The 57,671-nt window shown below is 51.3% G+C and carries 42 protein-coding genes (2 of these 42 cut by a window edge); 25 read left to right on the top strand and 17 right to left on the bottom strand.

The window, feature by feature from the left end; genetic code table 11:
- A protein-coding gene (locus FH974_RS25130; RefSeq protein WP_047884951.1) for a TRAP transporter large permease crosses the window boundary here: on the top strand, positions 1–282 show its final stretch. Its footprint begins 1,023 nt before the window's first position; 282 of the gene's 1,305 nt are visible here — the last part of the coding sequence; its start codon lies off the left edge, out of view; its stop codon occupies positions 280–282.
- Between the two features lie 237 nt (positions 283–519).
- Positions 520–3,057: a penicillin acylase family protein gene (locus FH974_RS25125; RefSeq protein WP_053061798.1), complete on the top strand. Its 2,538-nt coding sequence runs from the start codon at positions 520–522 to the stop codon at positions 3,055–3,057.
- A gap of 390 nt (positions 3,058–3,447) precedes the next feature.
- On the opposite strand, the gene FH974_RS25120 is transcribed toward FH974_RS25125, so the two are convergent.
- Both FH974_RS25120 and FH974_RS25115 read right to left on the bottom strand, forming a co-directional pair.
- The gene (locus FH974_RS25120) at positions 3,448–3,921 is read right to left on the bottom strand and encodes a NanQ anomerase/TabA/YiaL family protein (protein WP_047884952.1); all 474 of its coding nucleotides are present in this window, start codon (positions 3,919–3,921) and stop codon (positions 3,448–3,450) included.
- 130 nt (positions 3,922–4,051) lie between these two features.
- Positions 4,052–5,392, bottom strand: a complete 1,341-nt coding sequence (locus FH974_RS25115) for a DUF2252 family protein (RefSeq protein WP_047884953.1) — start codon at positions 5,390–5,392, stop codon at positions 4,052–4,054.
- 52 nt (positions 5,393–5,444) lie between these two features.
- Between FH974_RS25115 and FH974_RS26390 the strand changes: the two genes are divergently transcribed.
- A complete protein-coding gene (locus FH974_RS26390) occupies positions 5,445–5,570 on the top strand; it encodes a hypothetical protein (RefSeq protein ID WP_277991790.1) in 126 nt (41 codons plus the stop codon).
- Positions 5,571–5,615: 45 nt separating this feature from the next.
- Here FH974_RS26390 and FH974_RS25110 read toward each other — a convergent pair whose 3' ends face one another.
- Positions 5,616–6,962 (bottom strand): DUF4397 domain-containing protein, encoded by a 1,347-nt coding sequence (locus FH974_RS25110; RefSeq protein ID WP_047884954.1) that lies wholly within the window; start codon positions 6,960–6,962, stop codon positions 5,616–5,618.
- Between the two features lie 239 nt (positions 6,963–7,201).
- Here FH974_RS25110 and FH974_RS25105 point away from each other — a divergent pair, with 239 nt between their 5' ends.
- The 5 genes from FH974_RS25105 to FH974_RS25085 all read left to right on the top strand — a co-directional run bounded on the left by FH974_RS25105 (position 7,202) and on the right by FH974_RS25085 (position 13,344).
- A complete protein-coding gene (locus FH974_RS25105) occupies positions 7,202–7,843 on the top strand; it encodes a hypothetical protein (protein WP_146149670.1) in 642 nt (213 codons plus the stop codon).
- Between the two features lie 108 nt (positions 7,844–7,951).
- On the top strand, positions 7,952–8,521 hold the full coding sequence (locus FH974_RS25100; protein ID WP_047884956.1) for a sigma-70 family RNA polymerase sigma factor: 570 nt from the start codon (positions 7,952–7,954) through the stop codon (positions 8,519–8,521).
- Positions 8,514–9,251: a ChrR family anti-sigma-E factor gene (locus FH974_RS25095; RefSeq protein WP_047884957.1), complete on the top strand. Its 738-nt coding sequence runs from the start codon at positions 8,514–8,516 to the stop codon at positions 9,249–9,251. Before FH974_RS25100 ends, FH974_RS25095 begins: the two co-directional genes overlap by 8 nt.
- A gap of 761 nt (positions 9,252–10,012) precedes the next feature.
- On the top strand, positions 10,013–12,043 hold the full coding sequence (locus FH974_RS25090; protein WP_047884959.1) for a DUF885 domain-containing protein: 2,031 nt from the start codon (positions 10,013–10,015) through the stop codon (positions 12,041–12,043).
- A gap of 137 nt (positions 12,044–12,180) precedes the next feature.
- Positions 12,181–13,344 (top strand): glutathionylspermidine synthase family protein, encoded by a 1,164-nt coding sequence (locus FH974_RS25085; RefSeq protein ID WP_047884960.1) that lies wholly within the window; start codon positions 12,181–12,183, stop codon positions 13,342–13,344.
- 58 nt (positions 13,345–13,402) lie between these two features.
- Here FH974_RS25085 and FH974_RS25080 read toward each other — a convergent pair whose 3' ends face one another.
- A complete protein-coding gene (locus tag FH974_RS25080; protein ID WP_047884961.1) occupies positions 13,403–14,287 on the bottom strand; it encodes a radical SAM protein in 885 nt (294 codons plus the stop codon).
- 510 nt (positions 14,288–14,797) lie between these two features.
- On the opposite strand from FH974_RS25080, the gene FH974_RS25075 reads away from it, so the two are divergent.
- Positions 14,798–15,790, top strand: coding sequence for a DUF3187 family protein (locus tag FH974_RS25075; RefSeq protein WP_207103928.1), 993 nt, complete (start codon positions 14,798–14,800; stop codon positions 15,788–15,790).
- A 42-nt stretch (positions 15,791–15,832) separates the two neighbouring features.
- Here the strand turns inward: FH974_RS25075 and FH974_RS25070 are convergent, their stop codons facing one another.
- On the bottom strand, positions 15,833–16,774 hold the full coding sequence (locus FH974_RS25070; protein WP_047884963.1) for a LysR family transcriptional regulator: 942 nt from the start codon (positions 16,772–16,774) through the stop codon (positions 15,833–15,835).
- Between the two features lie 134 nt (positions 16,775–16,908).
- On the opposite strand from FH974_RS25070, the gene FH974_RS25065 reads away from it, so the two are divergent.
- From FH974_RS25065 to FH974_RS25050, 4 genes are all read left to right on the top strand, one after another.
- Positions 16,909–17,991: an HlyD family secretion protein gene (locus FH974_RS25065; protein WP_047884964.1), complete on the top strand. Its 1,083-nt coding sequence runs from the start codon at positions 16,909–16,911 to the stop codon at positions 17,989–17,991.
- Positions 17,992–17,993: 2 nt separating this feature from the next.
- Positions 17,994–19,553: a DHA2 family efflux MFS transporter permease subunit gene (locus FH974_RS25060; protein ID WP_047884965.1), complete on the top strand. Its 1,560-nt coding sequence runs from the start codon at positions 17,994–17,996 to the stop codon at positions 19,551–19,553.
- Positions 19,554–19,788: 235 nt separating this feature from the next.
- The gene (gene def / locus FH974_RS25055) at positions 19,789–20,340 is read left to right on the top strand and encodes a peptide deformylase (RefSeq protein WP_047884966.1); all 552 of its coding nucleotides are present in this window, start codon (positions 19,789–19,791) and stop codon (positions 20,338–20,340) included.
- A 238-nt stretch (positions 20,341–20,578) separates the two neighbouring features.
- A complete protein-coding gene (locus FH974_RS25050; RefSeq protein ID WP_146149669.1) occupies positions 20,579–21,109 on the top strand; it encodes a hypothetical protein in 531 nt (176 codons plus the stop codon).
- 199 nt (positions 21,110–21,308) lie between these two features.
- On the opposite strand, the gene FH974_RS25045 is transcribed toward FH974_RS25050, so the two are convergent.
- On the bottom strand, positions 21,309–22,673 hold the full coding sequence (locus FH974_RS25045) for a tetratricopeptide repeat protein (protein ID WP_053061800.1): 1,365 nt from the start codon (positions 22,671–22,673) through the stop codon (positions 21,309–21,311).
- A 246-nt stretch (positions 22,674–22,919) separates the two neighbouring features.
- On the opposite strand from FH974_RS25045, the gene FH974_RS25040 reads away from it, so the two are divergent.
- The 3 genes from FH974_RS25040 (at position 22,920) to FH974_RS25030 (ending at position 26,116) form a co-directional block, all read left to right on the top strand.
- A complete protein-coding gene (locus tag FH974_RS25040) occupies positions 22,920–23,333 on the top strand; it encodes a DUF3302 domain-containing protein (RefSeq protein WP_047884967.1) in 414 nt (137 codons plus the stop codon).
- On the top strand, positions 23,333–24,463 hold the full coding sequence (locus FH974_RS25035) for an HlyD family secretion protein (RefSeq protein ID WP_207103927.1): 1,131 nt from the start codon (positions 23,333–23,335) through the stop codon (positions 24,461–24,463). The genes FH974_RS25040 and FH974_RS25035 overlap by 1 nt, the downstream gene beginning before the upstream one ends.
- A 282-nt stretch (positions 24,464–24,745) precedes the next feature.
- Complete coding sequence (locus tag FH974_RS25030; RefSeq protein ID WP_207103926.1) at positions 24,746–26,116, top strand: L-serine ammonia-lyase; 1,371 nt, start codon at positions 24,746–24,748, stop codon at positions 26,114–26,116.
- Between the two features lie 92 nt (positions 26,117–26,208).
- On the opposite strand, the gene putP is transcribed toward FH974_RS25030, so the two are convergent.
- From putP to FH974_RS25010, 4 genes are all read right to left on the bottom strand, one after another.
- The gene (gene putP, locus FH974_RS25025; RefSeq protein ID WP_047884969.1) at positions 26,209–27,705 is read right to left on the bottom strand and encodes a sodium/proline symporter PutP; all 1,497 of its coding nucleotides are present in this window, start codon (positions 27,703–27,705) and stop codon (positions 26,209–26,211) included.
- A 133-nt stretch (positions 27,706–27,838) separates the two neighbouring features.
- Positions 27,839–28,531 (bottom strand): aldehyde dehydrogenase family protein, encoded by a 693-nt coding sequence (locus FH974_RS25020; RefSeq protein WP_047884970.1) that lies wholly within the window; start codon positions 28,529–28,531, stop codon positions 27,839–27,841.
- A gap of 28 nt (positions 28,532–28,559) precedes the next feature.
- Entirely contained in the window at positions 28,560–31,685 is a 3,126-nt protein-coding gene (gene putA, locus FH974_RS25015; protein ID WP_207104275.1) for a bifunctional proline dehydrogenase/L-glutamate gamma-semialdehyde dehydrogenase PutA, read from the bottom strand.
- A gap of 595 nt (positions 31,686–32,280) precedes the next feature.
- On the bottom strand, positions 32,281–33,072 hold the full coding sequence (locus FH974_RS25010; RefSeq protein WP_047884972.1) for a helix-turn-helix domain-containing protein: 792 nt from the start codon (positions 33,070–33,072) through the stop codon (positions 32,281–32,283).
- 592 nt (positions 33,073–33,664) lie between these two features.
- On the opposite strand from FH974_RS25010, the gene FH974_RS25005 reads away from it, so the two are divergent.
- From FH974_RS25005 to FH974_RS24995, 3 genes are all read left to right on the top strand, one after another.
- Positions 33,665–34,624, top strand: a complete 960-nt coding sequence (locus FH974_RS25005; protein WP_047884974.1) for an AEC family transporter — start codon at positions 33,665–33,667, stop codon at positions 34,622–34,624.
- Positions 34,625–35,367: 743 nt separating this feature from the next.
- The gene (locus FH974_RS25000) at positions 35,368–36,078 is read left to right on the top strand and encodes a helix-turn-helix transcriptional regulator (protein ID WP_047884976.1); all 711 of its coding nucleotides are present in this window, start codon (positions 35,368–35,370) and stop codon (positions 36,076–36,078) included.
- A 147-nt stretch (positions 36,079–36,225) separates the two neighbouring features.
- Entirely contained in the window at positions 36,226–36,396 is a 171-nt protein-coding gene (locus FH974_RS24995) for a hypothetical protein (protein WP_047884977.1), read from the top strand.
- A 63-nt stretch (positions 36,397–36,459) separates the two neighbouring features.
- Here the strand turns inward: FH974_RS24995 and pdxH are convergent, their stop codons facing one another.
- Positions 36,460–37,104, bottom strand: coding sequence for a pyridoxamine 5'-phosphate oxidase (gene pdxH, locus FH974_RS24990; RefSeq protein WP_047884978.1), 645 nt, complete (start codon positions 37,102–37,104; stop codon positions 36,460–36,462).
- Between the two features lie 168 nt (positions 37,105–37,272).
- Here pdxH and FH974_RS24985 point away from each other — a divergent pair, with 168 nt between their 5' ends.
- The 3 genes from FH974_RS24985 (at position 37,273) to FH974_RS24975 (ending at position 42,602) form a co-directional block, all read left to right on the top strand.
- A complete protein-coding gene (locus FH974_RS24985) occupies positions 37,273–39,099 on the top strand; it encodes a sensor histidine kinase (RefSeq protein WP_047884979.1) in 1,827 nt (608 codons plus the stop codon).
- Complete coding sequence (locus FH974_RS24980) at positions 39,096–40,430, top strand: sigma-54-dependent transcriptional regulator (RefSeq protein WP_047884980.1); 1,335 nt, start codon at positions 39,096–39,098, stop codon at positions 40,428–40,430. Before FH974_RS24985 ends, FH974_RS24980 begins: the two co-directional genes overlap by 4 nt.
- A 189-nt stretch (positions 40,431–40,619) precedes the next feature.
- Positions 40,620–42,602 carry an EAL domain-containing protein gene (locus FH974_RS24975; RefSeq protein WP_207103925.1) on the top strand — a complete coding sequence of 661 codons (1,983 nt, stop codon included), beginning with the start codon at positions 40,620–40,622 and terminating at the stop codon, positions 42,600–42,602.
- Positions 42,603–42,644: 42 nt separating this feature from the next.
- Here the strand turns inward: FH974_RS24975 and FH974_RS24970 are convergent, their stop codons facing one another.
- The 6 genes from FH974_RS24970 to FH974_RS24945 form a co-directional block, all read right to left on the bottom strand.
- Entirely contained in the window at positions 42,645–44,330 is a 1,686-nt protein-coding gene (locus tag FH974_RS24970) for a FapA family protein (RefSeq protein ID WP_207103924.1), read from the bottom strand.
- A 195-nt stretch (positions 44,331–44,525) separates the two neighbouring features.
- Positions 44,526–44,936, bottom strand: coding sequence for a hypothetical protein (locus FH974_RS24965; RefSeq protein WP_047884982.1), 411 nt, complete (start codon positions 44,934–44,936; stop codon positions 44,526–44,528).
- Positions 44,937–45,337: 401 nt separating this feature from the next.
- Positions 45,338–46,084, bottom strand: a complete 747-nt coding sequence (locus FH974_RS24960; protein ID WP_047884983.1) for a phosphatase — start codon at positions 46,082–46,084, stop codon at positions 45,338–45,340.
- The gene (locus FH974_RS24955; RefSeq protein ID WP_047884984.1) at positions 46,081–48,285 is read right to left on the bottom strand and encodes a tRNA(Met) cytidine acetyltransferase TmcA; all 2,205 of its coding nucleotides are present in this window, start codon (positions 48,283–48,285) and stop codon (positions 46,081–46,083) included. Before FH974_RS24955 ends, FH974_RS24960 begins: the two co-directional genes overlap by 4 nt.
- A 102-nt stretch (positions 48,286–48,387) precedes the next feature.
- Positions 48,388–49,362, bottom strand: coding sequence for a ParB/RepB/Spo0J family partition protein (locus FH974_RS24950; RefSeq protein WP_047884985.1), 975 nt, complete (start codon positions 49,360–49,362; stop codon positions 48,388–48,390).
- An 8-nt stretch (positions 49,363–49,370) separates the two neighbouring features.
- Positions 49,371–50,585 (bottom strand): ParA family protein, encoded by a 1,215-nt coding sequence (locus tag FH974_RS24945; protein WP_047884986.1) that lies wholly within the window; start codon positions 50,583–50,585, stop codon positions 49,371–49,373.
- Positions 50,586–52,130: 1,545 nt separating this feature from the next.
- Here FH974_RS24945 and FH974_RS24940 point away from each other — a divergent pair.
- The 3 genes from FH974_RS24940 to FH974_RS24930 all read left to right on the top strand — a co-directional run.
- Positions 52,131–54,131 (top strand): replication initiator protein RctB domain-containing protein, encoded by a 2,001-nt coding sequence (locus tag FH974_RS24940; RefSeq protein WP_047884987.1) that lies wholly within the window; start codon positions 52,131–52,133, stop codon positions 54,129–54,131.
- A 131-nt stretch (positions 54,132–54,262) separates the two neighbouring features.
- Positions 54,263–56,554 (top strand): patatin-like phospholipase family protein, encoded by a 2,292-nt coding sequence (locus tag FH974_RS24935; protein WP_053061802.1) that lies wholly within the window; start codon positions 54,263–54,265, stop codon positions 56,552–56,554.
- Positions 56,555–57,060: 506 nt separating this feature from the next.
- Positions 57,061–57,671: the 5' portion of an efflux RND transporter periplasmic adaptor subunit gene (locus FH974_RS24930; protein ID WP_242551934.1), read on the top strand. The gene runs 466 nt beyond the window's last position; only the first 611 of its 1,077 coding nucleotides appear in the window; its start codon is at positions 57,061–57,063; the stop codon falls past the right edge of the window.

The raw sequence follows: 57,671 nt of genomic DNA, 5'->3' as shown, positions 1-57,671 counted from the left end.
TTACTCCTGACCATTCCGGTGTTTTACCCGCTGGTTCAGAGCATGGGTTTTGATTTGATATGGTTTGGCATCATTGTCGTAGTTGTGACGGAAATCAGCCTGATCACTCCGCCGGTCGGACTGAATATTTTTGTCCTGAGCGGTGTGATTAAAGACATAAAAACCAGCACGATTTTCAAAGGGGTCACCCCGTTCTGGTGCGCCGACATTATCCGGCTGATGCTGTTGCTGTTTATTCCGGCGCTATCCCTCTGGCTGCCAGGCATGCTCTATACCACTTAATCCAGCACTGATTGTTGTGCTGGTTACGGGCGGTTCCTGCCGCCCGTATGTTCACTGGTACGTTTTGATATCCCTACTTTTCGATATCCGAAATTTGTTAACACCGGTTTGACACCCGTTTTTTCTGCCGGATTTCATTCTGTGACTGTTTTCCGGCTTTTTTTATTCCATTCGTGTTTTTGATTTCAGGCTGTCTCAAAAACATTTATCCCTACGACGTAAAGGACTATTCAACGCATGAAAAAACACACTTTGTCTCCCTGCCTTGCTCTGGTAAGTCTGTCACTGCTGACAGCCTGCTCTTCATTGCCGATGCCCGAAGCCTCGCTGGCAGAGACCCGACAAGCCGCACAGGAAGACATTACCATTCTGCGCGATAACTACGGTACTCCGCATATCTACGCCGACAACACTTATGGGCTGTTCTACGGCTTTGGCTATGCCATTGCGCAGGATCGCCTGTATCAGCTGGAAATGGCCAAGCGCAGCGCGCAGGGCAAGGTTGCTGAAGTGCTGGGCAAAGAGTACCTGCCGCTGGATATCAAAGTCCGCGAGCATTACAACCCGGATGCGATCCGTCAGGCCCTGAACGCACTCCCGCCCGAAGATGCCGAAATTTTTCAGGGTTATGCCGATGGCCTCAACGCCTGGATTCGCCATATCGAACAGTCACCAGACACCCTGATGCCCAAACAGTTTCTGGACGGCCACTTCGCCCCGACTCAATGGCAGCCATTTGATGTCGTTATGGTGTTTGTCGGTTCGATGATTAACCGTTTCGGGGATTACAACACCGAGCTGGAAAACCAACAGTTACTGCAGGCCTTGCAACAACAACACGGAAAAACCAAAGGCCGGGCTCTGTTTGATGCCCTGTTGCCGTACCAGAGCCAACAGGCCGTTGATACCATTCCCGACGGTGAGTGGACTGCGCAGGCACGTCAGAAAATCAGAAATGAGCGCGTAGCCGCGCTTCGCCAGACCAACAGCGAAGGGGCGGTGATCGCCAAGACGTCTGCCGCCCCAACCACTCAAGCCCTATTTACGGATGAGACAACCCTCGCCGCCAGAACCGGCCTTGAAGGCACCCTGGGTTGGCGCGGTTTCAAGGAAGCCCCTTTCAGTAACATTCTGGTACTGGGTAAAGCGAAAACTGCGGGGGCCAACGCGGTACTGATCAACGGCCCTCAGTTTGGCTTCTATCGTCCAGCCTACACCTATTCCGTCGGCCTGCACGGCGCCGGTTATGACGTCGTAGGCAACTCTCCGGCTGGTTACCCGCTGGTGCAGTTCGGTCATAATCAGCATATTTCCTGGGGAAGTACCTGGGGCGCAGGGGACAATGTGGACCTGTTCCGGCTCACGCTGAACCCGGATAACCCGGAAGAATACCTGTATAAAGGCCGCTATATTGCCTTCGATAAGCAGCATCAGACGGTGAAAGTCAAAGGCGAAGCCGACCGTATCATTACAGTATACCGTTCCGTGCATGGCCCTGTGATCAACTATGACCCACAGAATCAGGTCGCTTTTGCCAAGCAACGAGGCTGGGCCGGTAAAGAGCTGTCTACCCTGCTGGCCTGGAACAAAGTCGCCCAGGCCAGTAACCACCAAGAATGGCAGCAGCAAGTCGCGCAAAGTGCCATTAACGTGAACTGGTATTATGCCGACCAGCAAGGCAATATCGCCTATGCCCTCGGCGGCCACTACCCGATACGCCATCCGGGCGTCGATGGTCGCCTGCCCACCAACGGTGACGGCAGCGCCGACTGGCTGGGCCTGTATCCGTTTTCCACCAACCCGCAGGTACTGAATCCGGGCAGCGGTTACATTGCCAACTGGAACAATCGCCCTGCCAAAGGGTTTCCTAATCCGGATCAGTGGTGGTACAGCTGGAATACCGTCGACCGAAATCTTGAAATTACCCGCCGGGTCGATGCAGCCAACTTGCTCACTGCACAGGATGCTTGGCAGCTAATGATGGATGCATCGCTCAGCGATCCTAACGCACGTCACTTTGTTCCGCAGTTAGTGACCCTGGCCCGTCACAGCCAGGATCCTGCCCTTCAACAGGCGGCTGAGGTGCTGGCGTCCTGGGACTACCGCAATACCGATGACAACGGTGACGGCCGCTATGATCACCCGGCTTCGACCCTGTTCCGTACCTGGCTGTCCGAAGCACTGACCCTGACCTACACGCCGCTGCTTCCGGATCCCCAACGCGGCTGGTTTACCAACCCCGGTTACGGCAACAAAGAACGCGTGCTGACCAACAGCTATAACATTCAGACCGGGACGAAAGCACTGGCTGCCATCTGGTCTAACCCGACGTACCTGACCACACAAAAGACCGACTCGCTTAAGTTGAATGCACTGCGCACTGCCATTGACCACGTGACCGCCCGCTACGGCACCAATAGCAACAGCTGGCATGATGAGGTCGATGTACTGCGCTTTAGCCATAAAAACTATATTGGTGTACCGCAGGCCGGGCAGGATGAAGTTACCGACACCCCAATCGCACTCAATCGCGGCACGGAAAACAACATGACGGTGTTTGGTCGTGACAAAATTGAAGCGTTTGAAGTCGCCGCCCCAGGGCAATCCGGTTTTATCTCACCCAACGGGGAACGTTCCGCTCACTATAACGATCAGTATGAGGACTTTGTGCAGTTCCGTCTGAAGCCAGTCTACTCATCCCGCGAGGCACTTGAGCAGACTAGCCCGGACAAAACCGTGCTGACGGTCTCTTTACCCGACCCGCAACGCATTTGATTAAAGATCTGGAGCTAGATCTGGTTTCGGAGATGATAAGACAGCCTCAAAGCTGGCTTCAAATGACGAAAAAAGAGGCGCTGCATGCGCCTCTTTTTTATTCGAGGGTTTGCTAAGAGACCCTGTCAGATCTGGAGATCCCTTGTTTTCACCCTTGCACTTGCTATTGGTCTCAGCCCTCAACAGTGCGTGAAATCGACAGACAAGACTCGCCCTGCCAAGGTCTCATCCCCGCCTCCCTCCATTTCAAGGCAAACGGGTGGCAAAGACTCCTGTTCAACAAAATCTAGTCGGTAACAAAATCGAGTAAATAGCAAAATCGAGTAAATAACAGAGACAGTCAGCTAAAAGTACAGCCAGTAAAGGGCTGATCAAGCTTGATTGACAAGGTTACTCAAACAGTGCTTTGTCTACTTTAATCACCACTTTACGAACCGGTGCCGGATCATCATAGGCTGCAACGAGCGGACGATGAGGCTCCCCCGGATAAAAGACAATAAACTCTCCGGCACGGATAGTGACAAATCGCTCCTCCCCCTGAAGCTGTTCGCTGAAGGCAAGGTCTTTCTCATCCAGATAATCTTCATCCAGACCCGCAAACGGCAATATGCCGTAACCGAAGGTTTCAGTGCCTTCAAGCAGCAACTGAACATCAAGATAACGGCGATGACATTCTGACTTACGGTGCGCCAATAGCTGCGTATGATCACTCATCACCAAAAAGAACGCGCTGTCTCCCTGAAGATCGTAACGACCGTCTTCCAGAGGCGAGGCGATTCGCTGGAGAACCTCCGCAATCACTGCCGTCAGCTTGGGTGACAAGCAATGTGTAAATGTAAGATGCGATGTGCTACCGACAAACATAACAGTATCCTTTCATGATTTTCGCTGGCGACTATTCTACCGCTCGGCAGCGCGATGAAAAAGAATTATCGAAACATCGTTTCAAAAAATACATCAAGAACAATATTCGGAGGCCACATACAGAGCAAAATTAATCCAACATCGCGACATGCAGAGCATGATCAGCAATAACCTGCTCACTGTAGTTCAGACAAACCTCAATCATCTCATCGATATAATTAGCCAGTGACTCCACCATAAACAGCTCAAACCGCGAGGAGCGCCGATCACCGCGGGAATGGGCCAGCGCCAACGCCTCACCACAGCTCTGCGCATACTCACTGAGTCGGATTGCCGGATCTTTGCGCGTCACCACCAACTGATCCGGTTTAAGTGCCGCACGGGCATGATGACGGGAGCGCACCAGCCAATGTTTGCCCCGCCAGACGACCTCATCCAGCAGTAAGTCCGGACGACGCTGCATATTCCGCTGACAGTCGGCGGTAAGATGCGCCGGGTTAAGCTTGTTGACCGGGCTGATATCCGGAAACGCAAAAATCGGCGCGGCCTGACGCTGCTGCTTGATCTCCACAATGTGACACATTGCCAGCTCATCAAGGCTGTGCAAATCCTCTGGCCCCACCAACAGGTAATACCGTTCCATATTGTTCGAACCGGTGCCGGCACCAAGGCGGGCAACACAGTCGAGAATGTCATCATCCAGATAAGGCCGAAACACCGCAGCGACTTCCTTGACTTCGTTTTCAGCCAGCACCTGATATTTTTCCGGCTCATCAACAAACCGCAGTACCCCATCCTCAAACCGGGTTGATTTGGCCAGTTGGCTTTTAGTCAGGAAGTCTTTCCCGCCTGCAGCCCGTTTACAGGCCTTGCGCCAGGTTTTATAGAGCGTGTGCTCGTCAGGAAATTTCTTGAGCACCTTGTACCGCATATCGCTGTCAACAATCACTTTCTGTAAAGTGTCGCTGTATGCGTGCAAAAAGCCCCGGCACGCGGCAACGACCGCGTCGTTATCTGGTGCATGGTAATCACTGCCTGACGCTGAGTCTGTGCCGTCACTGATATAACGCCCGTCGAGGATACCTCGGCCAAGGTCTGCCACCAGCGCCACGCTGGTCAGAAAGCGGGCGATATCCCACACCGCGTAGCCCATACAGGCGTCATCAAAATCATTCGGGGAAAAAATCACCTGATCACCCTGCGACCCTTCTTCTGTCAGAAAGCCAAAATTGGCCAGATGGCAGTCGCCCATGATGGTGGTCATGCCGGGTTTTGCAGCCAGCAAACTGGGCAGTGTCAACACACCGGATGCCAGGTCGGCATAAAACAGCTGTGCTGAACCTCTAAAAAACTGAAACGGGCTCAGCGCCATCTTGCGATGCTTGTGCAGGGACGGGTTCGACGGGTCACTCGATTGACCGTCGATCAATTGCAACTGGCGTTTCAGCACAGTTTGTCTGTCAGTACTCATAGACAACAAAGCTCCTTTTTGAGTCAGATTCCGATCCCTTCAAGTATCAACAATGGAGAAAAGATTGGAAAGCCAGACAGAAACACACGACGAAGAAAAAGAACAGGCCCCGCGGATTGAGCAGGGCCCGGTTACAGCAGATGAGCGTGGCCGTTGCCAACAGGATTTTGATTATTAGGATTTCCCGTTGGCCAGCTTGTTTATTCCATTTCCTGTCGAATGCTTACAACGTATTATCCACGTTGAGCAGCAATCCACCGGCAAAGTCGTCCGTCGCAACGACCGAGTACACACCGCCATTCTCCACCTCGGCACTGGCCGTTACGGCAGGGGTGTAAGACGGATCACTTTGAAGTATCACCGCCAGTTGATAAGTGCCAGCAGGCACATTCAGGACAGCGGTCTGTTTGAAATCAACACCTTCCAGCACTACAGTAGAAGCATCAAATACCCCATCGACCGACGCATGGATATCAACGCGTCCCAACCCGGCGGCTGTCGAGCTGGCATGTACGACCCGAACCTTGGCATATGCCGCCACCGGGCGCAGATCTTCTGGAATGATCAAGGGTTCGATGGTGCTGTCAGTGACACTGTTCAGCTTACCCACAGCGTAGATACTGGTGCTGGTTCCGGCTGCAAATGAGGTATCCGGCGCGTCAATGACAACAACAGAGTTATCGAACGCTGCCGCGACACTCAGGTCATAATGTTCGGGGGCAAGCCGAACAGAACGGAACTCACGAAAAGTAATGTCGGACAGCCCATCCACCACACTGCCACTGGCCAGAACATCCACATTCGGGGCATCCGCAACGGCATGTACAACCCGCACTTCCACCTGTTCACCGAGATTACGCAGCACCGTGATTTGCTCGCCATCAGCCACCAGCAGGTTCACCGGAGAAACCGCGCCACCACTGACATTAGGCACCGCCGTGATCAACAAGTCGCTGCCGCCGTTCAACTCAACCGGCCCGCTGGCATAAGCTACCGTTTTGCTGCCAGCCAGAGTCAGGCGTAAACGATAGGTTGCAGCCGGTAATATCACCGGCAGTTCTGGATGATCTTCCTTGAATGCCAGTCCGGCCACCGCCGGTTCAACCGCCGAAATATCCTCTTCAGTATTCAGATAAATGTCGACCGCTGGCACATCAGGATGGGCATGAAGCACATCAACCCGGATTTCATTGCCAGAGGGCAAGATATCCGGTCGGCTAAGAACCACAGGTTCAATGCTTTCAGCCTGATTCACCGCGACAATGTCGTACTGCATATCCGGCGAAAAATCGAGATTGGCACTGATGACTGAGAGCCGTTCATCTCCGGGCAGCAATGCCTCAACCCCGACATTGTAGGTACCTGACTCCACATTCAGCAGCTGGCTGCCGGTTTGATAATCAACATTTTCCAGCCCGCCGACCGTCTCGCCGTTCAGCAGCACTGCCACCGGCGGGGCGTCACTGCTTGCATGGGTAATCCGAATTTGTGAAACATCGTCGTCTTCCAGAGGACAGCCCGTTAAAAACACACTCAGTCCAAGAACGCTCACTACAGATTTCATATTCATAAGAATATTCCTCGTTGTGTACAGCCTGTTTGTGTACTGCCTACGAACAGTTACCTCGCGAATATACGTAGGTGTGTCTGCAACAGGATCACCCCGATGCACATATGATGGCCTTATCAAAAAGAGATTCTCAGGCGCACTCATCCACTTTGGCCTGCGGTGCGTAATGGAGATAAGACCCGGTTAAGCAGCACCGGTAACGAAGCGGTATCAAAAAAAGTCGTCAGAAAAGTAATGGAATGAAGAAAAAGGAGGCCTGTCCTGTGTATTCCGCGTCAAACACACCCAAGTGCATAACAAAGCAGCTGCCTTTCCTGACATCCACCGATCATTGGATGCCGATGACCCGTCACTGCCTGACAGGCAGTGGCTGGCTGTTTACCCAAACTATCCGCGCCGGACAACAAGCCGGGGGCATTTGGTTGGTGATGCAGGACAGTCGCGGTTACCCCGCCATGGCCGATGGTGATGTCATGACGCTGGCGGTGATTGAGTCCGTGGACTGGCTCAGCCAGCAGCAGATTCAGGTGCACATCGCTACACTCTCATTTGGCAGGATTATGCGCTCTTCCGACGCTCCCGCTCAGCCAACCCGGCTTACCGGCCAGCTGTACGGCGGGTGGTCTCCCTCGTCGGTGTCGCTTGCGGCAGATGATGTTTTGATCACCCGGCTGCACCAGTGGCAGGCTGAATTTGGCCTGGTCTGGCCGGAATGGGTGACCAACCAGACGCCCCTCTGTGCCAACTGGGTATGCCTGCGCTGGCTGGAATTACTGCCGCTCTCGCTGAAGACCAAACAGCGCCTGCTCAAGCAACCCTCGGCGCGGAACTGTCTGCGCTACCTGAAAAAAGTTATCAGACAGAGTGATCGTTACCATTAGTGGTTGCGTTATTGGAACACGGCCCCCATGCTTGCAGATAGAGTAATGATGAGACCCATACCTGTAGAACAGTCTGAGGTAGTACACTCCGAGACAAACAAGGAGTTTATGAATAACGACACATTACCCGCTGTGGATGTGGCTGGCTTGCTCGCGCAAATTGCTGAATCCCGTTGCCGAAAAAGTTACGAGACGCTATTTACTTACGTCGCCCCCAAGTTGCTGAGTTTTACCCGCAAGCAACTAAGGGATGAGTCGTTGGCAATGGAAGTGGTGCAGGAAACCATGCTTAAAGTCTGGCTGAAGGCGCATCTGTATGATGAATCCAAAGGCGCAGCACTGACCTGGATCTATTCTGTTGCCCGTAACGTTAAATTCGATCTGCTGCGTAAAACCAAACACCAGCAGGATTGGGTTCAGGGCGATGATTTATGGCCTGTGCTGCACGAAGAGCCGGAGCCGGATCAGTTGCCTGAAGAATTTCGGGCCATCGTCAGTCGCGAGCTGGAATCCCTGATCAACGCCCTTCCCCCTGCCCAGGCCGAAATCGTGCGCATGATCTGCTTACAAGGCGCATCGCATCAGGATGTGGCCGATGCAATTGGGATTCCGCTAGGAACGGTCAAAAGCCGATTACGTTTAGCATTGCAAAAAATGAAGGAGGCTCTGGATGAGTAATATTCGCTTCCATCCGCTTAGCGAGACTTTGCAGCGATTTGCCTCCGGTGATTTAGACCCGGCATCGAGCATCATGATTAGCACCCATTTGGAATACTGCCCGCACTGCCGGCAGCTTGCCTGTTCTATCGAAGACTCACAGGCCGCCGCTGTGCTGGCATCAGAGACACCGGAAGTGGAACACACGGGAACACAAAACACGATAGCCCCCCTTTCTCCGGATCTGATGACGATGATGCACGCCATCATGACCACGTCCGAACCTGATGTAGAGCCTGAGATCGAATCTGGCGATGACTCGGTCTCAGCGGGGATGCCGACGGCCTTAATCCTGGGTGATAAAACCTACCCATTGCCAAGAGCACTGCAGCGACACCGCGATCGCATTGGCCCGTGGTCACGCCTGCCGGGTAAACTCAAGCGGGCTGCCGTTGATGTCGGTGGCCCTCAGAAAATGAATTTCATCTACATGGATTCTGACAGTGCCTTACCGGAACATACCCATCAGGGGCAGGAAATCACGCTGGTGCTGGCGGGTGAATTTTATGATGACCAGGGCACATATCGGCCGGGCGATTTTATCATTCAGACTTCTGCCAACCAGCACGTCCCGAAAACCCGAAGCGGGCAAGACTGCCTGTGCCTGACTTTGCTCGATGCCCCGCTGCATTTCACCTCTGGTCTGGCGACACTGCTGAACCCGTTCAGTCAGTTATTTTTCCGCTTGTAAGTAAATTCACCAAGCAAGCTGTCGTCAAAGAGCAGTCATAAAGAAGAGATGAATAAATTGAGATTTACAGATTATACAGATGGCAGAGGTAATCGGGAGAGCCTCCACTGTCTATCCTCCCTCGACAATTCCTCCCTATAGCTTGCCATAACAAAAAACGCCCCAACTGAAACGGGGCGTTTTTGTTACTGACGGTCGGACATTCTGCATTTCCGTTTATGGCGTTCGATTCATGAGGATCGATTCCTCTGAAGCGCTTGCCCCGGTAAAAAAACATTCTGTTCATCTTATCGTCAATTAGGTTCCCTACTCTAGGTCTTATCATTACCCTAATACCGCATTCCTTCGGGAAATTCGTACCACATACGGGCCGGATCCGTTTGGTACATGAGGTCTCTTTGTGCTCCAACACTAACCAACGACCATTGAAGAGACCTTTTCCTTTCTTGCCTGCTGCGCGCATAATTATCAGTTTTCACTTCACATTATTGAGCAAAAATCGATCTTCAGCCCAATTTCGACACAAACTTTTGCACCCCGGGCACTGTGTTGATGAATATCTCACCACCACAACGGCATGATTGTTCAAAAAACCAACCACACAATGAGATCGAATGCATATTTTTGCTTACACACCATTATGCTGATGTTGCATAGTTATTTTCCCTGTACGCCTTGTGACCGTTTTCACATTTCATTAGATATCAAACCCTTACCCTTAGCGCGTCTGAAGACGGAATACTCATGCAGAAGGAATTAACATGAACAGCAGTAAGCCCCGCAAGAGCCCTCTGGCTATCGCCCTCCTCGCCCTGACCGTACTGGCCGGTTGTAATGACGACACCACCATCGTTGAGCAACCCAAACAAACCGAAAAACCATCAGAGCAGCTACGGACGGTTATGAGCCAATACCAGTCCGCCATGGCCACGCTCGACAGCACCACGTTTGGGCAGGTCAATGACCAGATGGCCGGCTCCAGGCTGGCGGTCGATCGCCAGTATCTGGATAAACTCATGCAGATTGAGCGCAGTGCACTGTCTGACGAAGACAAAATCTATTACGACACATTTCTGTTCGACCGTAACATTGCGATTCGTGGCGCAGCATATCCGAATACCCGCTTCGGTAATTTCGCCATTCCGATCACCCACTTTTATAACTACATAGACTGGAATGCGAGCCACGCAGGCAGCACACAAGACACCCCGGAAGACTACCAGAAACATATTCAGGTCATCCGAGAGTACACCGCCTGGATCGATAACCTCTATTCTCAATACTCTCTGGCGATTGTCGACGAAGCCCGCCTGCCAACAATCCTGACCCAACGTCTGATAGACAGTACCAAAGATGCGTTAGCCGTAGGCACGGATAATTACGGCCTGCTCAAACGCGGGCTGAATGACATGTTGGCGCATGCCGATCAATACAGTGACGAAACCCTCGCCGAATACACAAAAGTCGTGGACGATGCCGAGCTGGCAACCACCCGTCTGGTTGATTTTCTGCAAAGTGACTACCTGACCGGCGCTCGGGGTGAAGGGAAAGTGACTGACACCAACATAGGCTGGGGTGCGTTGCCGAACGGCCAAGCCTGGTACCAGTGGCAGCTGGACAGAAACAGTACCACCGGTAAACCCGCCACCGAACTTCACCAGCTGGGCGAAGATTTGGTCGCCGATGCAAAAGCTGAAATGGAGCGGGTAGCACAACTGGTGATCGACAAGCGTGGCACCAGCATCAAAGCCAAATGGCGAAACGACAGCACTGTTGAAGAGCGGACATTTGTCCTGGCCGATGCCGAAGGCAACATAAACCTGAATGAGTTCTTCGATTACCTCAACAGCGAACAATTCTTCTACGGCCGTGATGGCCGCACTATCGCGAATACCCCGTATGCCGCGCTGTGTGCGGCGGCCTCCAGCCTGACAGCCTGTGAAGCGGCACTGGTGGATTACAATATTTTCAAAACCGACGCTAACGATGTAGTGGCAAAATACTTCAAGCCGATCAAAACCGATTACACCATAGTGCCGGTTCCGGCCAACCGGGAAAAATATGACGGCGTGGCGTCCTACGGCGGAAACGAATTTAACCTGAATACCCATCCGGATTACAGCCTGCAAAAATGGAATGTCTCCACCCTGCTACTGCACGAAGCTGCGCCGGGCCACCACTTCCAGAACGCTTATGCCACTGAATACCCACCTGCCGACAAGCCGGAATACATTCAGGGAGTCTGGTACACTGCCTATGCTGAAGGCTGGGCTCTGTACACAGAATGGCTGGGCCTGGAGATGGGCATTTACGGCGAGCTCAACAGCGACGGCAAGCCTACCTTCGTCAATGCCACCGGGATGTGTAAATCCGATCTTGATTACGCTACGTTCCAGGGCGGGGTCTACACCGATGCCGAAGAATGTAATGCCCTACAATACTTCGGCAGCCTGAACGAAGCCCAGCTGCGTAATATGCGTCTGGCGGTAGATACCGGCATTCATGCCAAAGGCTGGAGCATCAAGCAAGCACAAGACTACATGAACCAGAACTCCGCGTTAGGCGATGGTGACATTGAGTCTGAAAGCTTCCGTTATGCCGCGTATGTCGGTCAGGCTGTGTCTTACAAGTCAGGTTATCTGGTAATCAAAGAGATGCTAGCCAAAGCACAAGCCAAGCTGGGCAACCAGTTCGACTGGGCCACTTTCCACGACCAGCTTCTGAAATACGGTGACCAGCCAATGGAAGTCGTTGAAACCAGCATTGAAAACTGGCTCAAAGCGCAACAGTAATCCAAATCCCGGCACAACCGCTCGGTTGTGCCGGAAACTTGTTTGTTCCCGATCCAACTTCCCCATTTCCCCCCTGTTGCCCGTCCGGCTTTCCATGTAAAAATACGCCTTTCGTTGTGATCATCAGCAGGAAGCACATGCTACGTATTAACAGTAAGGAGCGCCCGTACTGGCGCGAGCAAGCCAAAGAATTCGGTTTTGGGTTCCATACCATGTACGGCGAACCTTACTGGGATGAGTCCGCCTATTACCAGTTCACCCTGGAACAGATTGAGCGTGATCTGGAAGAGCCGACAGAAGAGATTCACCAGATGTGCCTGGAGGTGGTCGATAGCGTGGTCGCAGACGACTACTGGCTGCAAAAATTCCAGATCCCGGAAACCATGTGGCAACCGGTGTTGGATTCATGGAAAAGCCGCGAACCGTCGCTCTACTCCCGACTGGATTTTGCCTACGACGGCAACGGCCCGGCTAAGTTGTATGAAAATAATGCAGATACTCCAACCTCGCTGTACGAAACCGGATTCTGGCAGTGGTTGTGGCTGGAAGACATGGTGAACAGCGGCGCGATTCGCCGAGACGCCGACCAGTTTAACCTGCTGCAGGAACTGATGATGGCCCGTTTTGTCGAGCTGGCCCGTCAGCAGCCGGGGCAGACGCTGCATTTTGCCTGTTGCAAAGAGACCGAGGAAGATCGCGGGACGGTGCAGTACATGGAAGACTGTGCCAAAGAGGCCGGGTTATCAACCGCTTTCGTCTTCATGGAGGATATCGGTCTGAACAGCAAACAGGAGTTTACCGATTTACAGGACAGACCAATCCGCTGGATGTTCAAGCTCTATCCGTGGGAATTCATGTTCCGAGAAGAATATGCCGCCAATCTGACAAAGGCCAAAGTGAACTGGCTCGAGCCAATGTGGAAATCCCTCATCAGCAACAAAGCCCTGCTGCCGCTGCTGTGGCAGAAATTCAAAGGGCACCCGAACCTGCTGCCGGCTTATTTCCCGGATGATCGCCACCTCAGCGAGCTGGGCGATTATGTCATCAAGCCGATTTTTTCCCGCGAAGGTGCCAACATCAGCATTGTCGAACAGGGCCGTCAGACCCTGCGGGTAGAAGGCCCGTATGGCGACGAAGGGATGATCTATCAGGCCTATCATCCTTTGCCGAAATTTAACGGCAGCTATACCCTGATTGGCAGTTGGCTGATCAATGACAAAGCGGGTGGGATTTCCATTCGTGAAGACCAATCACGGGTCACGCAGGATTTGTCGCGCTATCTGCCCCACGTCATTTTGTAAAGATTCATGCTGCCAGTGGCTATCGGCAGCATGTGGCTTTCAGCCGCCTGATCCAACGTTACAAACCTCGCTGCCACTCTTCACGGAGTGGCATGCAGTCAGGATGGGTCAGAGCCAGACTGACCTGCTGTAACATGCGCGCTTTGTCTCGTCCCAAAATGCCTTTCAGTACCAGATAGTTGGATGCATGATCGGAACGAAACACCGTTTTTTCCAATTCCAAATGTTCAAGCAGCCAAGCCATTTCCTGAAACAATTCCGGCTGGGTCAGCAGCCGAAATTGCCCGTCAAAATTGCACGCGAAACGTTCAGTTCCCAATGGAAATGACACCACCAGCGTTGATAGATAATCCGGCTGAGCAGCGTTCATCAGTCGTGCTGAGGCTAATGCATGCTGGCGACTTAACGCAGGGCCAGCAAGGCCATTGAGAATCATCACCGAGCTTTTCATGCCTGCGGCTTTGATTTTTTCCAGCGCTGCCAGAGACGAGGAAAACGTCTCGCCTTTCTCAATTTTAGCCAGCACCTCATCGTCACCGCTTTCACAGCCGACATACATCAGACTTAGCCCAAGATCACGCAACTGAGAGAGCTGCGCTGGCGTCTTGTTAGTCAAATTACGGGGCAGACAGTAGCTGGCAATGCGCTGAACGGTCGGCAGGTAGTGATTAATCAAAGAGCAAATGTGCTGCAACCGTGCAAACGGCAGGGTCATTGCATCACCGTCCGCCAGAAACACTCTGGTTACCCGGGCCCCTGACGCTGCGATCAGCTGCAACTCCCGCTCAATATCGTCAGGTTTTTTCGGCCGGAATTTCTTCTGCGGCTGAGTATACATATCGCAGAAGGTGCAGTGGTTATAGCTGCAGCCGTTTGTCACCTGCAAAATCAGTGATTTCCATTCTGAGGGAGGTCGAAAGACCGGTTCAATATAATTCAGCATGCTGTTCTTCCTTGTTGTGGTTCCGTGTTGTGGTATTTCTTTGTCACTGTTCCCTGCCATTCGGTCTGCCACTGGTTCATGATTGTTGCCTTAATGTGATTTTATGAACGTGGTGCCTGGCTTCGGTTTCCTGACTATCATGACTTCTCAGGACACACACCATCGCCCCTACCGCAATGAAAAACGACGCACAATTAAAGCAACTGTCTGAAACCACTCTGCTATTCTTATTGATAATAATATTCTTAATGAGCAGTCAAGCGACAACCAAGTTACGCCTTGTGTCGTCATCAGCACTGCCTCACACGTATCGCGTGATGTCGTCTCGTGTCATCACAATGCGCCATCACGATCCTGTCATCAAACGTGATTCAGCAAACATTCAGCGACAAAATCGTGATAATCGGAACAATTTACCAACAATTTGACTGATTCAGCTCCTACACAGCTGTTTTGCCTTATAAAAGGGGCTTTCGCTAATCCGCTTTCCATTCGATTAACGGCTTTCCCATGAAAATTAAAACTATAAAGTGCCATTATCATCTGGCCGGAATCAGCCTCTTCGCCGCTGCGCTACCCGTTGATGCTGCCGAGCTGGCCAACACAGAAATCGACTACGGCCCACTGAAAACCTACGCTCAGTCGCCGCTGCAGTCCAACAGCCTGACACCGCTCGTGCGTAGTGGCTTCAGTTATCAGCCCGACACTGTGGAGCTGTTTGCCACCGCGACCATCGCCAGTGTGTGGGCAGAAACCGACGATTACCGGGCCGACTATTACCAGAATGCCTTATCGGTCGGAGGATACTGGCAGCTGAATGATCGCTGGGCCATGGAGCTGGGGTACACCTGGCGTTTTGCCGCCGACAACCATCTCGATAACCTGACCAAAGCATTCCATGATATTTTCGGCCTCGGCCAGAACGGCCGGGACACGGTCGATGACCATTCTTTTGACATCTCCGTTCCGCAGTACGGCGTCGAAATTCATGACTTCGAAGGGGAAACCATGAGTAACGCCTTCAGTTTTTATACCAGTTATCAGCTGCTGGAAAATACGCACCATGGCCTCTCTGTTGGTGGCACTCTGTATTACAACTATGTCGGTAGTGGCCCTTTTAAAGTCAGTAATTTTGAACAGGGCATACAGGCCAATTACAGCTACCGCAATGGCAGACATCGGGTTTACACCCTGCTTGGCATGACCTATCGCCATAGTGACGAAGTTTTATCCGGGATCAAATACAACAAGTTCGCATTGTCCGGCGGCGTCAGTTACCAATATGTCCTGAGTCCCAAACATCACCTGCTCACCGAACTGCATGTTTATGAAGGCGCCTCGGATGCCACCTCAGATCTCAGTGAGCCGTCCACCGAGGTCTTGCTCGGCTACCGTTATCACACCAAGCATGGCGCGATAGAAGTGTCCATGGTTGAAAATATGTTTAACATGGACAACAGTACCGACATCGCTTTTTCTCTGGGCTATCGTCATCAACTGTAAGGGCAAAAAATGGCCCTTATTCTGCCGTGTCTCAGTGCTCCGTCACGGCATAGATTTACATTGTAAATACGCCGCCGTCCCGATCTCTTTATCACGCTGTTCAAAACGCTCGATCAGATAGTCAATGAACACCCGCAGCCGTTTGGGCAACAGTTTACGCTGCGGGTAAACAAGACTGACTGGGACAGCAGGCATATTCCAATCGGGCAGCAGACACACCAGCTTACCGGATGCGAAGTGCTCACGGCAGATGAATTCCGGCAAAATCGCCACTCCTAACCCGTCCAGACAAGCACTCAGTGATGACGTAATCGTGTTCACCCGCAGCTTATAGGGTAAGTCGATGATAATGGTATTGCCGTTGTCTTCCATCAGGTGCCAATTTGGCAGCTTCACAGCTTTGTTATACACCTTCACCTGATGGTGCGGCGGCTTGAGATCAGCCGGAGTCTGAATTTGACCGTATTGCTCCAGATAAGCCGGGCTGGCCGCCAAAACCCTCACCGATTCAGTCAGCTGCCGAGAAACCAGAGTGGAGTCATCCATTTCGCCGACCTGGGCATACAGGTCAATCCCCTCACCGATGATATCCACTTCCCGGTTTGTCAGCTCGAGATGAACCAGTACATTGGGATAGAGCTTAATAAAATCATTGATAAACTGCCCCATCACCTGATGACCCAGTTCAACCGGCATCACGACGTTAAGCCGGCCACGGATCAAATCCTGATTCGCGGTCACTTCCAGCTCAGCCTGACTCATAATTTCAAGCATTTGCACGCATGACTGATAAAAACGTTCACCTTCCGGGGTCAACACCAAGCTACGGGTCGACCGCGTGATCAGACGTACGCCAAGGTGTTGCTCAAGATCCGCCACTTTTCGACTGACGGTAGATTTAGTGAGATCCAGCATATCGGCGGCCTGGGTGAAGCTCCCGCCTTCCACGACCTGGGCAAAAATTGCGACGCTGTTCAGATCCATATTGGTCTCGCCATAGTGATTATTCAGATTCCTGCAACAGTGTTTCCCTTTCTTCTTATCTTACCAACCAATCAATTCGTTTACACTTTGTAACACTTTTATGCTTAACCACGTTCTATATCAATGAGGTATCAATGGCAGACCAATCCGCCATCGCGAACAACACTTCCGCCCTGCCCACAGCGGCACGATCAAAGAAAAAGAAAGCACCGCTGATCGCGACCCTCGTTATGCTGGCGCTCGGCGCTGCCGGGGGCGGTTACTGGCTGGGCTACGGGCAGTATTTTGAGTCCACCGATAATGCCTATCTTCAGGGAGACATCACGACACTCAGTCCGAAAGTCACCGGCTACATCACCCGCTCTCTGGTTGCAGACAACCAGCAGGTTAAAGCCGGGGCGCTGCTGGCCACCATAGATGATCGTGATTATGTCGCGGCACTCGATAAGGCCACCGCCAATCTGGCGGTCACGCAGGCGGCCGTGGACAACCTGCTGGCACAACAGCAGCTACAGCATACGAAAATCCGTCAGGCCGCCAGCAAAGTTGCCTCCGCGCAGGCCGAATTCGAGCGCGCCCAGCAACAGGTTTCCCGCACCCGCAGCCTGCTTGAACGCCACTACTCGTCGCAAGATGAACTCGACAGCATGCTGGCACATGAAAAAGTGACCCGGGCAGAGCTCAACGAAGAAAAAGCCGGCTATCAGGCCGAAAGTGATCAGCTCACCGTTCTGGCCAGCCAAATCAACCAAGCTAAAGCCGCCGTCACCGAAGCCCGCGCCCAGGTTGAAAGGGCACAATTGGATCTGGATTACACCAAGGTTTATGCCCCGGTAGACGGTATTGTCGGCAAACGCAGCCTACGGGTCGGCCTGTATGTCCAGCCAGGCATGCCGCTGCTGAGTCTGGTGCCTACCTCCGATATCTGGATTGAGGCTAACTTCAAGGAAACTCAGCTCAACGGTATTCATCAGGGGCAGAAAGTCACCATTGAGCTGGATGCCTTTCCGAATCAGCCCCTGGAAGGGGTTGTCGACAGTTTTTCTCCGGCTACTGGCGCCAAATTTGCTTTGTTGCCGCCGGAGAATGCGACCGGCAACTTCACCAAAATTGTTCAGCGGGTGCCGGTCAAAATCACCATCCCGAATCAAAAAGCGCTGACAGGCCGGCTAATCCCGGGGCTGTCTGTTGTTGCCACCGTTGATACCCGAGGCTGACCATGAGTGCCGTTACTGTCGCCCCTGACAGCCTGGCTACATCCACCAGCACATCAGTGCCCCGTCGTCACTGGATCGCGTTGTTCGGCGGGCTACTTGGGGCATTTATGGCGATTCTGGATATCCAGATCACCAACTCCTCACTGAAAGACATTCAGGGGGCGCTTTCTGCTACCCTGGATGAAAGTTCGTGGATCTCGACGTCCTATCTGGTGGCGGAAATGATTGCGATCCCGCTCAGTGGCTGGCTCTCTCGCTCTCTGGGTAAACGACGCTACCTCACCTGGACGACTGCGATCTTTACCCTGTCATCTTTCCTCTGTTCCATGTCATGGAATCTGGGCTCGATGATCACCTTTCGGGCGATGCAGGGGTTCAGTGGCGGTGCCCTGATCCCGCTGGCATTTTCACTGGTGGTCCAGTTGCTGCCCATCCATAAACGGGCCGTCGGGATGGCCCTGTTTGGCATCACCGCCACCTTTGCGCCGGCAGTCGGCCCGACGTTCGGTGGCTGGCTGACGGAAAATCTGTCCTGGCATTACATTTTTTACATCAATATTCCGCCGGCCATTCTAGTGATCAGCATGATACGGTACGGGCTGGATCAGGAGCCACTGAACCTCAGCACCCTGCTCAAAGCAGACTGGATCGGGATTCTGACCATGGGGCTTGGGCTCGGCTGTTTGGAAGTGATGCTTGAAGAAGGAAATCGGGAAGAATGGTTCAGCTCCGGTTTTATTGTCACTCTGAGCATCATCGCTGCGGTTAGTCTGGTCTATTTCGTGATCAATGAGTTACAGCACAAGCAACCGCTGGTGAACCTGCGCCTGCTCCGGCAGGGGCAATTTGCGATGTCATGCCTGGCCTACCTGATCCTTGGCATGGCACTGTTTGGATCCATTTATGTCCTGCCGTTGTACCTGACGCAGATTCAGCAATACAACGCCATGGAAATCGGCAAGGTGCTGATGTGGATGGGCTTCCCCCAGCTGATCTTTTTCCCGATTGTGCCCAAACTGACTCGCGTCATCAAACCCAAGAATCTGGTCACTTTTGGCTTCGCCATGTATGGCCTGAGCTGCTACGTCAACACTCACATGAGTGCTGATTTCGGCGGCGATCAATTGATCCTGTCAATGTTGCTTCGCGCCGTAGGCAGTCCGTTCATTATGGTACCGTTGTCACTGGTTGCGATGAAAAACATCAGCAAGGCCGACACTCCTGACGCCTCAACGCTGACCAATGTCATGCGTAATCTGGGTGGCGCGTTCAGTATTGCGTTTATTGCGACCCTGCTGGACAACAAAGCCCGCGAACATCTCGCGCACATCAAAGAGTCACTGCCTGCGGTCAGCACCAATGCTTGGCAACAGCTGTTGCAGCAAAGTGAGTTTTTTGTCCGAACCGGCAGTGACGGCGGTACGGCCCTGATGCAGGCGCAGTCGGCGCTGGCCGCTGCCATGCAGCGTGATGCCACGATTATGGCCTATAACGACGTATTCCTGATGATGACCGCGTTCCTGGCCTTGGCCGCTGCGATTATTTTTTGCATGAAAGACTAGCGAAACCACACTACCCAGCTTGGTTACCTACTGCAGGGGTGGGCACAGGAAAAACACGCCAACAATGTAAGGGAGTCAGTGCCGCGTAAGGGCAAAGTTAGACCTGATTCACAGGGAGCTCCGGCTCCCTGTTTGCATCAAGGCGAATTATTATTAAGCTATATGATTCCGCGAAGAGCCATCAGAAACACAAGCTGATCTGCTGAAACCGGTCGCCGGACAAAGGACAAGAATCATGGACACAACGACGTATTCTCCACACCCACCATCTCTGACCATTGCGCAGCTGGGTAACCCGATTCTGCGAGAACATGCTCGCGCATTAAGCACCGCCCAGTATCGAGACATGGCTCCTTTTTTTAAGGCATTAGAGCAAAAAATGTTGGCCCACAACGGCGTCGGCATTGCCGCCCCTCAGGTCAGTGAATCGGTCCGGGCCTTTATCGTGGCCTCCCGTCCGAACGCCCGTTATCCGTATGCGCCACTGATGTCACCGACGCTGATGCTAAATCCCGAACTTATCTGGACAAGCGATGACATGGAAAAAGACTGGGAAGGTTGCCTGAGTATTCCGGGAATGCGGGCCAGGGTTAACCGCCACACGTCTATCGAGGTGCGCTACCTCACCCTCACTGGCGAAGAGGTCAGCACCCGAATGGAAGGCTTTATCGCCCGTATCTTCCAGCATGAATTGGATCACTTGAACGGCATTGTTTTTCTCGACCGCGCCGACAAAGCTGACTATGCCACAGAAGCTGAATTCCTAAAACTGATGCAGAAGGCGTGAACCAAGCAGCAAAACTTTCGCGGGCGCCTTTCATCTAGTGCAACCGTCGTAAGCATCAAACACCCCCCTGCTTCCGTCAATCCTCGGTCATTACCGGCTCGAACATGGGTCGGTTCACACTGCCCTCTGAATCACGACGTCAGACGGCAGCCAAAGAGCACTTTGCCTATACTCACAACAGACGCATTTAACGTCATCACTTTACAGGAGAGACTGTTTTACCAGGCAGGAGGGACAATTGCTGAATTATCATGTACATGTATTCCGAAATGCACTAACGGCTATCATAGATACCCAATCACACCGGCTCTGCCATGAACCACGCTGGCCAGAACTGAACGCCTTCCCTTTAGGATCCTGCGATCTGGCAAACAACATGCTGGCGCTTTACCTGCGTGAGCAAGGCTACAATCCTAAAATCATCTGGTGTCGCAATGATCTGGCTGACTACCCGGAAATCCTTAGTCATGTCTGGGTCGAAGTAGACGATAAGTTTGTTGATATCACCATCAGCCAGTTTCCTCGCCTCATTCGGGAGCGGGTGCATATCGTCAATAAATTCGATCCCGGCATTCTCAATGACATTTATTTCCATTGTAGAGGCCGCAACCAAACCGCCTCAGGCTCCGAATACCCGTCACAACAGCAGACACAGACGACGCGCCGCAGACAATTTGAAGAGCGGGATGTGGACTTGCGCAATGCGCTGGGTAATGGGGAGGCGATTTATCAGGCCGTCCGTGAGCGAGTCACGTTGTTGGAACCGTAACACACCGACACTCAAAGCACCTGAGATTAAAGCATCTGAGATTAAAGCACCTGAATGAAATTCAAGCATCTGAGAGCAAGTCACCTGAAATCAAAATACCTAGGCTCAAATCACTTACGATCAAAACAAAAAACTGCCTGCGCGGCCGTTTTTTGCGAAAGAGTAAGAGATAAACAAATGATAAAAACAGACGAGACGCTTAATCCTGCTCAGGTTTACGGGGCGATGTAACGTCAGGTACCGCAAAGCTATCGCCTTGTTCGGTCTGCCAACCTGACCAGTTGCTGTCCCAGTTAGCCGTTGATGACTGACTATTTGAAGTATGTGTTCGCTTACCGGGTTTATCTTGCTTTTCCTGACGATGTAGTTCCGTACTGTGGGGATCCGCGATTGGCCCAGATTTATCTATGGCATCGTTTTTATTTACTTCAGCTTTCGTAGCACCGGCGTATTCACCTCCGCCTGTCGTTGTTTCTGCTTTCACCAAACCAGAGTCGTCCGGCTCCACAGCCTGCTCACTGCTTAAATCGCCGGCAGCCAGCCTTGCCAGGTTTTCTTCATCCGGGCGATATCCCTCCCGGCCATACACCTGATCCAGCAAGTTAATAATGCCATGTGGTTTTACATTTCCCTGGCGCATTACCCGATATATGGTATTTGCCACATTCTGCACCCCGACAATCGCGTCAACACCGATGTACTGCACCACGGTATCGCGCAAAACTTTGGCGTCGCGATTACCTCCGGCATAGGCGAGAGACAGCCAGATGTAAGCAACCGCTTTATCGGTTTCCCCGCCTTCTCCCAACATTTTAGCCACCAGATACTGCGCTTCGGTATCCCCCTGCTCAGCCGCTCGTTCCAGCCAGTACACCGCCCGCAGCCGGTTTTTCGCGACAGCAATACCAGCCTGGTAGCAATAAGCCGTTTTGATACAGGCTTTTTTATCCCCCAGCAGCGCCGCACGCAACCGCCAGAGAAATGCTTCCTCAGGTTTCTTTTGGGATGTGGTATCAGCCAGGTACCAGTCTCCAAGTAACAACATCGCAGGTAAGTAATCACTTTCAGCGGCAGCAGTTATGTTCGCTATTCCGGCGTCTTCATCAACATCCGTACCGTAGCCACGTAGCTGGAAACTGCCCAGCTCAAATTTGGCGATCGGATCATTGTGTTTGGCTTTGACCACTTGTGTCCAATACGCCGACTTCGCTTCCCCCTGGGGATCGTTACTGTCGCTGCTACACAGTCTCGCCAGCGCGTTCTGCGCTATATCATTGTCCAGCAACGCCGCTTTGGTGTACCACTGCAATGCCTCGCGAATATTGGTGAGTTCGTATTCCTTGGCCAGCGACAACTGGCTAGGCACATGACCGGTCTGCGCCTTAAAGATTTTTTCTTCACGTTCCGCCAGCCTGGCTTTTTCCAACACCAGACGGTATTTTTCCTCTTTAAGCCGTTTCTCAATGGCCGCTTTTTTATCATTCTCTTTGGCCACAAAGTACCGGTAGATCACCCACCCAAGCAGCCCGCCAGCCACACTCAGGCCAATCAGAAGGTTATCCATAGTCCCTCAACTGCACTTTTCTTGATATTTGAGTTATTAGTCCGTTTATCGGCCAATGTGAACAAAACTGGAGGAAATTTCCGGGTTCTGTGCCTATTGCCCTCTCTCTGAGACTGACGATTAATTGCAGCTAAATCAACTACCCACAGGATTGAGTGCTAAATTAAATGAAGCGCTAAATATTACGCAATGCGTCTATGACTTAAACATCATCCTCACCTATCACTCTGATTATAAGGAGCAAGGATGTTTCTCGACTATTTTGCCCTGGGTATGCTGTTTTTTGTGGCGTTTGTACTCTTCTACGGCATTATCGCGATTCACGATATTCCGTATGAAATCGCCAAGAAACGTAATCATCCGCATCAGGATGCGATCCATTATGCAGGCTGGGTCAGCCTGTTCACCCTTCATGTCCTGTGGCCGTTTTTGTGGATTTGGGCCACGCTGTGGCGAGAGGACCGGGGATGGGGTTTCACCCAGATTCAGAATGAACAAAACGAGCTGCATCATGAAGTCCTGCAGCTCAGCCAAAAAGTGGAGCAACTGAGCGAGAAACTAACGGAGCTGGAGCACCGCCACGCCCATCATTCCCCTTCGGCCAGTTCTGGTAATCCACCGCCACGACCACAGAAACCACAACAGGGAGATGAGCGCTAATGGATTTATTACTCATCCTGTCATACGTCGCGCTTTGTGTGGCGATTTTTAAAATCTTCAAGATTCCACTCAACAAATGGACCGTCCCCACTGCCGCCTTGGGTGGCATCCTGCTGATAGGTACCTTGATTCTGCTAATGAACTACAACCATCCGCATACCAATCTTGGCGGGCAGTTTTTTGTTACGACCCCCATCGTCCCGGTCGTTACAGGCAAGGTGACAGAAGTGCCGGTAACTCCCAACACCCTGATCCACAAGGGCGATATTCTTTTCAAAATCGATGCCACTACCTATCAGGCCGAAGTGAACCTGCAACGAGCAGCACTGGCTGAAGCCAAGCAGAATGTATTAGGGTTGGAGGCTTCATTTAAAGCTGCCCAAGCCACAACCGCCAAAGCGATCGCAGAGCGGGATCGCACCTACGAGCAGTTCAAGCGCTATGAAAAAGGCTTCAAACGTGGTGCCTTTACCGCCGCGGAAGTGGATAACCGGCGCCAGTTCTTTCTCAGCGCCGAAGCAACGCTTGACGCGGCACGGGCGGAAGAGCGCCGGGCTAAGCTGGCGTATGAATCCGAAATTATGGGAGAAAATACCAGTATCGCCAAAGTCCGTGCCCAACTGATACAAGCTGAGTTTAACCTGGCCGAAACGGTGGTCCGGGCTCCGACTGACGGCTATGTCACGCAGGTAGCGTTGCGCCCCGGAATGATGGCTGTCCCCCTTCCGCTGCGCCCGGTGATGACCTTTATTCACAAAGAAGACCAGTACTTCGTCGGGGCTTTCCGGCAGAATTCCCTGATGCGCCTGCGGCCGGGCTTCAAAGCGGATTTCATTTTCCGGGCACTGCCGGGGCAAACGTTCCAGGGTGAAGTGGTCGAGGTGCTGCCTGCTATCGGCGAAAGCCAAATCCAGGCATCCGGCGTGCTGTATGGCAGCGATCGTCTGCTCAATCAGGGACGACCTCTGGTTAAGCTGATCATCACGGATGACATATCCTCCTATCATCTGCCGCAGGGAGCAAACGTCGAGATTGCGGTGTATTCCGACAGTTTCGAACATGTTTCCATCATGCGAAAAGTGCTGATACGCATGAAGAGTTGGCAAAACTACCTGTTCCTTGATCACTGATCCGAGCTGGGCATGCGCCTGCTACTGATTCTGGCACCGAACACTCCCTCCGTTTGGTGCCTGTTTCTCCCTCCTTTCATTCTTGCCTCGTTCGATGACACAAATTTCAGTGACTCATGTTGGGTTTGGCTCTCTCCTGTTTGTCAGCCATTTATCCGCCGGCAACCTGCCTGAACGCACAATTTACTGCTTTTCTGCACCAACCGGCGAAGCGGCGTATATGCTTTATTTATCAAGATGTAATTACGTTCGATGATGATTCGGACAGGCAGGGAATGAAGCATGCTGTCAATTTTCGATATTTTCAAAGTGGGGGTTGGTCCCTCCAGTTCACACACCAACGGGCCTATGCTGGCCGGCTTTGATTTCAGCCAGAAAGCCCTTCCGTTATTGGATGTTATCAGCCGGGTACAGGTGAATCTGTACGGTTCATTGTCACTCACCGGCAGAGGGCACCACACCGACAGGGCCACGATGTTAGGGTTGATGGGTAATCAGCCGGATACCATCGACATTGCAACGGCCAGTCAGGCACTCAGTGATGCCAGAACAACGCGAAGCCTCTCTCTCGCCGGACAACACACCGTGCCCTTTGATGAGCAAATCGATTTGCTTTTTCATCAGGAAAATCTGCCGCTGCATGAGAACGGCATGACGATCACCGCGTTTAACGCGGCTGGTGAGCAAATCCTGCTGGAAACCTATTACTCTATCGGCGGAGGATTTATCGCAACCGCCGACGAACTGCAAAACGGCATCAGCAGCAGCCAGGTTAAGGTGCCCTATCCATTCCACAGTGCGGATGATTTACTGACCCTCAGCGAGAAAGAAGGGATCAGCCTGGGGGCCATGATTCAGCGCAATGAGCTGGCCTTTCGCACTCAGCAGGCATTTGATGCCAAAACCCTGCAGGTCTGGGAGGTCATGACCAACTGCATGGAACAAGGGTTTGAAACAGAAGGCGTGCTGGAAGGAGGATTGCATGTGGTGCGGCGAGCCCCCGCATTGCTGAAAAAACTGGTCTCAAGTCAGGGCATTGATAATGACCCGATGACGGTCCTTGACTGGGTAAACCTGTTTGCATTTGCCGTCAGCGAAGAAAACGCGGCGGGTGGCCAGGTTGTAACTTCACCGACCAATGGGGCGGCGGGGGTGATCCCGGCAGTCCTGATGTACTACAACCAGTTTATTTGTGAACTTGAACTGAAACAACTGCGGGAGTTTCTCGCCGTCTCAGCCGCCATCGGAATGCTCTATAAAATGAATGCCTCAATTTCCGGTGCTGAGGTTGGGTGTCAGGGCGAAATCGGCGTGTCATCGTCTATGGCGGCTGCCGGCCTGACGGCCATTCGTGGCGGCAGTAACGAGCAAATCTGCATGGCGGCAGAAATTGCGATGGAGCATTCGCTGGGCATGACTTGCGACCCGATTGGCGGACTCGTGCAAATCCCCTGCATTGAGCGAAATGCCATGGGTGCTGTCAAAGCCATTAACGCCTCGCGCATGGCTCTGAAACGCAACAGCAAGTCTCTGATTTCCCTCGACAAAGTCATTGAGACGATGTACCAGACCGGGAAAGACATGAACAAGAAATACCGGGAAACGTCATTGGGCGGACTGGCAATGATCCACCTGGCTCCACCTTGTGAATAATCGGCCTCATATCAATCGTCCCCGAACAAAAACAGCACATAAAAAAAGCCACTGCAAATGCAGTGGCTTCTTTGTATTACCCTCAGGCCGAATTACTTAAATTCCACCAGATTCTTTTCGTAAGTGTCGAACTGGGCTTTGACTTTCTGCGGTGCACCGCCGGTTGCTTTACTGAAAGCAACGATAGCCACACTCGCCAGGATGAAACCAGGGACGATTTCATACAGGTCAAAAATACCACCGCTCAGCTGTTTCCAGATCACCACCGTCAGGGCACCGGTAATGATACCAGCCAGAGCACCATGACGGTTCATGTCTTTCCAGAACAGGCTAATCAGCAATGCAGGACCAAATGCCGCACCGAAGCCAGCCCAGGCATAAGACACCAGACCCAGCACTGTGCTGTCCGGGTTCATCGCCAGTACCAGGGCAATGATAGACAGTACGATAACCGCAACCCGACCAACCATAACGATCTCATCAGACGACGCGTCTGGACGGAAAACTTGTTTGTAGAAGTCTTCTGCCAGCGCCGATGACGATACCAGCAGTTGCGAATCCGCTGTACTCATGATTGCCGCCAGAATCGCGGCCAGCAGGATACCCGCCATCACAGGGTGGAAAATTGAGTTAACCAGCAGCATAAAGATACGCTCGCCGTCATCCAGGCTGCCTGCCAGTTGGTTATCAACATACAGAATACCTACTAGGCCAACCAGAATCGCACCGGCCATTGACAGAGCCGTCCAGCCCACCGCAATACGACGCGCCGTACTGATATCGGCATTGCTGCGTGTCGCTTTAAAACGCGCCAGGATATGCGGCTGACCGAAGTAGCCCAGACCCCATGCTGCCAGCGAGATAATCGCAATGGCAGACAACGGCTGGCCTTTCACGTCATTAAACAGCGTCATCAGTTCTGGGTTTTTCGCTGACAGCGAATCCGCCAGATCAACTGGCCCACCTGACATAGCCGCAATGGGTACGATCATCAGTGCCGCGGCCATCAGCAGCCCCTGCACCAGGTCAGTCCAGGATACCGCCAGGAAACCACCAAACAGGGTGTAAGACACCACACACACTGTACCGACAATAACCGCAATCGAGTAGTCCAGACCGAATACGGTCTCAAACAATTTACCACCTGCAACCAAACCAGAACTGGTGTAGAAAAGGAAGAACATCAGAATAAAGAACGCTGAGATGGTTTGAATCAGTTTGGAGTTGTCATCGAAGCGACGTGCCAGGAACTCAGGCATCGTCAATGCGTTCTCCGTCGTAATACTGTAAGTACGCAGACGTTTCGCACATATTAGCCAGTTCAGATATGTTCCCAGGAGAAGACCACCAGCCAGCCACAGCGATTCCAGACCCGCCGCAAAGGCATAACCCGGAAGACCCAGCAGCAGCCACCCACTCATATCTGATGCACCTGCCGACAGAGCCGCAGGCCACGGTCCCAGTGTACGGCCACCCAGGAAGTAATCTGCGGAGTTCGAGGTACGTTTGTACGCCACGTAACCGATGAGCAACATGGCAATCAGGTACGCGATAAACGTGCCGGTAATAGCGAAGCTATTTTCTATCATTATTGAGTTCCCTCACTTTGAGCCCCTGTCCATAGCAGGGGCTTTTTGCTTATTTGCTGTTGTGCAGCACACTGCTGTTACCAACGGGGGTCAGAAAAACAACCTTCCCTAAACCCCGTTGAGCAGTTATGGATTAATGTTCTTCACCGCTCCCCAACTCCAGCAGAGTCGCGTTACCGCCTACTGCCGTAATATTGATGGTTCGTGTCCGCTCGGTCACAAAGCGCAGTGAATACGTTGGACTGCCAATCACCGGCAACTGCGCGTAATCAGATTCACTGATCAGTTGCGCTAATTGTCCGTCACGGGCAGCAAGTTGGCGCGCAAGCACCATAGTGGTTGACGGTGAACCGGCGTACACAACGCCCGCTACCGCCGGATGACTGACCAGCTCAGACAGCTGGTCACTGTCAATGGCAGTGATAACACCACCAACACAGCCGCAGTGTTCCAGCTGTGTGACGACTTCTTTAGCCGACAGGGCAAAGCCCGCCGGGAAACATGCCAGTACGGTGTTACCGGTCAGCAGCGCAGTAGCCAACTGACCCAGTACCGCGACCAGCGGTGCATCATTGTCAGCCGTAACCACAAATACACCACGGCCAGCACAGTAAAGCTCGTTGGTTTCCCCCGTTGGCCCCGGCATCAGTTCCGTTTTAGCAACATGTTCCTCAGCATTACGGCACTGATACTCCACCATTGCGCGGCCTTCCGCCGGCAATTGCTCTGTCCAGCGACGCAGGATATCGATACGGGTTTCAAACCCCAGGTTGTTCCACCCTTCCCAAGCTGCCGAGCTGTTTTTTACTAACGTCGCAATAGTCATGATCACTCCTTAAATTTCTCGACCGCCATCAGGCTTCAACAACATCTTTGGTAAAGCGGTACAGATAGTGTGGACCACCTGCTTTCGGGCCTGTACCAGACAGCCCCTGTCCGCCGAACGGCTGAACGCCAACTACCGCACCGACCTGATCACGGTTGATGTAGCAGTTACCCACACGGGCACGACGCTCAATATGGGTGTAGGTACGTTCGTTACGGCTGTGAACCCCCATCGTGAGGCCAAAGCCGGTGTTGTTGATTTGGTCAATGACCTGATCAAGTTCGGAGGCTTTAAAACGAACGATGTGCAGGATTGGTCCGAAGTTCTCATTCTTCAGCACATCAATAGACGGAATTTCAAACGCTGTAGGCGCCACGAAATCACCGTGCTGGCAGCTATCATCCAGCTTCGCCTGGGCAACCAGCTTGGCTTGGTTCTTCAGGGACTGAATGTGCGTCATCAGTTTATTGCGGGCAGTCAGATCAATGACCGGGCCGACATCGGTTGAGTGCAACTGCGGGCGACCCACAGACAGCTCAGCCATAGCCCCTTTAATCAGGCTAATCACACGATCGGCAATATCCTGCTGAATGAACAGTACACGCAGGGCAGAACAACGCTGACCGGCAGAAGCAAAGGATGAACGCACAACATCACGTACCACCTGCTCTGGCAGGGCCGTACTGTCGACGATCATCGCATTCTGGCCACCGGTTTCAGCAATAAACGGCACCGGTGCACAGTCACGCGCCGCCAGGCTACGGTTAATCGCCTGAGCCGTTTCAGTCGAACCGGTAAAAGCCACACCAGCGATGTGGACATCGGATGTCAGCGGAGCACCCACCTCACGACCACGTCCTGGTACCAGCTGAACCGCACCAGCCGGGACCCCAGCTTCAAGCATCATCTCAATCGCACGGAATGCAATCAGCGACGTTTGCTCTGCGGGTTTAGCCACAACCGTATTGCCGGCCACCAGTGCTGCAGATACTTGTCCCAGGAAAATGGCCAGCGGGAAGTTCCACGGGCTAATACAGGTGAAGACACCGCGTCCCTGATAACTGATTTGCTTCACATTGCCATCAAAACCCGTTACCGCTTTCGGCTGGCTGAAATTCACAGACGCCTGATCCGCATAGTAACGACAGAAATCTACGGCTTCGCGCACTTCGTCAATGCTGTCCTGAATGGTTTTACCGGCTTCGCGATGACACAAAGCAACCAGTTCACCCAGATTGTCTTCCAGCAGGTCAGCCAGGCGCTGGATGCAGACTGCACGCTCGCTGGCCGGACGGGTGGACCATTCCGGATACGCTTGCTCAGCCACGGAAATAGCTTCAGCAGCAATCTCAGCATCAGCAAAAGCGACGTGCCCGACCGCTTCACGACGATCGTACGGCGCTTTAACGTCGAAACCCTGTTTGGTTTCGGTACGCACTTCACCGTTGATAATCGGACCGGCCTGCCACTGATGTTCAGCAAACTTCGCAACCGACGCCGCAAACGGTGCCCATTCCGATTCAATCTCAATGTTAACCCCGGCAGAGTTCTTACGTGACTCTCCGAAAATCGCCGACGGCAATGGAATCAGGCTGTTGTTCAGTGATGGACGTGACAGCAGCGCATCCACCGGATGCTGAGTCAGCGTTTCAACCGGGCAGTTTGCATCCACCAAACGGTGAACGAACGAACTATTAGCCCCGTTTTCCAACAGACGACGAACCAGGTATGGCAGCAGGTCTTTGTGACTGCCTACCGGCGCGTAGATACGCACGTTGGTGCCGTGCATGGCCATCACATGGTTGTACAGCGCATCACCCATCCCATGCAGACGCTGGAACTCAAAGTTACGGTTACCGCCAGACATGGCGACAATCGCCGATACCGTGTGGGCGTTATGGCTGGCAAACTGCGGATAGATCAACCCTTTCAGGTGAGACGACAGCAGGAAGCGGGCACACGCGAGGTAAGAGGTATCCGTTGATTCTTTGCGGGTGTAGACCGGGTACCCGGCGTAACCACTTTGCTGAGAAAGCTTGAGTTCGCTGTCCCAGTAGGCGCCTTTTACCAGACGCAGCGGGATCACATCACCCTGTTCTTTCGCCAGAGCAGCCAGCCAAGTCAGCACCGGCAGCGCACGCTTGGAATAAGCCTGAACCACGAGGCCAAAACGTCCCCAGCCTTTAACGACATCAGAACGGTACAGTTTTTCAAACAGCTTCAGCGACAGCTCAAGACGGTCAGCTTCTTCCGCATCAATAGTGATGCCGACATTCAGTTCGCGTGCACGTTTTAGCAGCGACAGCACTGACACGTACATCTCATCCAGCACACGCGCTTCGTTCGATACGTCATAGCGTGGATGCAGTGCAGACAGCTTGATCGACACGGTAGGATCCGGCGAACGACTGAAGTTGTTCTTGTCATTTTCACGGCCAACGGCTTCGACGGCCATGATGTAGTCTTTGAAATATTTATCCGCATCCTGGGCAGTCAGCGCCGCTTCACCCAGCATGTCAAAGGAATACGTAAAGCCCTGCTCACGCTTGGTCTTACCGTTTTTCATCGCTTCGGCGATGGTACGGCCCAGCACGAACTGGTGGCCCATGATCTTCATCGCCTGATTCATCGCCTGACGAATCACAGGCTCAGACATTTTGTTGACCAAGCGGTTAATCACGTGGCCTGGCGTACCGTCTTCTTTGGCATCCATAGTCACGACTTTACCGGTCAGCATCAGACCCCAGGTAGAAGCGTTTACAAACAACGAATCAGAGTTCTTCAGGTGCGATTTCCAATCTGCCACACTGAGTTTGTCGCGGATCAGCGCGTCAGCAGTTTCAGCATCCGGAATTCGCATCAGGGCCTCAGCCAGACACATCAGCAGGATCCCTTCTTTGGTATCCAGACTGTATTCAAGCAGCAGCGCATCGATCATTTGGATCGCATTCTGATCGGCACGAACGCGCTCAATCAGGGTCGTAGCCTGTTCCGTTGTGTATTGCAGCTCTTGCTCGGTCGGTGTTGCCAGCGGGATAAGCTGGTTCAGCCATTGCGACTCATCCACCGCGTACAACGGTGAAATCAGCGACCACAAGTCGCTTAATGGACGCTCAATAAAAGTAGGCTGAAGTACTTCTGCCGCATTGAACATAAGTGATTCCCTCATGATTGAACCTGATCCAGAACTCAGCAGATATGTTGGCTGAATGTCCTTCCCCAGGATAAATGTTACATCAGTGTTACTGTTGAGGAGATTTTATTTTCCGGCAACCCTGGAGTCTTGCTGTATTCTCCGATAATTTTTAGAAAAAGTCCGGCCTTTAACAAAAATCGACCCAGGATTTTTAGAAATGATGCATTTTTACTTAACCGGTAGCATAAAAATGGTCACAAACTCACCAGTTAACGATGGTCAGAAACAGACCAGAGAGGTGGAACGATGATCACGGAAGGATAGAAGCCATACACGGGTACAGTGCGCTGACGGGAAAATGTAAAAAGAAGGCTAACAGCGGGTTTCATCAGCCATTCTGAACAAGGCTGAGTTGTTACAGAAACAACGCCTGATTTGACAGTGGCCGTTTACGATTCAGCCACTCACACGGCAGTGCCGAGAGAGGCCGCAAGCATTGTCGTAAACGCACTGTTGTTCACAAGAAACGAAGGTGAGAGGGTTGAAAGCTCGACACTTAACCAGACAAAAAAACAAGAAGACAGATTTTGTGGGCAAACAGCGGAACGCTGGCTCAATAGCCCTGATTATCTTTGCGATAACGTGCCGGAGGCTTACCAAACAGACGGGTAAATGACTGGGTAAAACTGCTTTGGCTGGCAAAGCCGGTACTGTGGGCAACCTGCGCCACACTCAATTTGGATTCTTCAATCAGCTCACGCGCCAATTCCAGACGTTTTTTCAGTACATACTGGTGCGGAGTCATACCGGTTTGTTCTTTAAACAGGAAATGGAACTGACTTTCTCCCAGAAACACCAGACCAGCAAGCTGAGACACGGAAATTTTCCGGGTCAGATGCTGAACAATGTACTGATCGATGATATCCATATTCAGGCGATAGAAATGACGCTCCTCATTCAGCGGTTTGAAGTGCCGATGCAGGACACACATCAACGTATCGGTACACGCTTTGCTGAGCAGTAAGTCATCGGGGTGTGCAATCATCTCAGCAGTCAGCACCTGGATCAGGTTTTGCGCCTGGCGATCCAGATGAAAATAACCGGATTGTTCAAACAGGCGAGACAGGTTGTTCGATGTATACACAGCCTGTGATTGTTCGACCGGAACATTAAGCACCAGAATTTCATTGTTACCGATACCGGAAAAGGCGTGTTCCGAATCCGCCGCTACCAGGCAGCCCTGCCCCGGGCAGACCAGATTTCCCGCCCCTTCAATATCAAATTCCGTTTGCCCGGACAGCCCAATCACGACCTGGTTATAACCGTGGTTGTGATGATCCATCTGTTCCGGCAGCTTGATGATCTCGGAAGGTTTGTAGGTCACCGAATATAGCTTGTCACTCATGCTAAAAAGTTGCAGGGCCGTAGTAAGGACATAGAAAGATCATACCATACCTTCTCCCCCCACGATAACAGCGGAACTATGATCAAGAAGCAATTATTTACGGCGGATGTCGTTTCAAATCACTTCTGTTGATTTTCAACACAAATTTCCCTAATCGAGGTCACACATCACCTCGCAATCGACGTTAAGTGTATACATTTTCTCCGCCCCAAAAATGGAATTTAAATATTTTAAATCATATAGATAGAAAATTGATCCGAGAATCATCAGGATAAGCCCGCCCAACCAGACCCACACCTCCGCCACAATGATGGGGTTTCCCTTGATCATGCTTCAGGGCCAGTGTGAAAAAATGGATCGGGATCGTACTTGATCATCGTTCCAATTGAACCAACACCCTCCGTTATTTAGCCAGCCTTGATCATCGTTCCATCTATTATCAACACCTTAGCGTCCGTTTGTCACATGGATAACGACGCCGAGTGACTCAATGCATTCCCATGAAGATCAAGTGGTTACCGATCCGATGATCTTGTTACACAGTGTATGTTAATTGTGCTACAAATAGGGCTCACAATAAGGATACCGTTTCATGAACGAATTTTTCACACAGCTGCACTACTCTTTTTCCGTTACCGGGCCCATCTTCTTGATGCTCGGGCTGGGGGTGTTCCTTAAACGCCGGGGGATTCTGACAGACCCGTTTATCGAAACCGGCTCCAAATTGGTCTTTACCATCACCCTGCCAGCCATGTTGTTTCTAAGCGTCGCCAAGGCCGATTTGGCCCAGATCGGCAATGTCAATCTGTTGGGGTATGCGGTTGTGGCCAACATTTTGATTTATCTGCTGTTTGAAAGCCTCGCCGGAAAGCTGATCAAGGAACGTCGTGATATTGGTGTCGTAGTGCAGGGCGCATTTCGCGCCAACACCGGAATTATCGGGCTGGCGTATGTCAGCAACGCATTCGGTGAAACTGGCCTGGCAATTGGCTCACTGTATGTGGCAGCCATTACGGTGCTCTACAACATTCTGGCGGTCATCACCCTCAGCCGGGCAAACCCGCAACAACAACAGCTGGGCACCCGGTTTCTGATACGTTCCATCACCACCAATCCGCTTATCCTCAGCATCGTACTGGCATTACCCTTTTCCGTGTTTACGATTCCCATTCCGCAAATCCTGACCGATTCCGGCCGTTATTTTGCTGATATGACCTTGCCGCTTGCCTTGTTGTGTACCGGGGCCAGTCTGGATTTCAAGCAGCTTCGACAAAGTTCAACCCTGACCCACTTTGCCAGCAGCGGACGTCTGATTATCGCCCCCCTGCTGATCACACTGGCAGGCTATTGGGCCGGATTCAGAGAACTGGAGCTGGGTATTATCTTTTTGATGAGTGCAGCCCCCACAGCCGCAGCCAGTTATGTCATGGCACGAAACATGGGGGGAAATGCCAATCTGGCCGCCAACATTATTGCCATCACAACGTTAGGCTCACTATTTACCTGTAGCCTTGGCATCACCCTGCTAAAAACTTTCCGGCTTATTGACTAAATTATTTGGCTACCCGGCAAGGTAGCCATTTTAGTTATTTTTCTTCGCGATAAATGTCAGGTAAGAAAAATAAACCTCGTCGATAAAGCCCTGACCTGAAATATAAATTCTGATTATTGGTAGCAAATAAACAACGGGCATATCACATGTATGCATAACTGGGCAGTCGCATTATATGCCCGATACGCGATGTGACCTGTTTCACTTTTATGATTAAAAATAAATGTAACACCGATATGCGGTATATTTGAATAACCTGTCAATTAACTATGAAACTAACAGGATATTTTAAGAAAGAGGGTTAAATACGCGAATAGTGTGAAGAAATGTCAACTTTCACAGACAAAAATAACAAATCACAAAGTAAAAATATTGTCAATAGGTGAATTCCCCCCTTAAACTACGCGCCCCGCTGCGATACATTTAGTCCCGCAGGCAGCAAACGGGATTCAGCGTTTACTGTTAGCCGTATCCAGCTTTGGATACATGCCAAGCGGATTTGCTTTGATATACACCCTCATATCGAAGATTATGAATCTGATTGGATACCTCTTCTACACGTCGTACAGGATTGTGCTCTTCGGAGTCAAACTCTTGTCTTTGCCGACCTAAATAGGTCGGCTTTTTTTTGTTTTTCTCCATTAATGTCCAATTAACCGTCATCCGGATATTGTAACCCCGCCATATTCCTTTACACTTCCCTCTTGTATTTGGTTTAACGTTATTTGGTTCAGGCTGCGTAAGTGAAAAATAAAGTCGACCCGTCATTATTACATTTATTTAATCAACTCCCCGGATGCTGGGGCTGTAAAGATAAAGACTCTGTTTTTGTTTATGCAAATGCAGAATATGGGGAAATTATTGGGGTCGACCATCATTTAGATTGTATTGGCCGCACTGATTTTGATATGCCAAGCCCAACGGTGGAATGTGCCGAAGCATTTCGCGAGCAGGACAGCCAGGTTATTTTAACGGGCAAAAGAATGCGGGTGCTGGATATTCATCCCTACTCGGACGGGAGCTGGCGTGCACATTTATTCACTAAAACCCCGTGGCGAGATGAAAATAATGACGTCGTTGGCACGATTTTCTCTGGTGTCGAGCTGAAAGATACCGCCGTACTGGAAGTCGGGCACTGGATTTGCCGCGCAGCCGGCCTGGATCCGAAAGAACAAGCGTCTTTTAACCTGGATCTCAACCATCGCCCGCTCAACCTAAACACCCGCGAGTCAGAAGTGCTGTTTTTGTTGCTTTATGGCAAAAAACCTCAGTACATCAGTAAGGTGCTTGGCGTATCAGTCAAAACAGTCGAAAACTATGTACTGCGACTGCGCGAGAAATTTAACGCCAACTCCAAAAATGAACTGCTGGATATCGCCCTGGATCTCGGCTACGGCTCACATATTCCGGAAAGCATGCTCAAACGCCAGCTTTCTGTCATCCTGAAAGAGTAACCGCCAGATAGAAAAAGATCGGATCTTTAGATTGCGGTTTTGCAGTACCAACCCTGTTTCCAGATCAAAATCTGAGCGATAGCCATTGCCTATAATCCGCTCAGATTTGATTCATGGCCGCAAGCCACAGTTATTCTCGGAAACAGTATGAAACAGTTCACTATCACTTACGTTGTACACCCTCACTTCAATATTCCTTGCAAATACCATATTCAGGCAAATAATGAAGTGGAGTCCATTGCCAGCGCTGAGAAAGCGCTGAAACTTCGCCATCCGGAAGGCATCAGCATCGTTACCAGCCAACCGCAACTGGCCTGAACGCAGAACACAAAAAAGAGCAGCCGAAGCTGCTCTTTTTATTCAGATGACACAAATACTGTGTTACGGCGCCAAGCGCTCAATCGTCCACTCCTGGCTATCTGTTGCCGTGCGCGTGTAGATAAAGCGATCGTGCAAACGATTTGCGCCACCTTGCCAGAATTCTATCGAGTTAATTTTCACCCGGTATCCCCCCCAGAAGGTTGGCACCGGCACTTCACCTTGCGCGAACTTCTGCTTCAGCTCCATAAACTTGCTTTCCAGCGCCTGACGGGCAGTCAGACGTGAACTCTGCTTACTGGCCCAGGCCGCAATCTGGCTTTCTTTCGGACGGGACGTGAAATATTTCATCACTTCCATCTTGGAAAGCTTGGTTGCAGTGCCGGTGATATGTACCTGACGCTCCAGCGGGTGCCATGGAAAATGCAGGCTGATACGCGAGTTGTGCTCGAGATGGCTGGCTTTACGGCTGCCCAGGTTAGTGTAAAAAACAAAACCATCTTGATCGTAATGCTTCAGCAGAACAATTCGCTGATACGGCTGGCCATGTTCGTCCACCGTCGCAATTGTCATCGCAGTCGGATCCGTCAGATTGGCCGCTATCGCCTGGTCCAGCCATTTTTCAAACAGCTTTTCTGGCTGCTCAGGTAAATCGTGACGGCGCAATCCACCGCGTGTATAGTCACGACGAATATCAGACAATTCCATTGTTATCTCCGCTAGTTATCTGTGAAGTACGACTGACGCTAAAATTTTGCGCTTTGTCTTGGCGAAACACAAGCTCAATCCGGCAGGGTGCTTAACTGATAGCCACCTCGCTGAAGCAACGCCAAAAGTTTGCTACATTAGCCTTCTGCTTTTCCTGCTGACGAACATATGACGATAAAAAGAAAGTTCCTGACGCTGGCAATCGTGATCGGCTGTCTCGGTACTGGTGCCGTTGCTTCACTGACCTATCATCAGGCTCAGCAACAACTCAACCAGAAACTGATCGCGAATGTTGACCAGCTGGGAAACAAAATCGACGTACAGTTAAAACGCTATAGTCGTTTGCCTCAAGTACTGGCCAATGATCCCCGTTTACTGGGGCCGCTTCTCAGTGATGTATCAGAACGATACCCGGTAACCAATCAATTTCAGGTCACCAGCCAGATGCTGCAGGAGTGGTGCAACACCCTAGGCGCTGACACAATTTATCTGATGGATCCCAATGGCACGACACTGGCGTCCAGCAACTGGCAAGCGAAACAATCATTTGTCGGACAAAATTACCATTACCGTCCGTATTTCCAGCAAGCCTTTCAAGGCCGACACGGGCAATATTTTGCCTTAGGGGTCAGTTCAGAAAAACGCGGCTACTTCTTTTCGGCGCCGGTCCGTTATGAAAATACGGTACTGGGAGTACTGACGATCAAAGTTGATCTGTCGCTGATTCAGGATATCTGGCAATACGAAGAAATTGAGTATGCGATCACCGATGCACGAGGCATTGTGTTTTACAGCTCAGAACCAACCTGGCTGTATCACAGCCTGGCCGCCCTCAGTCCGGAAGTACGGCAACAAGTGATTGCCTCACGACAGTACGGCAATGCTCCTCTGGCACCACTGACCCATTCCTCTACCCTGGCAGAATTCAATCAGCTAAGCTACCCGGTTATAAGTGCTCCGGGCAGCGGCAAACAGACCCGGTTTTCATTTGCTCGCCATGAGATGGCAAAAGCCGGCTGGACCATTTACGGTTTCACCCCATTGACGGCGGTCAGCCAGATGGTAGGACAAGAATTACTGATTTTTATCCTGCTGTATATTTTGCTGTGCTTTGCCCTTCATGCTTGGTGGCAGACTTACCGTGCTCGCCGTGATCTGGCGAAGCTGAACAGCAAGCTGGAACGGACGGTCACCAAACGTACCCAGAACCTGCAAAATGCCAATCAGCAACTCAAACAAACCCTGCGCCAGTACGAACTCAGCCAGGCCGAGCTGAAACAAACGCAATCAGAACTGATGCAAGCTGCCAAGTTGGCGATGCTGGGCGAGCTGTCTGCCAGCATCAACCATGAAATTAACCAGCCGCTGGCAGCCATGCGGACCTATGCCGAAAACTCCCGCAAATTGTTAGCAAAAGAACGTTTTGAGGCTGTCGCCGGAAACCTGGACGAAATTGTTCGCCTCAATGGTTTAGTTGCCGACATCATTGCCCGTTTTAAAGTTTTTGCCCGCAAGACCTCCCCGCAGGCAGCCACGCGCCACACCAATGTCCATGAGTCCGTTCGTGCGGCTGCCGCCTTGCTGCGCACCAGCCTGATCAAGCAAGGGGTCGTGCTGCGGATCGGGGAGTTGAACGCCGACACGACAGTCGACATTGATGCAGTACAATTTGAACAAGTCTTGGTTAACCTGTTACAAAACAGCGTGCAGGCTTTGGCAGAGCACCCAGAGCCTCAGATAGGCGTTGATTTTACCTGTTATCAGAACACCCTGTCCTGCCATGTCTGGGATAACGGTCCCGGTTTATCGGATCAGCAGAAACAATCAGTTTTCAACCCATTCTATACCACTAAGCCAGATGGCTTAGGACTGGGTCTGACCATCTCCCAGCGCATTCTTCATGCCAGCCAGGGAGAACTGTCAGTGACAGATCATCCTGGTGGCGGCGCTGAATTTATTATTACTCTGCCTTTATCGAGTGAGAGATCCTCATGAACATTCCCGTCATTTTTATCGACGATGACAAAGCCATCCGTGATGCGCTAGGCCAAACTCTGGAGCTGGAGGATTATGATGTCCAGTTATTTCCCGGCGCCAAACCGGCTTTAGACGTGCTCGATACCCAATTTCAGGGCGTGATCATTACAGATATCAACATGCCGGTGATCAACGGGCTGACCTTTCTCAAGCAGGCACTGGCCATTGATCCGGAATTCAGCATTATCATGCTGACCGGACACGGTGATATTTCGATGGCCGTCGAATCGATGCGAATCGGCGCCTATGACTTTTTGGAGAAACCATTCTCAACCGAACACCTGCTTGATGTGGTAAAGCGGGCCGCTGACAAACGCCAACTGGTACTCGAGAATCGTGAGCTACGCCGTGAGCTGGAAGTGCAGAGTGGTCCGGGGCCTCGATTACTGGGCACCTCGCCGATGATCCGGCAACTGCGTCGGGTGTTGTCTCATCTGGCCCAGAATCCCACACCACTGTTTATCCATGGCCAGCACGGCACAGGGAAGTCGCTGGTCGCGCGCTTTACCCATGATCACAGTAACCGACAGCACTCCCCTTTTATTACAATCAATTGTCAGACGGAACATCCTCATCAACTCCACCACGAGCTGTTTGGTCTCACCAACGATGAATCAGATACCCTATCGGGTACGGCAGCGGCAAGCGCCTTTCACCGTGCCTCTGGCGGTACACTGTATCTCAAGCACATCGAACAGATACCGTCAGCATTGCAACTACCGCTCCTGACAGCGATTCGTGAAGCCAAAGCGCCTGAGTCACCCCGTATCATTGTATCCGCGGCTTTGGATAATCAGCAGTTGCAACATGCCTCTCCATTTGTCAAAGCGCTCTATTATGAGCTTGGTTTCGTCGGCATCGCCCTCCCGCCGCTGCACCAGCGACGAGAAGATATTGTCATGCTGTTTAAAAACTTTCTTCGAACGGATTGCAGTCGGTTCGGAATTGAACCGCCACAGGTGGATAATGAACTGGAACATGAATTAACCCAGTACAACTGGCCGGGCAATATTCGTGAATTACGCACTTTTGCTGAGCGCTACGCCTTAATGGGAAAACAAGCCAGTCTGGGTGCGAATGGCGACATTACGGCAGCGTCCCACTCTCAGCAGGTCCCCACTCTGGCAGACCGGGTTGCAGACTTTGAATGCAAACTGCTGTGTGATGCACTTCACCGTCATCAAGGGCGGCTGAAAGACGTTCAGTCAGAACTTGGCCTGGCACGTAAAACGCTGTACGACAAACTCAAAAAATATGAGATAAACAAAGACGAATTTAAAGTCTCCTGAAATCAGCCAAACAGCGCGTTGCGCGCTGTAAAGGCCAGTAACGTTGCAGAATCCTTCGAGTCATATTCAGCTTTAATCACTCGCCAAGAAGTTTCCAACTCTATCTCAGCGCGCTTTTTGATAATTTAAGGCAGCAAACATCCTTACCGCCCTCGACTGATTCTGCACGTTGCGTTTCGAGACTGAGATATGACCATAATTAAATCTGCGTTCAGTTGGATAACTCTCTGCCTGACGCTGTTATTCCTGACCCTTTCAACAGCACATCTCTATGTGCTGAAAACGACTATTGACCATCAAGCACATTCCCAGTTACAGCAAAGTTTACGGACCTTGGAGTCTTGGCTGACATTGCCGGATCATGTCAATCTGCTTCGCGCGGATTCTTCATCCTTAACAACCATCTTCACGACCCAGCTCAGACACACGCCAGGGTTATCGGCCGAACTCAGGTTGTCAGCGCATGCAGAAACACCCTTGCACTGGGTATCTCGCACCGACACCGTTGTTACTGCGCAGCCATGGTTTACAACAGTCGCTGATTTTCAGCCGTTAACGGTCAGAGAGTCCCTTATCTATGAGGGGAATCCATTGGGTGAGTTGATTTTTACATTATCTCCGGAAACGCGTGAACAGTTGCTATGGCAGGAAGCGGTTTCATTTTTTATCGTCGCCGGTGGTTGCGGCCTGATGCTGATGTTCCTGATCTTCATTGTACTGAATCATAAACTACGTTCCATCACCACCATTGCGGCGCAAGCCAACCTGGTGATGAACAACCAGTTCAAGAGCCTGCTGCCCCTACCGGGTGATGGCGAAGGACGGACAATTGCCCGCATGCTAAACCACCTGGCGGGCCAACTGGAATCAAATTTCAAATTGCAGGCTAAAGAAGCCGTCAAACTGAAGGAACAGGCCTACCGGGATAATGTCTCTGGTTTGGGCAATCGCCATTACTTCATCAATCAGATTAACACCTGGTTGGCAGAATCAGCCAAAGGTGGCTTACTGCTCCTTAAATCTAAGCTGATCGATGACATATACCGCCATCGCGGTTTTACTGAAGGTGATGAGTTTGTCCGCAAACTGGCGGAAAGTATCAACAGCAATATCATACACAGTGAGATCACTCTGGCCCGACTCTCTTACGACGAGTTTGCCGTTTTGGCACCGAACATTACGTCAGATAAGTTAACCATAATTGGGGAAACCCTGCTGGGCGTGCACCAAGAATTGCAAACCGCTTCAGGCTGTGAGTCGCCAGACAGTGTTCACATCGGCTTACTGATGGCGACCCATCCGGGGAATGCCAGCCAGTTACTGGCTCAGCTGGATAACGTACTGGCTCAGGCCGCACGTAACCCCGACCACCCGCTGACATTAGCCAATGATAACGAGCACCCGATCGCCTTTGGCAAATTGCAATGGAAAAACCTCCTACTGGAAGCCATTGACAATGATGGCATTCAGTATCAGTACCAGCCTGTCGCCAATGAGAATAAAGGGATTTACCACTATGAAGTGTTTTCGGCCATTCAAAAAGGCCAGCAACGTTATGCAGCCGGGCAATTTCTTGGTGCCATTGAAGATGTGGGATCCGGTGTCGTCTTCGACCGCCACGTGATTGCCTATCACATTAACCGTCTCAATGCCGACAGCACGCTGGGCCCATTAGCAATCAACATCACGACAAACAGCGTGAGTGACCCAGCCTTTATTCGCTGGTTAAGTCAGATCTTGGAGCGTAATCAACGGCTCGCCAGCCGCTTGTTTTTTGAAATTCCGGAAACCAGCTTTGTGCGGACTCCGGATGCCTGCAGCTTGTTGTGCTCAGCAATTCGGTTTTACAAATTCCGCTTCGGGGTCGACAACTATGGCCGCTACTTTAAATCACTCGACTACCTGACAGAGTTCAGGCCGGATTATGTCAAAATCGATTTTTCGTACACGCATCAGTTGAATGACCAACAGAAGATAAACCTGTTGTCGTCCATTTCCCGTACGGCGCATAGTCTCAACATTCTAACCATCGCCACCCGGGTAGAAACGGAAACTCAGCTCGACCGGCTTTCCGATTTATTTGTAAGTGGTTTTCAAGGCTACATCATCGAAACTCGACAAAAGCAATCTCGGCTAAACCAGACGATTCGTGCACCCTTGCCATCCTATTAATGGCTGGCTGATTTACAGTGTAAATAGCATTTACACTGTAAATCAAAGTGGCTGCAGTACCAGTTCCTGGTCATCAAAATGGATTTTGGAAGGGCCATGTTCATTAGAGACCGAAATCAAATCTCGCTCTAACTGCACCTTAACGCCTGGATAGACTCGGTTCAGGACTTTGACTGCTACCAAGCGACGCACTTCATCATACTCGTCCCGCAACTGCTGTTGCTGTTCACGAAGCGATGTCATCAGACTTTGATGTTGCAGGGAAATCGTGCGAATTTTGTCGACTAACTCCGGAGGGCGGTTCGCTTGGGGAATGGAAAGTAACTTATGCTGAGCCTGCCGGATCTTATCTATTTGACCCAGTTCCGCATCAATTTCGCGCTGCACGGCTTGGATATGCTGCAATAAGGTCGGGGATTTCGTAAAAGCTTTTACCGTCGTTGGCACCCCCGCCAAAGCTCCGAGGTTCACCACCTTCACATTATAGCCAGCTTCGACGTCCCCCCCACTTAACGTGCCGTGGCGCTTTAGCTGGTCCATGACAACGACTTCACCGGCGGCACGGATACGGCAATGCAATACGTGCAGGGTACACACCATATCCATCCCGGTTTCAATACCAGCAAACTGTGCAAATTTACTGGTGACACTGCCACCGGCAATAATCCGACACGCATAATCCATGCCCTCTTGCTTACGCCCAATGATTCCTTTCTGAATGACTACGTCACCGCCGGCAGTCAGCTCTGCGAGTTCGACAAAACCACCCACCACGATATTCCCGCTGGCCGTCACTTTCATCCCTGGGGTGACATCACCGGAAATAATCACACTACCATCAAAGGAGATATGGCCGGTTGCCACATTCACCCCGGCAAGCGTTAATGCGTCATCAATCTGCATACCGCGTTTTTGACGAACAGGAATACCGGCCTTGTTGGCCAACAGAATATCCGGATCGGCTTGGCTGATCAGCGTCCCCTCGCCAGCCTCAAACTCTTCACTCTTACCCGGTTTAGCCGGTAATACCTTGCCGTGTACGGTGTAGCCCTGCGTACCTTCCGTCGCGGGGTAGCGCCTCATCAACGGCTGACCGGATTTTACGGTGATCAATTCTCCCAGATCCCGCATATCCACTTTACCATCATCAGTCTGCTGAGGACGCAACACACGAGAGCCTGCATCTTCGACTAACGGCTCAAAACGGGTGTTTTTACCGTGCTCGGGAAGCTTGCCAAATGCTACCGGCAACGATATTTTTTCACCGGGATTCAGGGCGAGAGTTTGACTAAGCAGGTGCTGCAACTGGGACTTACGAATGCCTTTAACAATATGATGCGACTGTAACACATCCAGTAACCCCGGTCCTGAAAGGTGTGTTCCACCATACGGAGCCGTTACGGTCAGAGAGGCCCGCATACCATCCGGATCAGTCTTAACCACCAATTGGGCATCACGTCGTTCAGCAACGATAATGGCATCTTTCGGGGAGGTGGGAGCAGGATGGCCTGAGGATCTATCGGCAGATTCAGCGGCCTGCGCCGTTTTAACTCTGGCCAATGCAGAATCTACGGCTTGTTCGAACAGGTAAAAGCGCTCCGCGCCTAACTCCGCAAGCTGAGCCAGAATGTCAGCCCGCGTCAGTTCCTGTTCCTGTCTCCCCGCAGCTTTCGGGATAAACAGTACCGCCTGCCCATCGTCAGAAAAACGAAGAAACCGTTCGGCCATTGCGACTCCCTTCCTTGAATACAGTAGTCATCGAATAACAGTCTCGCTATTCAATGAAATAATACCGAATCAATAACTTCGCCAATAATCGACAGGTCACAAATACAGCCAAGAAAACACCGCCAGATCACTGAATCAGTGATACCCCGCACATGTAACATAACACAATCGCCTCAGACATCGAGAATCAGGCAATTAGTCGAGCCCGGCCATACCAGCCACTTGTTGTTCATTCAGCCAGTGATCGAGCACAAACTGATACTGATAGCGTGCCGGGTGTTTCTTATTCGAAGAGTCCGGGTCAAGGCGTACATAGCCATCCACCCTGCCAACAGAATGCAGATAGAGCTGGTAACTGGCTGTAGGCGGCAAGCGATGGTCAGTTTCAAAATACAGGGAATGGCGACTAACACGATTTATGGACACTTTCACTCCAACATCATGCCAATCAATCAACGTATCATCTGCCAGCGATTGATAGTGGAGACGGGCAGCCACGCCCCCTTTTCCGAGCGAGTAACAACGTTCATCCCACTGCGAAAGCGAGATATCAGGGGTTGAAATCAGCTTGCGCAGTGCAGGGCTGGGCACTTTTATCAGGCTCATGACGCCTCCTTATCAAACCGACGATAGTCAAAGAACGGAATTCGAACTTTTTTGTTTTAATTGTTTTGAGGTAAACGCAACTAGCCCCAAGCGCGGGCTGTCTTATAACATTAGTAAAAAATCTGCGGATCTGACAAATCACAATTACGTTATAGAACAACATTCTGTATATGAATTTACAGTGTAAATGAGGTGATCGCCATAAGATGGCTAGGTAGCACTGCGCCACAATAGCATCATTTTTGGAATGAGATTACAGGCCTCATCATAGTCGTTGATGGCTGCACGCTGTCAGCTATCCTTGCCGGGTCATAAAAAAGAACTGATTTACTCGGCAAGGTAGCAAAGAAATGACAAGAAAAGATTTACCGTTGAAAGGAATAAAAATTTACAGTGTAAATTCAGCTGGTCATCCCCGAAAATTCGGGAATCGGATGATGACCACGTTCTAGCAAAAATGCCAGAAAGCGCTGGGCATTTGCTGTCACAACCAATTCTTCAGGCATAGCGACATAATCAAGCAATGCTTTTACTGAGGTAAAATTTCCCACATCCGCCGCGAAATGGGCATCAGAGCCCGTGGTAATACGAGCCCCCAGTTCTTTCGCAAGTGATGCTATGTCCTCGCAGCGCGGTGCACTTCCTACTCGGGAACCTGACAACGACGAATTGTTAATCTCAATAACCACGCCACATTCTGCCGCAGCTTTAATAACACGCTCAAAATCAAAATCAAAATTGGGATTACCAAGGTGCCCAAGCGCGTCTACCCGACCAGACTGAATCACGTTCAACAGAGTCTGGGTATGCGTTTCCCTGTCTGCCGGGCGAAAAACCGGTTCGTGAAAACTCGCTAAAATCCAATCAAGATGCTCAGCTACCTGAGGCGTGATATCAATCTCACCAGCAGGGTTGATAATATTTGCTTCGATACCTCGTAGCAGGCCAACCCCATGAAGAAAGCGCGGAAGAATTTTCTGATTGGCAAAATGCCAAAAATGCGGAGCACCAGGCATTGAGGGCGCATGATCCGTCACACATAACAAAGCTAACCCAGCCTCAGCAGCAGCTTGCGCATTTTCCAATAACGAGCTGTAAGCATGGCCACTTGCCAGTGTGTGCGTATGAGTGTCAACTACAATCTTCATTCAGACTCCTTGATGTCAGATGTATTCAGATGAGCATAAACAAGATCTCGCAAAACCTGCTCCGCTTGCTTCCTGCCCGCCAGGTTAAACGTTACAACCATATCACTCCAGGATTGCCGCTGGATGACCTTGGCAATAGCGTAAGCAAGAGTTTCGGCCTGCTCCTGAGTAGCAGTCAATAACGTCTGATTAAGCCAGATGGTCAACGCAGGCAAAGCCAGTTCGTAGCCCAAGCCTCCGGCAGAGTATAACGCTAAATGATGATCCACGATGTCTGCCGGCAATGATTGTACCGGCACCATCGACGGTAATAACATTAAGTACAGCGGTACAAATTGTTCTAAAGCCAACTGCGAGTAAGCCTCCATTGCATTGCTGGCAAAGGTGGCCGCAAATATGGTTGAAGCGGTCAGTTGCCAATGCTGGCTGACAGGTTCAAGTGCCCGCACGCAGAGCAAAGAGGGATAACCGCTGGCAGCATCATTTTTAAACCCGAGTCTGACCGGCACATAACCCGCCTTCTGCCAGAAACGTAACAACTCAGGCGCAAATCCGAAACTCGTCCCCAAGTAATCTACCTGACCAACAGCCCATCGCTCCGTAAATTGCAACATCGCCAAACCCAGCCCCTGTTGTTGCAAATCCGGATGGACCGCAATCCGTAAAATACGACCGGCAAGCTGACTGGCCGCTTGACCAATTCCCAGGTGTGCAGCGAGCGACTGCACCAGTAAATGTCCTTTCGGGCGGCGTGAGCCGTTCTGAATTTGCATCACCAACTCATCATCGAAACCGCCTTCAATCTGAACCAGACAGCAGCTGACAACCTGTTCATTGGCGTGACCAACCAGTACATGAAGCTGTGGGTCATCGAGCAGTGCAGTCAAGTCAGACGGGGATGTTTGATAATGCGCATTAACCAATAGACCAAACACTTGCCGCAACAACTTTTCATCCGATCCCAGCGTCTGTTTATCAATAGCCCGATAAGATATTTCGATACATGATGGCGAATCCGCCCTCCTATCGCCCTGCTGCTCGCCGATAGCGACCGCAGCTAACGCCACATCGTCAATATCAGCATCCAGCAGCAAGGCGTTAAACACCCATCGTTCAAGCGGATCCTGCTCTGCCCAGCGAATCGGTTGTGCCATCTTAAATTCACGCCATTGCGGCATGACCTGATCCAGCAATGTCCGAAACTTCACCGCAAACCCACGCCCAGTGCCTTCATAGCCATGTACCGTACTGGCAAAGACCAAGCGGTTAAATCGCTGCAACAAGGTATGGAGAATCGTGGCCGGGATTGCCGCCGCTTCATCGACAAACAGCACATCGAGTTTGGGTTGTTCAGCCAATAGCGCATCCGGCGAGAAAAATACCAGCGAACCGCTACCATGCTGAAGTTTACGCTGCTGGGAAAAAGGGAGCCCGAGACGCATAGCGCCGTGACGAAACACCGTTTCTGCCGCGGCATACGACGGCGCCGTAATCCCGATACGAAGCGAACGTTCAGCCAGTAAGCTAGCTGCAGCCAGACCAAGCGCCGCTGACTTGCCGCGGCCCCGGTCGGCAGTTAATACCAGCGGTCGCTTACGATGGCCGGTGACAACCCGCCGAATCGCGGTTATCGCCTGTGCCTGGCACACAGTCAGCGCGCCGGCATCAGCATCAATCTTCGCAAGCTTTTCCGAGAATGGCTGATCACAACGCGATGTTTGCGCCCGCCCGTTGCCAATGTCAGGTTCTCGCTCCGAATGGGAAACAACGAGAGGATAGCTAACCTGCCCTTCCCTTAACCAATACACATCCGGGGATTGAAGCAACCCCGCCAGACGCCTGTCAAACATTGACGTTCGGGTCTGCAACCCTTGCTCAGGTAAAACAAGTACACAAAGACCGCCGCCAACCAGGGTTCCGGTCATTGCGCCAAATGCTTCTGCATCAAAACCATCACGCGCGTTGACAATCAGGCTTTCGCACTCACGGCCTAACCATTGCTTCGCCTGACGAAAGGCAATGGTATTGATCTCAGCCAACAGTGGCGGGCCGCATTGCAATGTCTTAGTGTCATCCTCAATAAACAGCTGCGCCGTCGAACGGGACCAAGAGAGACTTCCCTGGATAACGACCAGATAACGGCAACGGGCATAGCGCGCGCTTGCCTTCAGCTGAGAACAAAAAGCATGGAGGGTATTCATGGTATGAACTGGGTACCTGAGTTTCTTGTGTTAACTCAGGCATCATACCAAGTTGCGGGAACAGAGAAAAAAAAACCACGCTATTGAGCGTGGTTTTACTGATTACTTCAGGTAGTCTGCCAGATAGGCCAGAATGTCGTCAGCCTGACGTTCGGTCAGCTTTTTCAGCTTAAGCTGCAGCTTGTCGCCTTCACGGAGGTAAGAAATTTTACCTTTCACCAACTCCAACGGCTGAGGCTTTTCAATCACCATTTTTGGCTTCAGAGTCTCACCCAGTTGCTCCAGATGGTTAGTCACCTCGCGGGTGATCCGGGTAATACCGGAAGCATCAATGGTTTTCCAAAGTGCTGCTTTACCATTGTTAAGCTCACCAACAAACGCTTGCTGCTGGTGTTCACTTAGACCAAAGAATAGACGGTGCAGCTTCACAATGGTCGGGCGGCCCAGCTCACTGACACTCGGATACGCCATCAGCAGTTCCATCGGTAGCGATGCCGCTTTCAGTGCCCCACTCACCAGAGCCTCGCTACACTGACAATATTTGGCCAGCTCTTTCTGATCCGACACTTTGCCAGATTCCAGCAACGCCTGCATCTCTTTGCCGCGCTCATACAGCGACAGCGGCTTGTGTGCGTTCGCAACATCGGACAGGAACTTAGCATGTTCACTGTTGATGCCTTTGCCGACGTAAATAAGGAAGTCTTTTTCAGCCAGAATACACGACATCCGACGGCGGCTACCGTCAAGCACTTCGATTCTGCCATCATCCAACCATCGGCCGACAGCCGGGTATTGCTGCCCTCGCTCTTTTAGCGTAGACAGAATATCAGCCAGCGCATGCTCCGTCAGGAAGGCTTGTTCACGGGCATTTTCTTCAAATACCTGTGTTTTTTCCGCAACCTCACCAGCACCGATTTTTACCAGTTCAAACGCAACGGTCTCTTCGCCGGCCACGGCCAATTCAATCACCGCGGCTTTATCACGCGCCGCAGTCTGTGCTTCTGTCGGCGTCGTTGCCCGACGTTTATCGGCTTTGCCGAACAGACGAGCATTAAGATCTTTCGTTTTGATTGCCATCTGTTAATTTACTCCCGGTTCAGATTCGCCCAATGGCTATGCATCACACGTTCCAGCTCAAGACCAACACGCTGAATCGCTTCCTGGGCGGTTGACAGGGTTTTCTTCCCCCCTTCAAATTCTGCGGCCGTCAGGTCAAACACCGTACTGTAAGTGTCTGCGCACGTTTCAAACGCGCGGCTACGCGGCACGGTCGCCATCATAACCTGATCACGCAACAGGTAATTCATCTCCGTCAGCACTGAGACCTGTTTCTTATTGTCATCTTCAAACATAGTCGGCATCAGACGAATAAACTCCAGGCCGTGCCAGTCTTCAGGGAACATCTCGTAAACGGTTGGCAAGTGCTGGAAAAAGTTCACCGTTGACGCCCAGTCCAAACGCTTGGCGGCACACGGAATAATCAGAGCATTCGATGCGTACATGGCGTTCCAGACCAGCGGATCAATGTGCGGGCCGGTATCGATCATAATGATGTCGAACTCATCGGAGATGGGATCAATCACCTGCTCTTTCAGCAGACGGACAATATTCAGATCCTGATTTTCAGCCAAATCCTGCCACGCATCAGCATTAAACATGGCATCTTCAGGGAACGCTGCAATGGTCTTAAGGTTCGGGTACTGAGTCGGCATGACGACATTCCCCATCAAAAACGCTTTATCGATCGCCTGATTTTCAGGCACGTTACCTAACATGACATCGACCGCTGAATAAATCGTTTCCTGATCACCAATACTGATCTGCGGATTCAGAAACAAACGCAGCGACCCCTGCGGGTCGAGGTCAATCAGACAAATTCGGTAACGTTTGTCCAGATCGAGAGCCAGACAGGCAGCCAGGTGTACCGCAGTCATCGATTTTCCGGTGCCACCTTTTTGGTTCTGCACATTAACAATCCATGGCTTACGACCGGCACCTTCGCGCTGATAAAACGCCGGTTTCTTTGCGGCATCCATCAACTGATGCGCTTCTTCCAGCGTAATGGAATAGTGATTAGCATTGTTTTTGGTAAACTGATGGCCCGCTTTCTCCATTCTGGAAATCGCATCATCCAGTTTCCGTCGGGTCAGGCCAGAGCGACTTTCCATCAAGGCCTTTGACATCGGAGGGAACATTTCCTCACGACGTTCTTCCAACACGATTTCAATACGGTCAGCTTGTACCTGCTTCGTTTGCTCCGCAATGTTGAGCAAATTTTCTATCGTCTGTTCCCTGTTCATCGTCTTATTATTCGCTTTGTAAGTTTTTGACTTATTGTACAGCAAAACAACACAAAAACAATAAAAAGCTGAACGACACTGTGTGATATTTATCTCAGCAGAAAGGGAAACAATGAGCAAAAAACTACCAACACCAAGAACAAATTACACGAAAATTCCAGCAGATTCGTTCGTTAGAAACTTCAGATTAAAAGTGTTACAGCGTCACTATTTTACAATGTAAATTTTGCTCATTGACGAAGTTAAGGGCTGAGTGGATAGGATTACACCGGAAGCGTATTAATCTTCGCTTGAATTACGGTAAGTGTATTTTCAATTTAACACAACCAACCTAAAGCGCGGTTGGCTAACAGCATTCATTCGGGCAGGGCAGGGCAGGGCAGGGCAGGGCAGGGCAGGGCAGGGCAGGCGAGATTGGCATCACCTGAAATACTGACCAACCAGTAATCAACTCACGGATACACAATGCAGATAACCGGCAGTACTTTCAGGCTGTTAACAGTCAGTTCCCCGCCGGGAGTCTTCCGCTACTCACAGATTTCAGGATGATCACCCGGCGTTTGTTATTCGCTCAATCTAACGATCATCCTGAAATCCATGCTAAATAGCCCCAATAGCAGGATTCAGACGACACTAACTTGCTTTGATCATGCGGATACTTGATCATCTTTCCTAAGCTGTGGCCTAAGATCTGAAACAATGATCAAGGAATCATCTGGCCAAATTTACACCGCAACCGGATTCCGGACGTCATTGCTCAATAGGGAAAAATGATCAAGGTGAGATCCTCATTAAAGGCAACGCTTAAAGATCCCCCGGAAGCATGTAAAAAGGAGACTAAACTACGGTAAATGTAGAACTGACAAGGCTTTCAGAGACATAAAGCCTGCTAAAAATAGTCGCACACCAGTACAAAGCAGGGTACCACGAGGAAATTGAAATGCAGTTCTTATCACTTGATCATGTTTCCTTACCGGACACATGACAATTTGCCAGATAACTACGGCCACTGTCATTTCAACTTTGGTTGAAAAAGCAGCGCTTTACGACCTCAAAAAAGAAAATATCCGTGTTTTTACATTCATCTGCTCTCTACTTGATCATTTTTCTGGGTAAAATGAAGCACCTAAAGCGGGATTGGCTTCTTTCCCACGCTGAAATCTTATCGTTAGAGAGCACCGCTTGTGGATAACCCTGTGCGTAACCTGTTCTACAACGATGATCATGCTTGCTGGCAACTGATGATCATCGTTACGATGTGATAATGATCATGGTTCCGACGCCACATTGATCATTGATACGAGACCTTAATGATCATGCTTCCCTGATGCCATTGATCATGGTTCCGTCTAGCACTTTTTTTATGTCTTTTAATATTAGACACTTACAAGCAATCCGCCGCCCAGATCATAAGATCACTTAAACAATAAGATCAGATAAATCATAAAGATCAGTTGTAGAAACTTTTCATAAAAAGCACTTTCTTTCTTGATCTTTTTTCGTTAATCTTTTCCGGAAAAATGATGCATCTACGGCTAATGACAAATGAATTCAGTACCTGTACCGGAAAATAATCACACTGAAAAAATCCTGATCTCCGCCCCTCGATCTCATAAAGACGGTCATCTTTTTGCGATACCTGGCAACTTGGTTGACTGGTTACCGCAGTATCAGCACTTTAAAGGGGTGACAAAAAGCATCATTGAGCTGCTGAATTTAATTTCCCTGCGTGGCCTGTCCAGTCAAGATGGCATGGTTTCAACAACCGAGCTGGTTGAGGCGACAGAAGGTCAGCTAACCCGTGCCGCTATCCAGCAGCGCTTGCGTGCCGCCGTCAATATCGGGTTGTTTAAACAACAACCTGTTCGTTTTGAAGAGGGTTTAGCCGGTAAAACGATGCTGCATCATTTTATCAACCCGGCCCTGCTGATCTCCCAACTGGGTTCAGGCAGCCTGAATTCAGAGCAGAGTAAAGCCAAGGAAAAACAGAAACGCTCCAAGGCACTGGCTCAAAACCATATCAATCGTGCTTTGTTGAGCGAACACGGTCTTGGCACACCACCGACTATGCCGGATGAAGCGGATCAAATCGTGGTTTCTCCCACCAGCTGGGCAGGGATCATTGACCAAGCTTTGGCCCCGCCACGCACCAAGAAAAGTTATCAGAAGTCGATGGTTGCGATCAGCGGCACGAAAGCGATCATCGAAACACGATCGTCCAAATCGATTATGACGGTCGACGATCTCATGACGCTGTTTGCCCTGTTTACCCTGACTGTGCAGTATCACGATCATCATATCGCTGACTACGAGCTGCAGGCGCGGACAATGGCCAATAAAACGCCGGTATACATTACCGATATTCTGGCTCTGCGAGGTAAGAAGGACAGCGGTCCGGCGCGTGATTCTATCCGAGAGAGTATTGATCGCATTGAGTTCACCGATTTCCAGTTACACGAGTTGACCGGTCGTTGGCTGAGTGAAAACATGCCGGAAGGCTTTAAAAGTGATCGTTTCCGCTTTCTGGCACGCACCATCACCGCATCCGAGGAAGCGCCGAAAGAAGGGGATGACGGCGAGATCCGTATCAAGCCTAATCTCTACATTCTGGTCTGGGAGCCATCGTTCTTTGATGAGCTGCTCACCCGGGATTATTTCTTCCTGTTTCCACCAGAAATTCTGCGTCAGCATACGCTGGTGTTCCAGCTCTATACCTTTTTCCGGAGCCGGATGTCACGCCGGGTTAATGATTCCATGTTGCTGAGCGAGCTGAACCAGAAACTGGCTCGAAATATTGAATGGCGTCGTTTCTCGTCTGACTTGATCCGTGAATTGCGCAAGCTGGCTGAGGGCAAGATCACTGACGATATGTTTGCGGTCAACTTGTGGGGCTATCATCTGACGATCACCCCGCATGAGCGTGACAAGCGCTATAGCGATTACCAGATCGATATTCGGTGTGATGCTGATGAGGTGATTCGTTATTCTCGCGCCAAAACGACCAACGAGGGTAAGCGTTCCATGGCGCCGACGATGCCGAACCCGTTGCGCAATGAGATCCTGCCCAAGCAGGAGCTTGATCAGCTTTCCGAGATTATTGACGGTGAATTTGAGCCGATCCAGCGTAAAGAGGGCCGCAGTAAGGGCCGTTTAGGACGCCGGGTGAAGTTGCGTAAGCATTTGGTCGAAATCAATGCCGATGAGCTGACAATCACTCTGTCGAAATATACGTCGCCGGAGGCACTACAGCGCAGTATTACCGCATTGTCGGCGATGACCGGTCATTCGATCGCGGCTATCAGCGAAGAGTGTCATGCCCTGCTGGAAAAGTTGGACTGGATTCGTGTTGGTGGGGATGCGATGCCTTATGAAACCTTAAGTAAGACCATCGAGCTCTACAACAATCAGCAGGATGAGCGTCATCTGTCCATTGAGCGTCTGATCTCGGGCCTGGCTGTGCGCCGTAAGGTGTGTAAGTTGGTGTTTGAGGGACATTACAACGAACAGGTCATGACCGCGCTTGATGATATGGCACGTGGGATCTGAGGTCGTTACCGCTCTCGGCGTTATCTGAAACCGGCATTCTGCCGGTTTTTATTTCCCTGACAGAATACGCAATAAACCGTGCTAGGATGCGTTCTATTGCAAGATTTGTAGTTGAATCTAAAGGAATTATGATGAGCTGGCAGAGAGCGTTACAGCGACGTACCTCACTGGTAGTGGTGTCTCTGGTCTGTTGGCTGGGGACTGGAAGTGAGGCCGTGGCAAGTGAGACGGCGTCAGCACGACCGAAAGTGGGGGTTGTCCTCAGCGGCGGCGGTGCCAAAGGTGCTGCCCACATTGGCGTGCTGTCTGTGCTGGAGGAGTACCGGATCCCGGTAGATGTGATCACTGGGACCAGCATGGGGGCATATGTCGGTGGTATGTATGCCATGGGGCTGTCGGCGGAAGAAGTCCACCGTCGCACCATGCAGGCTGACTGGCTGAGTGGTTACAATGACCGGGTCGGACGCAATGATCTGGTGCTGCGTCGTAAACAGCAGAATGACAATTATCCGATTTATGCCGACATCGGCCTGGATATTGACGGTGAATACCGGGCCCGCCCGGGGGCGTTTCAGGGGCAGGGCATGGCTACTCTGCTGGGTCAGTTGACAGACAACCTCCCGCGGTTGCCCAGCTTCAATCAGCTGGCAATCCCATACCGGGCTGTGGCAACCGATATTGTCCATGTCAAGCCTGTGATTCTGAGTAAGGGCCACCTGGCAACGGCGATGCAAGCATCCATGACCGTGCCGGGCGCATTGCAGCCGGTACGGATCGATGATCAAGTGTTGGTCGATGGCGGGATCGTTAACAATATGCCCGTAGATGCCGCGCAGGCGTTGGGCGCTGAGGTGATCATCGCTGTGGATCTGCGCGATGCCTTGTTTGGCGAACAGCAGTTGAACAGCGCCCTCAATATCATCGGTCAGCTGACCACCTACATGACTAACTCCAATTCTGACTTGCAGATGCAACGCCTGGATGATGAGGACGTCTATCTCCAGCCGGATGTGAGCTTTATGCTGGCACCGGACTTCGACAAAATGGAGCAGGCGTACCAGGCCGGCCGATCCGTGGCACTGAAATCGCTCCCTAAATTGCTGCGCTACCAGCTGTCTGAGCCGGAATACCGCAATTACCTTCGGCGCAAGCTGGATCGGCGCAGTCAGCTCGTGGCCAGCTCGGCTTATTACATCGATAAGATTGCTATTAACAATCATACCCGCCGCTCTGATGAGGCCTTACGTGCCCTGATGGAGCTGAAGGCCGGGCGCGTTATCGCATCGCACGAGCTGGATGATGCCGTTAAGCGGCTGAACAGTCAGGATATCTTTGAACGGATCACCTACCAGATTGATCGTCAGGATGATCAGAACGTGTTGATCATGGATGTGCGCGAGAAAAGCTGGGGACCGGGGTACCTTAACCTCAAGCTGTCCTTTGAGGATGATTTTGCGAACCGCTCTGATTTTTCTTTTGGTACCCAATACCTCTACACTGACCTGACCGAAAAAGGCGGAGAATGGCAGTTTGACTGGCTGCTCGGGAGCTGGAAACTGATTAACTCCAGCTTGTATTTCCCGCTTGATTATCGCAAGAAGACCTATTTTTCGGTTGGGGCAGGCTGGCAGCATGAGGTCCGCGAGTTTCGGCTGTCGGAAGAGCAGGGCGATTTGATCGATCGTCTGGGGGGCGCGGTACTGGAAACCGAGTATGAGAATTACCATGGGTTTGCCGAATTTGGCTGGAACCTGCGTCCTTGGAGCGCGTTGGCGTTGGGTTATCGGTACAGTAAGGGACGGGCGTCTGAAGTCAGCGACCTGAACGAGCAGACCTATCATTCGAATGGTCCGTACCTGCAATTCAAATATGATGATCTGGACAATTCCTTTTTCCCGCGTGAGGGCACGCGTTTTGAGATGACGTTCGGGCTGGGGGATATCAGCAGCCAGCTAAATGATGATCCGAGAATTGACAGTGACAGCCTGCACTATGATGCAACGCTGATTGCCCCGTTCAGTTATGACCGGCATAGCCTGGTTTCTATTGTTCGCTACGCTGGCAGTGAATCGGATGAGTTGCTGCCGGTATATGCCCAGGATCTGGGCGGGCTGTTTAATTTGTCCGGGTATCATCGCTATGAACTCAATGGCCGCTACCGGGCGTTCGCAGGGCTGGTGTACAGTTACCGGCTACTGGATAACAATTTCGGTGCCTTGTCTATACCTGTGTACATCGGGGCTTCGTTAGAGCGGGGCAACGTGTGGGATCAGGCGGACTTAATCAGCTGGGAGAGCAGCATTGGCGCGGCCAGTCTGTTTATGGGACTGGATACCCCACTGGGCCCGGTCTACCTGGCATACGGTCAGGCTGAAGGGGGCGAGAATGCGGTCTACTTTACGCTGGGTGGCACATTTTATTGATTTGCATCGATAAAATATCACTCATTCAGTGTGATTTTTAGTCACAATAGGGGTTGTATTTGAAGATTAGAACACGAAAAAATGGAACTAAGAACACAGTGTAAGAATTATTGTCACTGTTCCTGACATTTTCTTGACATCAAGGTTAGATTTCCCGGCACAATAGGAAGTGGATATAACCTTTGTCCCTTTCGATGAGATGGGTAGTTGACCGTCATGGAGGTCGGGAACTTACCTTGTCACCCTCTCGAAATGCAATATATGAGTTATTTTGCGAGCCATCGACCGGCTCGCTTTTTTTTGCCTGCCGTCAGGTTCACTTCCTGCTTTCCTGCTTCTTCCCGTTATTCCGATGTCTTCGATTCGACACATGCACTGTTATCGTTTCTGGGACGCCCTGAACCTGCGTACGTCAGATCCTATCCCTATCTATAATCAATTGAAGACGGAGCAAGATTTCTCATTGTGACCTGGAACAAGGTCAATCCAACTTTTTGGGGGCGAGAGTGCGACTGACAGGGCTCATGATTGGCGTTGTGTTACTTGGCGCGGTGGTAGCCGGGGTCTGGTACAAGGAATATTATGCCGGCGCGCAGACAAATTCGCGAAGCGCTATCACGCCGACAGTGGTGGTCAGCGAAGTGGTGCGAAAACCGGTGCGCCAGCAAGTGGAAGCTCTGGGTACGGTGAAATCCCGAGAGTCGGTTGTGCTGACCGCCAAAGTGACCGAGAAGGTTGAACAAGTACACTTTCAGGATGGCCAGCAAGCTAAAGCCGGTCAGTTGCTGGTGACCCTATTCTCCGGCGAGCAGAGCGCCAAGGTCAGAGCCGCCCGTGCCAACCTGCAGGAGCAGCAGCGTGAATACCGGCGGATAGAAGGGCTGGTTCGGCGCAACACCATCGCCAGTTCGGAGCTGGACAAGCTGTATACCGATATCGAGGTTGCGAAGGCCGTGTTGGCTCAGAACGAAGCGGAGCTGGATGCCCGTTTTATCCGGGCACCGTTCAGCGGGGTTCTGGGTTTCCGCCAGATTAGTCCAGGAGCGCTGGTGACCCCCGGGACTGTCCTGACAACCCTCGACGATATTGCCACGGTTAAGTTGGATTTTTCGATCCC

Origin of the sequence: Photobacterium ganghwense, assembly GCF_017329545.1 — a bacterium.
GTDB classification, from domain to species: Bacteria; Pseudomonadota; Gammaproteobacteria; order Enterobacterales; family Vibrionaceae; genus Photobacterium; species Photobacterium ganghwense.
Note: the sequence above shows the minus strand (reverse complement) of the source record. Positions and strands in the feature narration are given on the sequence as shown.

Bases quoted from the DNA above. Each gene is read 5' to 3' on its own strand.
- FH974_RS24995 (WP_047884977.1), top strand. From the start codon at position 36,226: ATGAAACAGTTCACTATCACTTACGTTGTACACCCTCACTTCAATATT.
- FH974_RS25035 (WP_207103927.1), top strand. From the start codon at position 23,333: ATGGATTTATTACTCATCCTGTCATACGTCGCGCTTTGTGTGGCGATT.
- FH974_RS24935 (WP_053061802.1), top strand. From the start codon at position 54,263: ATGAGCTGGCAGAGAGCGTTACAGCGACGTACCTCACTGGTAGTGGTG.
- FH974_RS25095 (WP_047884957.1), top strand. From the start codon at position 8,514: ATGAGTAATATTCGCTTCCATCCGCTTAGCGAGACTTTGCAGCGATTT.
- FH974_RS24950 (WP_047884985.1), bottom strand. From the start codon at position 49,362: ATGGCAATCAAAACGAAAGATCTTAATGCTCGTCTGTTCGGCAAAGCC.
- putP (WP_047884969.1), bottom strand. From the start codon at position 27,705: ATGATAGAAAATAGCTTCGCTATTACCGGCACGTTTATCGCGTACCTG.
- FH974_RS25105 (WP_146149670.1), top strand. From the start codon at position 7,202: ATGAAGAAAAAGGAGGCCTGTCCTGTGTATTCCGCGTCAAACACACCC.
- FH974_RS25080 (WP_047884961.1), bottom strand. From the start codon at position 14,287: ATGCTGAATTATATTGAACCGGTCTTTCGACCTCCCTCAGAATGGAAA.
- FH974_RS25030 (WP_207103926.1), top strand. From the start codon at position 24,746: ATGCTGTCAATTTTCGATATTTTCAAAGTGGGGGTTGGTCCCTCCAGT.
- FH974_RS25060 (WP_047884965.1), top strand. From the start codon at position 17,994: ATGAGTGCCGTTACTGTCGCCCCTGACAGCCTGGCTACATCCACCAGC.
- FH974_RS25010 (WP_047884972.1), bottom strand. From the start codon at position 33,072: ATGAGTGACAAGCTATATTCGGTGACCTACAAACCTTCCGAGATCATC.
- FH974_RS24980 (WP_047884980.1), top strand. From the start codon at position 39,096: ATGAACATTCCCGTCATTTTTATCGACGATGACAAAGCCATCCGTGAT.
- FH974_RS24965 (WP_047884982.1), bottom strand. From the start codon at position 44,936: ATGAGCCTGATAAAAGTGCCCAGCCCTGCACTGCGCAAGCTGATTTCA.
- FH974_RS25020 (WP_047884970.1), bottom strand. From the start codon at position 28,531: ATGACTATTGCGACGTTAGTAAAAAACAGCTCGGCAGCTTGGGAAGGG.
- FH974_RS25100 (WP_047884956.1), top strand. From the start codon at position 7,952: ATGAATAACGACACATTACCCGCTGTGGATGTGGCTGGCTTGCTCGCG.
- FH974_RS26390 (WP_277991790.1), top strand. From the start codon at position 5,445: ATGGAGAAAAGATTGGAAAGCCAGACAGAAACACACGACGAAGAAAAA.
- FH974_RS24940 (WP_047884987.1), top strand. From the start codon at position 52,131: ATGAATTCAGTACCTGTACCGGAAAATAATCACACTGAAAAAATCCTG.
- FH974_RS25045 (WP_053061800.1), bottom strand. From the start codon at position 22,673: ATGGATAACCTTCTGATTGGCCTGAGTGTGGCTGGCGGGCTGCTTGGG.
- def (WP_047884966.1), top strand. From the start codon at position 19,789: ATGGACACAACGACGTATTCTCCACACCCACCATCTCTGACCATTGCG.
- FH974_RS25075 (WP_207103928.1), top strand. From the start codon at position 14,798: ATGAAAATTAAAACTATAAAGTGCCATTATCATCTGGCCGGAATCAGC.
- FH974_RS25070 (WP_047884963.1), bottom strand. From the start codon at position 16,774: ATGGATCTGAACAGCGTCGCAATTTTTGCCCAGGTCGTGGAAGGCGGG.
- FH974_RS24945 (WP_047884986.1), bottom strand. From the start codon at position 50,585: ATGAACAGGGAACAGACGATAGAAAATTTGCTCAACATTGCGGAGCAA.
- putA (WP_207104275.1), bottom strand. From the start codon at position 31,685: ATGTTCAATGCGGCAGAAGTACTTCAGCCTACTTTTATTGAGCGTCCA.
- FH974_RS25040 (WP_047884967.1), top strand. From the start codon at position 22,920: ATGTTTCTCGACTATTTTGCCCTGGGTATGCTGTTTTTTGTGGCGTTT.
- FH974_RS25090 (WP_047884959.1), top strand. From the start codon at position 10,013: ATGAACAGCAGTAAGCCCCGCAAGAGCCCTCTGGCTATCGCCCTCCTC.
- pdxH (WP_047884978.1), bottom strand. From the start codon at position 37,104: ATGGAATTGTCTGATATTCGTCGTGACTATACACGCGGTGGATTGCGC.
- FH974_RS25085 (WP_047884960.1), top strand. From the start codon at position 12,181: ATGCTACGTATTAACAGTAAGGAGCGCCCGTACTGGCGCGAGCAAGCC.
- FH974_RS25115 (WP_047884953.1), bottom strand. From the start codon at position 5,392: ATGAGTACTGACAGACAAACTGTGCTGAAACGCCAGTTGCAATTGATC.
- FH974_RS25005 (WP_047884974.1), top strand. From the start codon at position 33,665: ATGAACGAATTTTTCACACAGCTGCACTACTCTTTTTCCGTTACCGGG.
- FH974_RS24985 (WP_047884979.1), top strand. From the start codon at position 37,273: ATGACGATAAAAAGAAAGTTCCTGACGCTGGCAATCGTGATCGGCTGT.
- FH974_RS25120 (WP_047884952.1), bottom strand. From the start codon at position 3,921: ATGTTTGTCGGTAGCACATCGCATCTTACATTTACACATTGCTTGTCA.
- FH974_RS25125 (WP_053061798.1), top strand. From the start codon at position 520: ATGAAAAAACACACTTTGTCTCCCTGCCTTGCTCTGGTAAGTCTGTCA.
- FH974_RS24975 (WP_207103925.1), top strand. From the start codon at position 40,620: ATGACCATAATTAAATCTGCGTTCAGTTGGATAACTCTCTGCCTGACG.
- FH974_RS25065 (WP_047884964.1), top strand. From the start codon at position 16,909: ATGGCAGACCAATCCGCCATCGCGAACAACACTTCCGCCCTGCCCACA.
- FH974_RS24960 (WP_047884983.1), bottom strand. From the start codon at position 46,084: ATGAAGATTGTAGTTGACACTCATACGCACACACTGGCAAGTGGCCAT.
- FH974_RS24970 (WP_207103924.1), bottom strand. From the start codon at position 44,330: ATGGCCGAACGGTTTCTTCGTTTTTCTGACGATGGGCAGGCGGTACTG.
- FH974_RS25110 (WP_047884954.1), bottom strand. From the start codon at position 6,962: ATGAATATGAAATCTGTAGTGAGCGTTCTTGGACTGAGTGTGTTTTTA.
- FH974_RS24955 (WP_047884984.1), bottom strand. From the start codon at position 48,285: ATGAATACCCTCCATGCTTTTTGTTCTCAGCTGAAGGCAAGCGCGCGC.